We start from the raw sequence: 57671 nt of genomic DNA, 5'->3' as shown, positions 1-57671 counted from the left end.
GTATTTTTGTTAACCCAATCCAGTTTGGTGCGGGTGAAGATTTTGATAGTTATCCACGTACCTTGGAACAAGATAGTCGTTTGTTGGCAGATGTAGGGTGTGACATTATTTTTGCTCCTTCTGTCGATCAAATGTATGGCAAGCAGCCTCGTTTAACCAATATCAGTGTTAGTCAAATTACCAATGATTTATGTGGTCAATCGCGTCCAGGTCATTTTGATGGCGTGGCGGTTGTTGTCACTAAACTATTCAATATTGTACAACCTGATTATGCTTTTTTTGGGCAAAAAGATTATCAACAATTGGCTGTAATTCGTCAGTTGGTACAGGATTTAAATATTCCATTAGAAGTCATCGGTGTACCAATTGTACGAGCAGCAGATGGTTTAGCTTTAAGTTCACGCAATGGTTATTTGTCTGAAGAGCAAAGAAGTATTGCGCCAAAAATTTATCAGTTGTTAAAACAAGCTGAGGTTGGATTGGGAGAGGGGCAATCACTTTCGCAAGTGTTAGCAAATATCTCAACGGAATTGACACAAGCTGGATTTGTTGTGGATTATGTAGAGGCTCGTCAACCTAATTTGCAACCAATTGAAGAGTTTGATCGTGATTTAGTTTTATTTATTGCGGCTAAATTAGGTTCAACACGTTTGATTGATAATTTACACATTAATTTCAAAACATAAAATAAATTAAAGGGCGATATGCGATGAAGCGTATTCTTATCGTGACAGGACAGTCAGGTTCAGGAAAATCATCTGCATTACAGGTGCTTGAAGATTTGGGCTATTATTGTATAGATAATTTACCTTTGGCATTATTGCCTGAAATTGTAGCTAAACTGGATCATGAAAATAATTTAGAGCAGTTAGCTTTAGGTGTGGATATTCGGAGTACTCGTGCGGATATGCAAGAGTTCGATCATGTTTTTGAACAATTAAAAAAACATGGTACCGTGGATATCATTTATTTAACCACGCAAGATCAGGACTTAGTTGCACGGTTTAGCTCTTCGCGTAGACCGCATCCCTTAGCAAATCGTTTTAATAGCCTGTTGCAATGTATACAGGAAGAAAAACAATTGCTCATCCCGATACAATTCCGCTCTACAGTGCATATTGATACCACAGGTAAAAGTGTCCACGATCTCAAACATATCTTGCTGTCTCGATTGGGGCAGTCTGATAAATTAATCGTGATTTTACAATCGTTTGGCTATAAACATGGCATTCCGCTTGATGCCGATTATGTATTTGATGTGCGTCATTTACCTAATCCGCATTGGGATTTAGAGTTGCGTCGTCTTTCTGGGTTGGATGATCCTGTCTGTCGTTTTTTAGAAAGCAATCAACAAACCAATGAAATGTTTACCGATATTTATAACTTCTTGGAAAAATGGTTGCCAGCTTTTGCGGAAGGGCATCGACATTACATGACCATTTCAGTGGGATGTACAGGTGGGCAACATCGTTCAGTTTATATCGTGGATAGACTCAAACAGGCTCTTAAGGCAAAATGGACTGTCCAAATCTTACATAGAGAAATGAAGCACTGGTCATGATAGACACAACAATTGATGTAATTAATAAACTCGGCTTACATGCGCGTGCATCTGGTAAACTGATTGAAGTCACAACCAAATTTAGCTCTTCGATACAAATCGGCAAGGGTGATAAATTGGTTGATGCAAAAAATATTATGTCATTGTTGATGTTGGGTGCTGGTAAAGGCACAACATTAAGATTGGTGATTGATGGTGCTGATGAAGAAAAAGCACTGGAAGAAATTCAAACGCTGTTCGCAGCAAAATTTTATGAGGCAGAGTAATCGTGGCACGTGGTACCCAACAACGTTATACAGATGAAGATTTTGAGTCATTAGAAGGACGTGCGAGTAGAACCGAGCAAAAAAAAGCTGTGCAACGTATGGCTGCTTTAGGTGAGCAATTGGCTCAACTCAATCCAAAACAAATTCAAAAGCTTCCTGTCGATGAGCGTTTGATTGATGCATTACTTGAAGTGCAGAAGATCAGTTCATTTGAAGCACGCCGTCGTCAGTTTCAACGTGTTGGTAAGTTATTGCGTAATGAAAATGAAACCACGATTTTATCTTATTTGACACCGCAACAAGGTGCTAAAAAACAAATGCAATTGATGCGTTGGGTCGATCGAATGATTGATCAAGGTGATCCAATCATTAATGAGTTTAGTAAAGTGTTTAATGCTTCTGAACGCCATACTTTGCGTCAGCATGTTTTACGCATTCATCGAGATATCAAACAGCAGGTGAGTGAAGAAGAACTTGCCGCATCCAAGCTCAAATTTGTGAACTATGTACAGCAAGTCGCCTTGTTATCTGATCAAGGTTAAAGCCAAAAAGAAGTTTCAGTTGAAACTTCTTTTTATTTTTAGGCATTAATTCTCAAACGAAACGCTAGCTCGTTCTTTTGCCCACTCTCTTAAAATAAATTTTTGTAATTTGCCTGTCGATGTTTTCGGAATCTCAGTAATCACCACATCTTTAGGAACTTTAAAGCGAGCCAGTTCTTTTTGGCAATGTGCAATAATTTCTTCTGCGGAAGCAGATGCACCTTGCTTCAACTCAATAAATGCACAAGGCACTTCTTGCCAACGTTCATCAGGTTTTGCGACCACTGCGGCGGTGAGTACAGCAGGGTGGCGGTAAAGTACATCTTCGACTTCGAGCGATGAAATATTTTCGCCACCTGAAATGATAATATCTTTAGAGCGATCAGTAATTTTGGCATAACCATCAGGATGGCAAACGGCTAGATCTCCTGTATGAAACCAACCACCTTTAAAAGCTTCTTCAGTCGCTTGTGGATTTTTGAGATAACCTTTCATCACGATATTACCACGGAACATAATTTCGCCCATGGTTTGTCCATCATTCGGTACGGGTTGCATCGTTTCAGGATCAAGTACTCGCATACTGTCCTGTAAAGGATAAGGAACACCTTGACGAGAATGAAGTTGAGCCTGTTCTTGAATAGATAAGTCACTCCATCCTGCTTGCGAAGCACATAATGCCGATGGGCCATAGGTTTCTGTCAAACCATAGACATGATTAACATTAATTCCAATATGGCGCATACCTTCAATAATCGCAACGGGCGGGGCAGCTCCAGCAACCATGACTTCAACATGGTGGTTGAAAGCTGTTTTTTGTTCTGCTGGAGTATTGATAAGCATGGATAAGACAATTGGCGCACCGCAGAAATAATCGACTTTGTGTTCAGCGATATATTTAAAAATTAAAACTGGATCAACCCTGCGTAAACAGATATTAGTGCCACCACTGGCGGCAATTGACCAGGCAAAACACCAGCCATTACAGTGAAATAGTGGTAGTGTCCATAGATAAACCGCACGAGGTTTCATACCGCATGCCAAAATATTACTGGCCGCATTGAGATAAGCACCACGATGGTGATAAACCACACCTTTTGGATTGCCTGTGGTGCCTGAAGTATAATTCAGACTAATCGCATCCCATTCATCTTGTGGAAGTAGCCATTCAAATTCAGGATTGCCTTTAGCTAACCACGATTCATATTCATATTGCCCAAGTGCAATTTGCTCACCTTCGTATTCCTGATCAAATACATCAATCACAATAATATCTTGAGTGATCAGCTTTAACGCTTCTTCAGCAAGTGATCTGAATTCTGGATCGACCAAAAGAACTTTGGACTCGGCATGAGCCAGCATAAAAGCAATGGTTTTGGCATCGAGACGAGTATTCAGCGTATTGAGTACTGCACCCGCCATTGGTACAGCAAAATGTGCTTCAATCATTGCAGGTACATTCGGCAACAGTACCGAAACGGTATCATTCTTTTGAATTCCTAACTGAGTGAGCTGATGTGCAAACTGGCGGCAACGTTGATAGCTTTGTTGCCATGTGATTTGACGTTCCCCATGAATAATGGCGGCTTGGTGTGGATAAATATAAGCAGCACGTTCTAAATAACGTAAAGGTGATAAAGCAACGAAATTTGCAGGGGTTCTCGGTAATTCATCATATGCACTCACCATGTGTTTGCTCCATTTGTGTTTTTTTCATGTATATCTATATCAACATAGTGTGTCATTCAGTCTAAATCATTAAGGCTTTAGTCGGAGATGAAGCCTAATCAATCTAGGTTTTTATGATTCAAAGGTTTCATCCTCAACTAAACCTGTGTAAAATCTTGAATACTTTTTTATCCGCCGTTTTTTATCTTTTGAGGTTCGCCTCAATACATAATCTCGCGGTGATATGCTCCTTCGTATAGGGCATCACTCCTTAAGGATTTTATTATGCCAATTATCACTTTGCCAAATGGCGATCAAAAACAGTTTGATCAAGCCGTATCTGTGATGGACGTTGCATTAAGCATTGGTCCGGGTCTTGCGAAAAATACCGTAGCAGGTCGTGTTAATGATCGTTTAGTCGATGCTTCAGACTTGATTACCGAAGATGCAACTGTGCAAATTATCACGCCTAAAGATGAAGAAGGCGTCGAAATTATTCGTCACTCTTGCGCACATCTCGTTGGTCACGCTGTTAAGCAGCTGTTTCCAGAAGCAAAAATGGTAATTGGTCCAGTCATTGAAGAAGGTTTCTACTATGACATCTGGATGCCACGTCCTTTTACTTTAGATGATATGGCAGCGATTGAAGAGCGTATGAAAAAGCTCATCGATCAAGATTATGATGTCATTAAAAAAATGACACCACGTGATGAGGTGATTGCAGAATTCACAGCACGTGGCGAAGAATACAAATTGCGCTTGATCGCAGACATGCCGAATGAAACACAAATGGGCTTGTACTACCATCAAGATTATTTGGATATGTGCCGTGGTCCGCACGTACCAAACACTAAATTCTTAAAATCATTCAAGCTCACAAAAATCTCTGGTGCTTACTGGCGTGGTGATGCGAAGAATGAACAGCTTCAACGTATTTATGGTACAGCTTGGGCTGATAAAAAACAGTTAGCTGCATATATCAAACGTATTGAAGAAGCAGAAAAGCGTGACCATCGTAAAATTGGTAAAGCTTTAGATTTATTCCATATGCAAGAAGAAGCACCAGGAATGGTGTTCTGGCATCCAAATGGTTGGACAATCTACCAAGTGCTTGAGCAATACATGCGTAAAGTTCAGCAAGACAATGGCTACCTAGAGATTAAAACGCCGCAAATCGTCGATTTTACGCTTTGGGAAAAATCTGGTCATGCAGCCAACTACGCAGACAACATGTTTACAACTCATTCAGAGAGTCGTAACTATGCTGTTAAGCCAATGAACTGTCCTTGTCACGTACAAGTGTTTAACCAGGGCTTGAAATCTTACCGTGATTTACCAATTCGTTTGGCTGAGTTTGGTTCTTGTCATCGTAATGAGCCATCAGGTTCTTTACACGGGATTATGCGTGTTCGTGGATTTACCCAAGATGATGCACATATTTTCTGTACCAAAGAACAAATTGGTAAAGAGGTTGCAGACTTTATTAAACTGACTTTAGATGTTTATAAAGACTTCGGCTTTGAAGAAGTGCAAATGAAATTGTCTACACGTCCTGAAAAGCGTGTCGGTGATGATGCACTTTGGGATTTAGCAGAAAAATCTCTTGCTGATGCTTTAGATAACGCAGGCTTGGCTTGGGACTTGCAACCTGGTGAAGGTGCATTCTATGGTCCGAAAATTGAATTTTCATTGAAAGATTGCTTAGGTCGTGTATGGCAGTGCGGTACAATCCAATGTGACTTCAACTTACCAATTCGCTTAGATGCGTCTTATGTCACTGAAGACAACGATCGTGATCAACCAGTCATGCTTCATCGTGCAATTCTTGGAAGTTTTGAGCGTTTTATTGGTATACTAATTGAGCACTATGCGGGCTTTATGCCACCTTGGTTAACACCAATTCAAGCGTGTGTTATGAATATTACTGATTCACAAGCACAAGCATGTGAACAAGTGGTTGCAAAACTCAAAGAAAATGGTCTTCGTGCTATTTCTGACTTGAGAAATGAAAAAATCGGATTTAAGATTCGTGAGCGTACCCTAGAGCGTATTCCTTACCTTCTGGTTCTTGGTGATCGAGAAGTTGAAGAAGGTACTGTTAATGTGCGTACTCGCTCAGGAAAAAATTTAGGTACTATGTCAGTAGATGCATTTATTGACCTAGTGAAATCTGCCGTTGCCGAACGCGGCCGGTACATTGTGGAGTAATAAAGATTAAACAGCCTGACCGTAACCAGCAACAAGGTGCTAAAAGTAACCGTCCTGCAATTAACGAAGAGATCCGTGCGAAAGAAGTACGTCTCGTCGCTGCAGATGGAGAACAAAAAGGTGTTGTTTCATTAACTGAAGCATTACGTGCTGCTGAAGAAGCTAATCTTGACCTTGTTGAGATTGTTGCTAATGCAGAACCGCCTGTTTGTAAAATCATGGACTACAACAAGCACTTATTTGACTTAAAGCAAAAGCAAAAAGATGCGAAGAAAAAACAGCATCAAGTGCAAGTGAAAGAAATCAAGTTACGTCCTGCAACGGACGTAGGTGATTACCAAGTAAAATTGCGTGCAATTTTACGTTTCCTTGAAGAAGGAAATAAGGTGAAAATTACTTTGCGTTTCCGTGGTCGTGAGATGGCACATCAACAGCTTGGTTTGGCTCAATTGCAAAAAATTGAAGCTGACGTTGCTGAGTTTGGCGTAGTCGAACAAGCGCCGAAGATGGAAGGTCGTCAGATGGGCATGTTACTTGGTCCTAAAAAGAAAAAGTAATCATCCAATCATCAAAAAAGCCCTGCTCGAATAGCAGGGCTTTTTTGATTTAAAGCATAATTACTGAGTACTTACAGTTTTTTCTGTAGAATCAGGCTGATCAAGTAAAAGTTTTTTCTTACCAATTGGGATTTCGCATGGAAGTTTCTCTTCTGGTATGATTCGTTCCAACTCAATGACCAATAAACCATTCTCATAATCAGCTTGTTGAACTTCAATATGTTCATCTAAGCGTAAAGACAATTTAAAGGCACGACGCGCGATTCCTTTATGCAGATATTCAGTTGTTTCTGTCTGAACAACCTCAGGTTTACCTGAAATGGTAAGAAGCTGATTTTCTAGACTCAGTCCTAATTCCTCTAGGCTAAAACCTGCGGTAGCCACCACAATGCGATAACGGTTTTCACCAGATTTCTCTATGTTATATGGAGGGTAATTGGGTGTATCACTTTGCATGGCGTAGTCAATAAAATCATTTAAACGGTCAAATCCAATGCTACGACGAAATAAAGGATGAAGATTTAGATTACTCATGATTAGAACCTCCTGAGGTCAGCAAAGTTTTAAAAATAAGAAGATAAAACTTAAACCTGCCATGTATAAACATCGACAGAATGTTAAAAATCGTCATTTCTAACACAATAATTAATATATGTTTGGGTTTAAAAAATTCAAGTTAAAGATCTATTTTTTTAAATAAATTTTATATATAATTGATAATTATAAAAAATTATTTTTAATTCGCAGAACTTGTTGTTTCTTTTTAAATCTATTAAGGTGTGTAAAGAGCCACCATCTACGGTGTATGGAGAATAATTTTAAAATGATTGATCTTTATTATTGGGGAACACCCAATGGACATAAAATAACCATTGCACTTGAGGAAATGGGCTTGGATTATCAAATTTTTCCAATTAATATTTTGGAAAATGATCAATTTCAACCTGATTTTTTACGTATTTCGCCAAATAATAAAATTCCAGCGATTGTTGATCAAAATGGACCGCGAGGTGAACCGATTTCTGTATTTGAATCAGGTGCGATTTTGCAATATTTAGGTCGAAAAACAGGTCTATTTTATCCGACTGATGAGCAAGAACGGGTTGAGGTGGAACAATGGTTAATGTGGCAAATGGGTGGGTTTGGTCCAATGCTAGGGCAAAATCATCATTTTAATAAATTTGCACCTGAACGTATTCCTTATGCAATTGATCGTTATATCAATGAGACTAAGCGCCTTTACACTGTTTTAAATAAGCAATTGATTGGTCAGAAGTTCGTGGCGGGTGAGTATTCAATTGCCGATATGGCAATCTTGCCTTGGGCATTGCGTTATGAATGGCAAGGCATTCAGCTTGAAGATTATCCATATGTGCAAGACTATATTGAACGCTTAACGGCGCGTTCTGCGATACAAAAAGCTTTATCGATCCAAGTCTAATATTTTACCATGTTTAAGTTTGCCTCATGAGTTATTGGTTGTTGTTTATATCTGCTTTTGGGGCTGCGACATTATTACCTTTACAGTCGGAAGTAGTATTAATAACCTTAATGATACAAGGGCTTTCCAATCCTCTTTATCTGATCTTGGTTGCAACCATTGGAAATGTCTTGGGTTCATGTGTGAACTGGTGGTTAGGACTGAAAATTGAACATTTTAAAGATAAAAAATGGTTTCCTGTTTCTGGACGGCGTTTAGAGCAGGCTCAACAGATTTATCATAAATATGGTTTTTATTCGCTGCTACTGAGTTGGACACCTGTGATTGGTGATCCGATCACCTTGATTGCAGGATTGATGAAAGAAAATTTTTGGCGATTTTTATTGATTGTCACCATCGCCAAAGGTGGGCGTTATTTAACAATGTATGTGTTATATGTTGGAGTCTTTTGAAAAAAGGGAAAGTTTGACTTTCCCAAAACTTTTAATGATCAGTACCTTTAGTAATATCGACTTTAAATAAATCGCTGGTTTTCAACCAACAGTAAATTACAACTGCAAGCGTCATACAACCACCAAATATGGTCGCGGTGATTGTTCCGAGATACTTGGCTGCCAGACCTGATTCAAAAGCCCCGAGTTCATTACTCGATGAAACGAACATTCCATTTACCGCAGCCACTCGACCTCGCATATTTTCAGGTGGGAAAATTTGTAGCACAGTTTGACGAACTACGACAGAAACACTGTCACAAGCACCAGTCATGGCTAAGGCAAATAGTGATAGCCATATATTGTTTGAAAAGGCAAACAGAATGGTAAAAATACCAAAGCCAGCGACAGCCAATAACATATTCCGCCAAGCGTGGTGCATTGGTGGGAATTTGGTCAGGACAATCATAGTAATCAGTGCGCCGATCGAAGGGCCGGCGCGTAGATAACCTAAACCTTCAGGGCCGACCTTTAAGATTTCTTCGGCAAAAATGGGCAACAGAGCAATCACACCACCAAAGAGTACCGATACCAAGTCTAGTGAGATTGCCCATAAAACAATTTTGGTTTTCCAAATAAAGCGGAAACCATCAGTCAGGCTTTGTAAGACATTCTCAGTTTCCATTTTGGGGAATGTTCGTTTCTGTAAGCAATTAATCAAAATAAAGCAGATTGCCAATAATGTTGATACTGCAAAAAGGCTCGTTTCACGTCCCAGAAATGCCAACATAAAACCACTCAACATTGGCCCAATAATAACACCACTTTGCCAGCCGATCGTGGTCCAAGTGGCACCATTTGCATATAGCTCGCGTGGAATTAAAAAGGGTTTGAGTGAGGTTGCTGATGGATTGTAAAAACCCCGAATAGTACCTAAGGCAAATATGACAGCATAAATGCCCCAAGAAAGTGTGCTAATACCAATTTTTTCTAAGCCATGGAAATGGAATAAGCCCCAAAGAACCAAAGGTAAAGGAATGGAAAAGAATAAACAGACCTTCATAATGCTTTGTTTATTCAGTTTATCTGCAAAATAACCACCCCATAAAGAAAGCGTGATAAATGGGATTGCTTCAGCCAAACCAATAAAACCCAAGGTTAGGGGATCACGAGTGATTTGATAGAGTGAATAAGCAACGATAATTTCCTGAATTAAAATTGCCAGTGTTAAGCAAAGTTGATTCAAGGTCACAATAGAGAAATCTCGATACCGTAACGTGGCGAATGCATCATTCTGAATATTCATAAGAATAAAGATTTAATAATTTTATTCTATTATAGGCGCTGATTTTGTGGATTTTTCTCATAATTTGAGAATTAATTATGGAAAATAACGTTTGAGAAAAATAAAGTAGTTGCTATTAAAAAATGAGCATTTTACTTTTGTTTTAAAGGCAGATGCTATATGATACTGCCTTCCTTACCTGCAGGTCGATTTGCAATAGTGCAAACGAGCCGAACAGGTGCCCAAAAGAGGTTACTATGGCTAAGTTAAAAACTCGCCGTGGTGCAGCTAAACGCTTTAAAGCGACTGCAAACGGTTTCAAGCGCAAACAAGCATTCAAGCGCCACATTTTGACCAAAAAATCTGCTAAGCGTATCCGTCAATTGCGCGGTTGTGTAATGGTTCACGTAAGTGACGTTGCATCAGTTCGTGCTATGTGCCCATACATCTAAGGAGATTATAAATGGCTCGTGTAAAACGTGGTGTACAGGCTCATCGCCGTCACAAAAAAATTCTTGCTCGCGCTAAAGGTTACTATGGTGCTCGTTCACGCGTTTACCGCGTAGCGTTCCAAGCGGTAATCAAAGCTGGTCAATATGCTTACCGTGACCGCCGTCAAAAGAAACGTCAATTCCGTGCTTTATGGATTGCGCGTATCAATGCTGGTGCTCGTCTTAACGGTTTGTCTTACAGCCGTATGATCGATGGCTTGAAAAAAGCTCAAGTGATCATCGACCGTCGCGTATTAGCTGATATCGCTATGCATGATGCAGTTGCATTTGCTGCTTTAGCTGAAAAAGCTAAAGGCGCATTAGCTGCATAAGCTTAGAGATTCAAAGAAGGCCGCTTTTTAGCGGTCTTTTTTATTGATCAATAACCTAAAAACAAATTATCAACTCTGTTTTCTAATGTCCATTTTCCCATTCCATATGTAGACGAAATGGATATAGCTATAATTGAAATAATCCATAGAGTATTTTTCATGTAAATTTCCTTAGGGATTTGTCAAAAGTTAAATTGTTCATTTTAAAGCCCAAAATAGTAAGCAACCAGACAAATAATCACGGTTAATATAATCAATTTAATCACGCCAGACGCACCTACTTTATGATGGTGGGACTTATCAATCTGATGTGGAATTTCCATGGTTCGGTCAATGATTTCAGGTTCTTCTGCCGTAAGTTGAGCCGTTTGGTAGTGATTTGCGGTTTTTACAATCAGCTTGGCAAATAAGTCATCCGTTTTTTGTGAAAAATTACGGAGATTGATCTGTTCTTCAGGGCTAAATAACTCACCTGTAGTCGTATAAGGATGCTTTCTTTGTTGTTCTAAATAATCAGTTAATGCTTGTGTGCGATGTAATAATCGATGTGCACAATCCGCTGGATAATCTGTTGGAATCAATGCTAATTGTTTGCTAGAAAGATGTGTAAGATCAGCTTCATAACCATAAAAAGGCAAATCTTGTTGTTCTGGCTCTGGAAAATGTTCAGCATATTTACTATCGAACAGTTCTTTCTCCAAGACAATGGCAACCTGATTCCAATTTACCTTCTGTAAGTCAGCATCAATTTTTTTAGCGAATTTATCATTCAACTCATAACGCCAAAATACTTCTTGGCGGAGTATTGTTTGTTGAGATGCCGGCGCATCAAAGGCTTGATCACTGTTATCCCATTCAGCCAGTTCATGGCCACAGATCCATGCGGTTTTTTTATTGCCTTGATGGCTCACAATAAAATGCGCAAAGGGAAGCAGCTCTACGTTAGCATTTGGATTTTGCTCATCATTCAGTACGCTAGATAAATGTAGGCTGAGTTTTTTAACACCTTGTTTTTTTAAGCCTTCAAGCCAAATCTGGAAATGTTGTGCCAACAGGTGTTGAGAGAGTAAGTCTCTAAAAATCAGTCGATTTTGATTGAAAATCGGATGTTCAACCCAACGGCTAAAATTGAGATTTCCTTCTAAATATTCATTGCCATAAGTCACTAGTGTAAGCTGTTGTTTCCAGATTTGATCAAGCGCCATCGTTATTCTTTCTCATTGACGATATCGGTATCTTATACATTTTATTCAATTGTTGAGTAATTTTTCAGAAATTTTAGTTGATCTGCTTAGGTATCTTGTTGTTATATTTTTGCATCTATATTTTCAAAAGTACGCTATTTAAACCGCTGTTTATTTTCATCAAACTGGTAAAAAGCTGATAAACTATAGCGTTTTATTATATTTCTATATTTTGTTGCTTTGAGAGTTACTATGTCACTGGAAGCCCTGACCACTGAAGCGCTTGCTGCCATTGCAGCGGCTCAAGACCTTGCTGCACTCGATCAAGTTCGTGTGCAATTTACAGGGAAGAAAAGCCAGCTCGCAGAGCAGTCGAAAGCACTTGGAAAAATGGATCCTGAAGAGCGAAAAGTACAAGGTGCTGCGATTCACGCTGTGCGTGAAGCAATCAATACGGCTTTGACTGAGCGTCAACAGATATTACAACAAGCTGAACTTGCAAAAAAATTAGCAAGTGAAACCATTGATATTACTTTACCGGGCCGCGGTCAGCGCATGGGAAGTATTCATCCTGTTACTCAAGTACAAGAGCGTATTTGCCAATTCTTTACTAAAGCAGGTTTCCAAGTAGCACATGGTCCAGAAGTTGAAGATGATTATCACAACTTTGAAGCCTTAAATATTCCGGGACATCACCCAGCCCGTGCGATGCATGACACTTTCTACTTTGATGCAACCCATTTGCTTCGTACCCATACTTCGGGCGTGCAAATTCGAACCATGGAAACCAGTCAGCCGCCAATTCGTATCGTGTGTCCTGGCCGTGTTTATCGTTGTGACTCAGATCAAACCCATTCGCCAATGTTCCATCAGATCGAAGGTTTGTACGTTGCTGAAAATACCAGCTTTGCTGAGTTAAAAGGTTTATTGATTAACCTACTCAATGAGTTCTTTGAAAAAGATTTAAAAGTACGTTTCCGTCCATCTTACTTTCCATTTACAGAGCCAAGTGCAGAAGTGGATATTATGGATGAACGTGGTCGTTGGTTAGAAGTTTTAGGCTGTGGCATGGTACATCCAAATGTATTGCGTGCCGCAGGAATTGATCCTGATAAATACAAAGGCTTTGCCTTTGGTCTAGGAGTAGAACGTTTTGCGATGTTGCGCTATGGCATCAATGATTTGCGTATGTTCTACCAAAATGACGTGCGTTTCTTACGCCAATTTGCCTAAACAGTTTTTCAGGATTAAAGAAGGTTTATACAAATGAAAATTAGTGAAAATTGGTTACGCAGCTGGGTAAATCCAGCAATTGATAGCGATACATTGTCTGATCAATTGACCATGTTGGGTTTAGAAGTTGATGAGTTAGCACCTGTTGCAAAACCGTTTACTGGTGTGGTTGTTGGTGAAGTCCTTACGGTTGAACAACATCCAGATGCGGATCGTTTACGTGTCACAACAGTGAATATTGGATCAGGTGAAGCCTTACAGATTGTCTGTGGTGCGCCAAATGTTCGTGTGGGCATGAAAGCTCCTGTTGCAATGATCGGTGCAGTATTGCCAGGTGATTTCAAAATTAAAAAAGGCAAGCTCCGTGGTGTTGAATCACAAGGTATGCTCTGTGGTGCTTCTGAAATTGATTTAGAAGACAAAATTGATGGTTTGTTAGAGTTGCCTGCTGATGCACCAGTGGGGATGAATATTCGTGAATATTTAAAGCTTGATGACAATGTCATTGATATCAGTATCACACCAAACCGTGGTGACTGCTTTAGTATCCGCGGGATTGCCCGTGAAATCGCAGTGATCAATCAGTTAAAGATGAATGAGCCTGAGATCCAGTCTGTACCTGCAACAATCACAGATGAGAAAGCAGTAACGATTAGCACGGAAGGTACACCACGTTATTTGGGTCGTATTATCAAAAATGTCAATGTCAAAGCGCCGACACCGGAATGGATGGAACAGGCATTGGCACGCTCAGGCATTCGTACGCATAGTATTTTGGTGGATATTACTAACTATGTATTACTCGAGCTTGGTCAACCGATGCATGCCTTTGATTTGGCAAAAATCGAAGGTTCGATTCAAGTGCGCCAAGCGCAGCTGCAAGAAAAACTGACTTTGCTCAATGATCAAGAAGTTGAACTGCAAGATGACATCATGGTTATTGCAGATGATCAGAAAGTATTGGCAATTGCAGGCATTATGGGCGGGCTGGATTCATCGGTAACTGATGAGACTCAAGACATTTTCCTTGAAAGTGCGTTCTTTGCACCTTTAGCTATTGCAGGGCGTGCTCGTCGTTTCGGTTTGCATACTGACTCATCACAGCGCTACGAACGTGGCGTTGACTTTGAATTGCCGATGATTGCTATGCACCGTGCTTCTGAGCTGATTCAAGCCTTTGCTGGTGGAGAATTTGGTCCAATTACGGTTGCTGAGCAAGAGGCTTTATTGCCGAAACGTGAAGCGATTACATTACAACAAGCGCAAGTAGACCAGTTGTTGGGTTATCAAGTTGCTGGCGATTTTATTACGGATGCGTTAACACGGTTGGGGTGTGTGGTTGAAAGCAAAGCTGACGGTGAGTGGAGCGTAGTTCCACCATCACATCGCTATGATATGGCAATTTATCAAGACTTGATTGAAGAAGTTGCACGTATTCACGGCTATGACAATATTCAGATCAGTTTGCCAAAAATTGATGTGACATTGGAGAAATATCAAGATCGTTTTGAAATCGCCCAATTACGTCAAACTATTGCAGCTTTGGGTTACCAAGAAGCGATTAGTTTTAGCTTTGCCGATGCAAAACTTGAGAAGCAATTGAATTCAAACGTACAGCCATTAATGCTTGCCAACCCAATTTCAAGTGACTTGGCTGCAATGCGTAGTACTTTGTTATCCAGCCTGATTCCTTGTGTCCAGTACAATTTAAACCGTCAGCAGCAGCGTGTCCGTTTCTTCGAACTGGGCTTACGTTTTGATTATCAAAATGCACAAAGTATTCATGACCTGAAACAGATTCCGACTCTGGCCTTGATTGCGGTTGGTTCACGTGTACCAGAATCTTGGCATGCAAAACCACAGGTAATGGATTTCTTTGATTTCAAGGGTGAGGTGGAAGAAATTCTGGCTGCGGGGCGTGTAAAGGCTGAATTTGTTCGTACTGAGCGTGCATGGCTGCATCCAGGTCAATCTGCGGAAATTGTGGTGGATGGACAGTCGATTGGTTACTTGGGGCGTTTACACCCGTCACTGGAAAATGAACTCGATTTGGGCACAACATGGGTGGCAGAACTGGATCAGCAGGCTGTTTTGCAATCTTATGTATCTAATTTTACAGAATTATCACGTTTTCCATCGGTTAGACGTGATATTGCGCTTTTAATCTCTGATAATATTGAGGTTAGAGATATTCAGCGCTTAATTGAGCAGACTGGTGGTGAGTTACTCGACTCAACATGGTTGTTCGATGTGTATACGGGTCAAGGGGTTGAACAAGGCAAGCGCTCTTTAGCTTTTGCAGTGTTGTGGCAACATCCAGCACGTACGCTTGAAGATGCTGAAATTAAATCTGGTATGGATAACATTATTCAAGTGTTGGAAGACACTTACCAAGCGACATTGAGGGCCTCATGACAGCATTAACAAAAGCAGAGATGGCGGACCATTTAAGTGAGCTTACTAGCTTAAATCGCCGTGAAGCAAAACAGATGGTTGAGTTGTTTTTTGATGAGATCAGCCAAGCATTAATTGCGGGTGAACAAGTCAAACTTTCTGGTTTCGGTAATTTTGAATTACGTGATAAACGTGAGCGTCCAGGACGCAATCCAAAAACGGGTGAAGAAATCCCGATTTCTGCCCGCCGAGTGGTTACGTTTAGAGCGGGTCAAAAATTTAGACAGCGCGTTGGAAATGAGCAGATCGATTGATCTGCTTTTTTATAGTGATATTTTTATTTGATTAAAAATCTAGGCGTAAAAAAAGAGAACCTATAATGGTTCTCTTTTTGATAATCTAAAAATATTAGATTATTGAGCAGCAGAAGCTGGAGCAGCTTCAGAAGCAGCAACGTCAGAAGCAGCAGCAGCAACGTCAGAAGCAGCAGCAGCAACGTCAGAAGCAGCAGCTTCAGCAGCAGTAGTAGCTTCAGAAGCAGCAGCTACAGCTTCAGACGCAGCAGCGTTAGCATCAGCAGCAGGAGCTTCTTCTTTCTTAGAGCAACCAACGAAAGCTAAAGTAGTAGCAATAGCAGCAGCAACAGCGAATTTTTTGAATAACATGGCATCACTCTCATAAAATTGTGAGATTAAAAAAAACCTGAGTTAGTCTGTATGTGCTTTTATTATTCCTAAATGCTTTAGGTAACATCGCAGGGAGCAGTCTAACTGGTCTGCTGCTATCCTATCAAAGCAAATCATGAATTACTACATCCTTGTCCAACAAAACGACAAAAAATGACAAAAATTGGCTAATTTTTGATAGAAAATAACTATGAAAAGTTTAATTTAAATCGGATATTTATTGTTTTAGACGTTTTGTTTTGTTATTTTTTATAAAAAACAATAGCTTAATTTTTGTGTGGAGTTTTTAAATAATGTGTAAATAATATGTAACGGTGTCAACCGAATTAAAATAGCCACCATAAAAGGTGGCTGTTTTTTAATGGAGTATAGCGATTAGTTAGCCGCTTTACGTTTCATTTGATCAAAGAAGTCATCATTAGTTTTGGTTTCCTTCATACGATCTAATAAGAATTCCATTGCAGCAAGTTCATCCATAGGGTGAAGCAATTTGCGTAAAATCCAAACTTTACGTAGATTTTCTTCGCTCATTAGGCGCTCTTCACGACGAGTTCCAGATTTTTTGATATTCATTGCAGGGAATACTCGTTTCTCTGCGATACGGCGATCCAGCGTAATTTCTTGGTTACCTGTACCTTTAAATTCTTCGTAAATTACATCATCCATTTTACTGCCTGTTTCGATCAAAGCAGTTGAAATGATGGTTAGAGAACCACCTTCTTCGATGTTACGCGCAGCACCGAAGAAACGTTTAGGGCGTTCTAATGCATGAGCATCCACACCACCGGTTAATACCTTACCTGATGATGGAATCACAGTGTTGTAGGCGCGGGCAAGACGAGTAATTGAGTCAAGTAAAATCACAACGTCTTTTTTATGCTCAACTAAACGTTTTGCTTTCTCAATCACCATTTCTGCAACCTGAACATGGCGAGCAGGTGCTTCATCAAATGTTGATGCCACAACTTCACCGCGAACAGTACGTTCCATTTCTGTAACTTCTTCAGGACGTTCGTCAATCAAAAGTACGATTAAGAACACTTCAGGATTATTACGCACAATGGATTGAGCAATGTTTTGTAATAGCATTGTTTTACCCGCTTTAGGCGGTGCAACAATAATAGAACGTTGACCTTTACCAATCGGTGCCACCAGATCAACTACACGGGCAGTGAGGTCTTCAGTTGTACCATTGCCCAATTCCATAATCAGTTGTTCTGTTGGGAAGAGAGGCGTTAAGTTCTCGAATAAAATTTTATTACGCGAGTTCTCAGGTGTGTCATAGTTAATTTGATTAACTTTGAGTAATGCAAAGTAACGTTCGCCTTCTTTTGGTGGACGAATAGTACCAGTAATGGTATCACCCGTACGTAAGTTAAAACGACGGATTTGTGATGGGCTGACATAGATATCATCTGGTCCTGCTAAATATGAACCAGCAGCAGAGCGTAAAAAGCCAAAACCATCTGAAAGAATTTCGAGAACACCATCACCAAAAATTTCTTCGCCATTCATGGCATGGCGTTTTAAAATGGCAAAAATAATATCTTGTTTACGGTTACGTGCCATGCCTTCAAGGCCCATAAACTCCGCAATTTTAATGAGTTCGCCAATGGGTTTTTTCTTGAGTTCAGTTAAGTTCATAAGTGGTCAGACAGAATGGAATAAGTGGAGGAGTGTTTGGAAAGAATAAAAAAATCGACCGCATACATACATGCTGATGTAATTGTATAGTTACACAACCACAATTCAGTAGTCTGGTTCATTGTTTCAGAGAGAAATGTGAAAACAATTATTATTGCCGAGCGGCGATCTTATGTTTGTGTCTTGTAAGAAACGCGATGAAGTAGATTCCATTCAAAGCTTCTTGATCCAAGAATATAAGCGAAACTAAGAAATTTGTCAATTTTTACTGAGAAATACGTCGCTTAATTTAGACGTATTTCTCTTACTTATACGGTCAAAATCTCATTAGATATTTTGATCAATAAATGCCGCAAGTTTAGAACGAGGTGCTGCACCGACTTGTTGCGCAACAACTTCGCCATTTTTAAACATTAATAATGCTGGAATGTTACGAATGTTGTACTTCACAGCAGTGTCTTCACATGCAGTCACGTCAACTTTAACGATTTTGACTTTCCCTGCATATTCATTTGAAAGGTCTTCTAGCACCGGTGCAATGGCTTTACATGGTGCACACCAGCCAGCCCAGAAGTCAACAAGTACAGGAGTTTCAGCATCTAAAACATCTGCTTGGAAGTTTTCATCAGTTGTATTAACAATAGTCGCAGACATAAGGTTACTCCAAATTTAATAAATAAAGTGCAAATTCGTTCATCATCAGCATGAATATTACATTGCTACTTTACTCAATGTAAGGGTTTGTTGTGATTATTCAAGTTTCAAAATGAAAAGTCTAATGGATGCTCACGATGTTGATTATCGGCTTCTACAATCATTTATAGCTTAAAAGCGAAAATACGCACCTATTATTGCTTAAAATGACTTTAAAATTATTGGCGTGTGAATTACTCTAATGCGTGAATTGAGCATAGGTTTATATGAATAATGTCTGATTTTCTGATTGATGAAGAGTTACTTGCTGCAATTGATATGGGGTCGAATAGTTTCCACTTGGCGATTGCTCGTGTTGATCACGGTGAAGTGAAAAAAGTTGCTTCAATGTCAGAAAAAGTACAATTAGCAGCTGGGCTAGATGAAAATAAAAATTTAACTGAAGCTGCGCAACAGCGTGGACTTGCGTGTTTGGCTCGTTTTGTAGGTCGTTTAAGCTCTGTTCAAGCAAATCGTCTAAGAATTGTGGCGACAAATGCTTTAAGACAAGCAAAAAATGGTCATGAATTTATTCAAAAAGCAGCTGAAATTTTACCAAAACCCATTGAGATTATTGCTGGACGTGAAGAAGCACGTCTGATTTATTTAGGCGTTTCACACACGATGGCCAATGGTGGTCGACGTTTAGTGATTGATATTGGTGGTGGTTCAACAGAGTTCATCATTGGCGAAGAGTTTGAACCGCTACACACTGAATCTTTGCAAATGGGTTGTGTCGCTTACAGTAAAGCTTATTTTGCTGATGGTGAGATTTCAAGCAAGGCTTTTGATAAAGCTGTTGTCGCAGCGCGTAAAGAACTTTCTGCGATTGCAAATACCTATAAAGCAGAAGGTTGGGATACTGTTGTTGGCTCAAGTGGAACAATCAAAGCTTGTCGTCAAATTACTGTAAATCTTGGTTTGAGCGATGAACAAGAAAATTTAACTCGTGAAGGTTTATATAAGTTAAAAGATCGTTTGCTCAAATTTAAACATATTTCTGAAATTGATTTTGAAGGTCTACGTGAAGATCGACGAGCAGTTTTGCCAGCAGGTCTTGCGATTTTATATGCCATTTTTGAAGTTTTAGAGCTTGATAAATTGGCATATTCTGATGGTGCTTTACGTGAAGGCGTGATGTATGACTTACTTGGTCGCTTCAAACATGAAGATATACGTGACCGAAGTGTGCAAGCCTTAATGGGACGTTATAATGCAGACCCAAAGCAAGCGGAACGTGTCGTAAATACAGCACAACAGTTATTTGATGGCGTCGCGGATGCTTTAAATTTAACGACTGAAGACAGTGACTTACTGCGTCGTGCAGCTTATTTGCATGAAATCGGTTTAGCAATTAGCCATGGTGGCTACCATCGTCATGGTGCATATTTATTACAGCACTCCGATATTCCCGGTTTTTCACAAATTGATCAAAATCATCTATCTCATTTAGTTTCACATCATCGTCGTAAGTTACGTGCAGATGCAAAAAATGACGTTCTAAAAGTTGGTGGTAGTCATTTATTGTATCTCTGCTTGTTGCTTCGTCTCGCTGTTTTGCTGAACCATAGTCGTAGTGATCAGATGCTTCCTGCCATTGAACTGAGTGTTGGAAATGATCAACAATGGCAACTCAGCGTTTCTGGTGATGCTAAACAATGGCCTTTATTGGTTGCAGACTTGCATGATGAGCAAGTGCAATTTAAACATTGGGACATTGAGTTAAATATTCAGTCAGACAATTTTGTTGATTAACAATATATCCTTGTTAGGGATTATCTACGACTTATGAAAAATAAAGCGACTCAGTCCAAGTCTTGGGCTACGGTTCAAATTGCACGACATCCTGAACGTCCGCAATTTCTAGATTATGTCAGTGAAATCTTTACTGAATTTGATGCTCTTCATGGTGACCGTTTATATGGTGACGATGGTGCTATGATTGGCGGTTTAGCTCGTTTCGATGGGCAGCCCGTGATGGTGGTTGGTCAACATCGTGGTCGCAGTACGCGTGAAAAATTACAACATAACTTCGGTATGTGTAATCCAGAAGGTTATCGTAAATCACAGCGTTTACTTGATATGGCTGAACGTTTTAATCTTCCAGTATTTACTTTTGTCGATACCATGGGAGCTTATCCTGGTGTAGGTGCCGAAGAGCGTGGTCAAGCAGAAGCGATTGCAACAAGTTTAGCGCAGCTTTCTAGTTTAAAAGTACCTGTAATTGCGACTGTACTTGGTGAAGGTGGTTCTGGTGGGGCACTTGGTATTGGTGTCGCTGACCGTGTGATTATGCTATCGCATAGTATTTACTCAGTCATTTCACCTGAGGGTTGTGCTTCGATTTTATGGAAAACTGCAGACAAAGCTGCACAAGCCAGTGAAGCGCTCGCATTAACTGCCGACAAGCTGAAAGCTTTAGGTATTGTTGAGTATGTGGTGGATGAGGGTGAGGGTGCTCACTTACAACCTGAAAAAGTCATGCATGATTTGAAAGATGTGTTAAAACAAGCCTTAAATGAATTGCAACCGATGGATGCACAAGAACGATGCGATGCACGTTATCAACGTTTAATGAAGTTTGGCAGCAGCAATTTAGGCATCGCGTCTTAGCACAAACCCAGCATTTTTCTAAACAAACTCAATTCTTAATTGGGTGCAGCGGCGGCATGGATTCCATGCTGTTGCTGTATCTGATGTCTGAACTTTTCCCCACCCGAACCCGCGCGATATATATTGATCATCAACTTCAATCGATGAGTGAAGAATGGGGCAATTTAGTACAAAAGCACGCTGATGCGCTAAAGATTCCTTGTATTTTGCAAAAAGTCTCAGTTGAGTCAGGTAATCTAGAGCAACAAGCACGAGATGCGCGCTATCAAGCTTATCATAGACATTTAACTGAGAATGACATTTTAGTACTTGGGCATCATCAGCAGGATCAAGCGGAAACGCTGTTATTACGATTATTTTCTGGTGCAGGTGTCAATGGTTTGGCCGCGATGCAGCAAATTGATGTTCGGCAAGATATAACCATTTGGCGACCATTTTTAGATCTGAGTCGTGAGCAAATTGAGCAATGGTCACAGCAACTGGGTTTTGATTATGTGACTGATCTCACCAATCACGATACGCACTATGATCGGGCATGGTGTCGAGAAGAGTTATGGCCTGTATTAGAAAATCGCTTCCCTAAAATGCAGTCAGCTGTATCAAGAACGAGTTATCTGATGCAAGATGCCGCAGAAATTTTAGATGATGTGCTGCAAAGTGATTGGAAATTATATGCAACTGAGAATGAGCTGGATTTAACTTGTCTGTTGGAGTTATCTGATGCACGACAACGTCAATTGCTGTCTGCTTGGATAAAAGGTAAGGATCAATATCGCCCAAGCTATGATATGGTACAACGCTTACAACAAGAGGTTATTCTGGCAAAACCAGATGCTCAGGCAATTTTACATATCAATCAACACTATTTTGTTCGCTATCAGAAAAAATTATATCGTTTAACTCACAACCAATTATATGCAGAAAAACAATCTACCATTCTGCCTGCATTATTAGAGCGATATGAGATGGGTGAAACGATCAAAGTTGCGGCTGGAACGTTTAAAATCGAATCTCAAGCGATTGGATTTTCATCCCAGCTTTTAGGGCGAGAGTTAAAGCTGCTGAAACGCCTAGGGGGGGAAAAAATTCATCTCTATGGTCGAGTTGGACATTGGCCACTGAAAAAAGCCATTCAAGATGCACAGATTTTGCCTTGGTTACGTCATACAATTCAAATATTGGTCGTAGATAATGTTATGCTTGGGGTTTTTAGCCCAAAGGGTTTTTGGTTGGCGCAATCTGATTATTTAGAGCAGGGCGGTTGGCAACCAAGTTTAATTTCTGACTGCAATGACTTTTTTCAGCAGTCTTTTTCATATGATGAGTAGGACATGGCGACAACATTGAATCAAAATATTTGTTTTATTGGTGGTGGTAACATGGCGCAAGCCTTGATTGGTGGGCTACTTTCTCGTGGTTTACCGACGACCCGCATTACCGTTTCTGATCCAGTTGAACAAATTCGTCACATCTTAGAAGAAAAAAATATTCAAACCACAACAGATAATGTGGACGCAATTAAAAATGCGGACGTTGTGGTATTGGCGGTCAAACCCCAAGTTTTGGCAACGGTATTACAACCATTAAAAGGTTTATTGTCAGATAAACTCGTGATCTCAATTATTGCGGGTGCTGAAATTCAAACGATTTCAGATTTAATTGGCGGTAGTCAGCGTATTGTTCGTGTCATGCCGAACACGCCAGCATTGGTACAAACGGGTGCGCATGGTATTTATGCATCTGAAGCAGTAAATGCTCAAGATCGTGAATTAACCAGTCAAATTTTGGCTGCGACAGGTTTAACCATTTGGGTAGACAATGAAGCGCAAATTGATGCAGTAACAGCAGTTTCTGGTTCTGGTCCAGCCTATTTCTTTTACTTGATGGAAAGTATGATTCGTGCAGGTAAAAACTTGGGCTTAGATGAGAAAGTCGCGACGGCATTGACCCTGCAAACAGCGTTGGGTGCGGCACAAATGGCGATTACTAGCTCAAATTCTCCAACAGAATTACGTAAAAATGTGACTTCTCCAAATGGTACAACACAAGCAGCTTTAGAAGTGTTTGATCGTGCGCAGATTTCACAAAATATTCAAGCAGCGCTTGCAGCAGCTCAGAAGCGTAGCCAAGAGCTTGCACAAGAGTTGAGTGACAAGACTAAATCGGTTTAAGTAGGATAAGACAATTATGGGTGCAAGTTCTGCGCTAATTTTTGGTGTTTTGATCAATGTTGCAATTTTATTGATCTTTTTCCGTTTTTTAATGCAATTAGCGGCAGTCAGTCCATACAATCCTGTGGTTCTTTCAACCGTGAAAGCGACCAAGATTGTGGACGTTTTTAGCCGTATTTTTCCTACTCTAGGCAAAGGGCGTGTCAATTTAGCCGCAGTTGCTTTGTTGGTGGTATTGTACTTACTGAAAATTTTTGGATTGATGTATTTGTCAGGACAAATGCCACATAGTGCGGTGTATCTTGTGATCACGACATTTGTGACGATGATCCAAGATTTAATTCGTTTCTGTCGTTATTTGATTTTTGCAACCATTATTTTGAGTTGGGTGGTGATGTTTACGCAGTCACGATCACCTTATATTGAAGTGATTCAAGAGCTTGCAGAACCTTTACTTGCACCATTTCGTCGTCTGTTACCGAATATGGGGATGATTGACCTATCTCCAATTTTGGCTTTCTTAGCTTTATATATTGCTGAGATCTTAATGAATGAAGCGGCTAAAGTTCTTTTAACAGGTCTTTAATCTGCTTCAAAATAAAAAAGGGACTGTAGTTGATACAGTCCCTTTTTTATTTACATTATTTTAGTGAGCAGCATCCCAGTTAAGACCTTGCCCAACTTCAACCACAAATGGCACTGAAATTTCTAATACAGACTGCATCACTTCAGCAATTTGTTTTGAAAGTTCATCTGCAATAGCGACATCTGCTTCAAATACCAATTCATCGTGGACTTGTAATAACAGCTTAGCCTGATCTTTTGGTAGGACTTTATCAACTGCAATCATGGCAAGTTTAATGATATCAGCAGCACTTCCTTGCAATGGTGCATTGATTGCTGCGCGTTCGGCTGCCTGTTTAATCATTTTATTGGTTGCCATAATGTCGGGTGTATACAGACGACGACCTAAAATGGTTTCAACAAAGCCTTGTTCACGTGCAATCTGACGGGTACGTTCCATATAGTCGAGTACGCCCGGATAGCGTTGGAAATAGCGTGCAATATAGCTACGAGATTCTTCGCGTGTAAAGCCCAGTTGACGAGTAAGACCAAACTCAGACATTCCATAGAGTAGACCAAAGTTAACGGCTTTAGCTTGTCGACGTTGATCATGAGTGACATCTTCAATCGCAATTCCCAAGACTTCCGATGCAGTACGACGGTGTACATCTTGGCCTTGTTGGAAAGCATGCACTAACGCATCATCTTGCGAAAAATGTGCCATCAAACGCAGTTCAATTTGTGAATAATCGGCTGCGAGTAACACACGACCTTCAGGTGCAATAAAGGCTTTACGAATTTGACGACCAATTGGTGTACGAATAGGAATATTTTGCAAATTTGGATCAGTGGAAGATAAACGCCCAGTTGCCGTGAGTGCTTGGTGATAACTGGTATGTACACGATGCGTTGCATCATGTGATTGCTCGATCAAGCGATCAGTATAGGTGTTTTTAAGTTTTGCTAATCCACGATGTTCTAAAATAACTTCAGCTAAAGGATGTTCGATTTTCTCTAAAATACTTTCACTGGTACTGTATTGACCCGTGGCAGTTTTCTTACCACCTTTAAGTCCAAGCTTATCAAATAGGACTTCACCCACTTGTTTAGGTGATGCGATATTAAAGGCTTCACCTGCTAATTCAGTTGCTTGGTTTTCTAAAGTTTGTATCGTTTCAGAGAACTCGACACTGAGTTGATCCAAAAATTGATGATCCAGTTTAATTCCATCTTCTTCCATACCTGTAAGCACGCGTGCTACAGGCATTTCAATATTATGTAGAATATGAACAAGTTCAGGATGGCTTTGAAGTTTTGCTTTTAATACTTCATAAAGACGATAAGTGACATGTGCATCTTCAGCAGCATAATGTGCTGCTATTTCTAATTCAATCTGATTAAAGGTCTTTTGCTTTACGCCTTTACCTGCGATTTGTTCAAAAGTGGTGGTCAAATGGCTGAGATAAACACGAGCTACATCATCCATCCCATGACGGGTTGCCGCTGCATTGAGTACATACGAGGCAAGCATGGTATCGAAATACCAGCCTTGAATCGTGATACCGTGATTAGCAAAAATATGCGCATCATATTTTAAGTGATGACCAATTTTCTTGATTTGCTCATTTTCTAAAATTGGTTTGATCTGAGCTAATAATGTTTCACGGTTGAGTTGAACAGGTGCACCTTCATAGTCATGTGCAACAGGTATATAGTAAGCATCATGAGCATCGAATGCGATTGAGAAGCCGACTAACTCGGCAACACGATAATCTAGATTTGTAGTTTCAGTATCAATTGCAAAATGATCAGCATGCTGCATACGTTGAAATAAAGCATCCCAAGCATCTTGGGTTAATACCGTGTGATAGGTTGCAGTTCCGAGTTGATCATCTTGACTAGAAAGGTTGGCATGATCCTCAGTGATCACTTGCTCAACTTTCTGTTCGGCTTTGACAATACTTTGAGATGTTTGTTGGTAAGCCGAATTATTTGGATTGTTGGGATGGTCTAAAGATTGTAATTGGTTACGGAATTCTAGTTCTGTATAGAGGTCACGTAATTGATCTACATTTGGATTGCTTAGTTTTAAATCATGCCAATCTAAAGCTAAATCTAGATCACAGACAATACTGGCCAGTTGATGGTCAATCTTAATATTCTCTAAATTGTCTTTAATATTTTGGCTGATTTTGCCTTTCAGTTGATCAACATTGGCAATAATATTATTTAATGAACCATATTCAGTCAGTAGTTTTGCGGCAGTTTTTGCGCCGACACCTGGCACTCCCATAATACCGTCAGAAGCATCTCCCATTAGGGTGAGATAATCAATAATTTGATGTGGATGTACTCCAAATTTTTCTAATACTCCAGCTTCATCTAACACGCGTTCTTTAAAACTATCTTCGAGTTTAACGTGTTCATTAACCAATTGTGCCATGTCTTTGTCACCTGTTGAGATCAAGACATGGTGACCTTCAGCCAATGCACGTTTAGTGAGTGTGCCAATGATATCATCGGCTTCCGCACCCGGAAGACTATACAGAGGAATTCCTTGAGCTTTGATCAATGCATGTAGATAGGGAATTTGTTGAGATAATTCCTCAGGCATGCTTGGGCGATCACCTTTATAAATGGGTGATAATTTATGGCGAAAAGTTGGTTCTGGTGTATCAAAAATCACAGCCATATGAGTAGGCTGAGTACGACGCATTAACTTTTGAATTGCTGAAATTGCGCCACGGATTGCATTGGTGTGTAAACCTGTAGAGGTTGTTAATGGCGGTAAAGCGTGAAAAGCACGAAATAAAAAATAAGACCCGTCAACCAAGACAAAAGGTGGCATTATGCAAATCCTTATTATGAACTAAATGCCATTTTACGTGAAAAAGTAGTAGCTGTCCTTGTTGTCTTGTAGAGCAGTGGCAAACTGTGTCGCATTAAATAATTGCAGTATTTTGTATGTAAAAATGGCTGCTTATCAAGTGATCAAGTAAGATAACTTAAATGAAGCTGTCATAATTGATCTAAGTCTATGTATAAAAAAAATAAACAGGGAATTATTATCGTTTTAGTTGCTTTGACTGTGCTGCTTGCTTGCGCAATTGCATTTCAATGGCATGGAGCGATTGTTGCTGCAACAATTGGATTAACTGTTGTTATTGTGCACGTTATTTCAGAAATTCATCAGCGCTTACGCCAGCTAGAGCAGGCCGCGCCAAGTTTTTTTGCACAATCAGTGAATATAAATGGGCAAAAAATTATTATTTATGCTGCGGCACTCGTGGCACTTTTTGCTTACGCCAATACGTGGATGTGGTTAGCTGGCGGTGCATTATTGGTATTCATGCTATGTTTAATCCAAACGATCAGTGCATTTCAAACTCGATTGATTCATTTAGAACAATATGCAAATGTAGAGACTGACATAGAGGCTTTAGCTCAGCAAAAGATCAACGCCCAAAATATTGAACGGTATCTTGATGAAGCCAAGAAGACAGAAACTCAGACACCAGTTTTTGAACAACATCCTGCGTGGATGAAAGTTGATTATCAGACGATACAAAATCAAAATAGTCAGTCACCTGTTGATTTTGAGCATCAAGCAACAACTCAAACAGTATCATGGTGGCAACCTGCACTTGATTGGATGATGCATGGCAATCCCATTTTACGCGTTGCAGTTGCAATATTAATGGTTGGCGTGGTGTTACTGTTACGCTTTGCTAGCGAGCATTGGCAATTAAGCTTGGGGGTAAAACTGAGTTTTATTGCTATTGCTGGTGTTATCACGACTATTGCAGGTTATTTACTACAAAAGAAAAACCAATTATTTGCTGTAGCTTTACAAGGCGTGGGTTTAGCAGTCGTTTTTTTGACCTTGATTTTCTCGCATCATTTCGCCGTGATTGCTAGCTTAAGCACAGCGAGTATTTTATTTGTAATTCTATTATTAGCGACGGTCTATCTCAGTTTAAAACAGCAAGCCTTGTATTTAGCGATGTTAGCTTTGAGCATGGCATATCTTGCACCACTGGTGATTCCACAAAATCATCCTGACGTGATTTTCTTATTTGGCTATTACTTTGTAATTAATTTAGCTGTTGCGGCGGTTAATTTTATTCAGCCGTGGAAAATTTTGCATCAAATCGCATTTTTTGCCACCATGTTTATTGGTGGCGTAACGATTGGGATATATGCAAAAACATATCAGTTTGACACCTTGGATATGATCTTATGGCTGCATATTGCTTTATTTATTTGGTTAAGCATTCGCTATAGCCAACTAATGTTACGGACACAAACTCAAGATACAAGAAGCATCGATCAGACAGTTCCTCAAAGTCGTCAACGTCTACAGCCTATCTTAGATGTTGGGCTTATTTTTAGTGTTCCTGTATTTGGTTTTTCTTTGCATGCATATTTAATGCATAACTCGACTCAAGCATTAACTTGGGGAGCTGTTGCATTAGCTATTGTGTATATCGCATTAAATCTATGGATTAAACGTCGGCATCCACAATTATCTATCTTGGCAAAAAGTTTCTTTATTCTTGCAGTGGTTTTTACGGCATTAATTTTTCCATTGGCTAAAGGGGCACATTGGACTTCAACGGGTTGGGTGATTCAAGGAACAGCATTAATTGTCTGGGGGGTAACTGAACGTTATCGTTTAAGTCGTTATGTGGGTGTTGTATTGGTGCTGTTAAGTTCAGTAGCACTCATTTTCCAAGTTTGGTCAAATGACCACTTTCCGATACTCAGTACAGTCATCTATGCAATCGCTCAGTTTATTTCAGCTTACTATTTATTAAATTATCAACAAGTTGAAAAATACTTTAGTGCTCGAATGCTCAGTGGAATTTTTTTAGCATTGGGGATGTATGCAGGAGCGATTGCAGGCGTTGAATTGATGCAGTGGCAACAACATGGACTGAGCCCATATTTAGCAATAGCAGTTTTATTATTGGCTTCGTTCAGTCTAGTCATTCGCTTTACATCAAGATTACAGTGGGACAATGTACAGCTGATCTTATTGGGGAGTTTATTATTTCTGCTTTATGGTGAAAGTTTTGCAGAGAATGTTTATGTTCTGTTGCATTGGTCGAGTAAGTTAAATCAACTCAGCTTTGCGGTTGCTTCCGTTGTGTTGGCTCTAATGCTAATCACTTTGAAGAGTAATACTTCAAAGGAAAGTCTTATTATAGGGTCAAGCTTATTGTGGTTAAGTTTGGCGAGCATTGGTTTGTCGATTTTCCCAATGATGCCATTGATCGGATTAGCGATTATTCCAGTGTTATATGGAATATTTTTAATAGTCACTAAAAATACCCAACTTCTACAACAAATACCTGTGCTTAGTTTAAGCCTAGTTTGGTTAATCCTGATTAGTTTAGATATACATTCTGCTGAACAATATTATTTCTTACCTTTATTAAATCTTACTGATCTTTTCTCTTTATTGATCTTTATCGGACTGATCTGGATAGTGTATCGATACAAGCTGAGTGATGAGCATTCAATAGAATGGGGCTTTAAAGTCATCACTATTTTAGTCAGTTTATTGGTGTTGAGCAGCGTGGTGGTTCGTGCGATGCATCATTATCTGGGTACACCATTGTGGGGGTTAGACATTTGGTCAAATGGTGATGTACAACTCAGTCTGACTTTATTATGGGTGATTCTGGCATTTATCCTGATGACTTTTTCCAGTCGCCGTCATATTCGCCAAATCTGGTTTGTGGGTGCTGCGTTGTTGGGTATTGTGGTAGCTAAATTATTACTGCTGGACTTATCGCAAAGCGGTACATTGACACGCGTGATCTCATTTATTGGTTCGGGTGCGGTCATGCTGGTGATTGCCTATCTTGCACCGCTACCACCTGCGCTTGAGGAAAATCAGAAAGAGGGTTAATCATCTCTCTTTCTTTGCTGTTTTCAGTTCTTTCTGATGTGCATATTGATCAACCTCATCATCTTCTAATGGTAAAGGGCGATCAATTAAACCCATTTTAGGTACAGGAATCTCAATTTGATTTTCTAAGAAACCATTGCGTACACGTTCTTGCATTTCATCGCGAACTTTCAATGCATTTTCCTGTCTACACCATACCGCAAAGAGAAGTTCAATCGATGACTCCCTAAATGCTGTTACAGTAACGGTTGCTTTCGGATCATCCATGACCAAAGGATATTTAGCGGCAACATCTAAAAGTACTTGTCGTACTTTGATAATGTCTTCATGGAAATTAATCGCCAGCGTGATGGGAATGCGCCGTATTGGGTATTTGGACAGGTTCATCACAGGGGTTCGGATCAGTTGCTCATTGGGTAGGCGGATATAGACATTATCCAGCGTGAGCAGTTTCACCGACAACAGGTCAATTGAAATGACCTGTCCCTCAATGGTCTGTCCCCGAATCAGGGTAATCTGAATCGTATCGCCCACCTCAAAGGACCCTTCACCAATCAGGAACAAACCACTGATCAAGTTGGTTGCCGATGTCTGTGATGCAAAACCCAAAGCAACGGTCAGAATTCCTGCTGCACCCAAGAACACGCTGAGTTTAAATCCAGCCTCTCTTAAGCTAGTCATAATAAATAACAGGAAAATAAAATAAAAAATCCCTCTACGCCATAGCAAGCGTTGATGGGCATTAAAACGATTTCCAATTGTACGAATAAAGGCATTCGATACCAGTCTTGCGATTACAAAACCAATAAACGCTAAAATAATCGCAACAACGATTTCGCTTAAACGTTCGAAGTTAATATTGGTGAAAATACTGGCGAGACTGCTAGCAACATCCTTTGGAATATTCGAATCAGGCATAGCAACCTCTTAAAAGAATGAATCAAACATATTGAATAATGTACTTCCAGGCGCACGAGGAGGATGTACATAAATCACTTCACCCGCTTGAGTTGGGGTTCTATTCTCAATCCGAATACGTGCTGGATGATCCATACCTTCATAATAGACTTTGATTTGTGAAGTCCATAAACGACCTGTACTTTCACTATAGAAAAGGGGAAGAGCAGGAACAGGAACATTCATACGATCAAAACGTAATTGATGTTGGCTAGTATTGTGAAATTCAATAGGAGTGACTGCGCGAAAAGCGCGCGGTTTTAACAGATTTAAATCAGTACGACCATCTACAGAAGTGGCATAGCAAATTTCACCATTTTGAGGATCTTTACCGAACCATGTGTCTTTCGGTTGGATCACAGGAATATCAAATAGAGCTTCAGTGAGTCCATCCACTAAACCTGCAATCCATAGTGGGGTACTAATATATAAAGTTCCACGTTGTCCCGCAGGAATATAAATCGGATCAACGGGTTTAATCACTACAGAGCGATCTGCTAAACGCGGCATTAAATGGAATGTACTCTGTGTGTTATGAAACATGTAGCGTTCGATTTTTGCAGGTTGGGGCATTGCAAAAATCGTGTCATTTAGAACTTGCCATTGCTGTTCGTAATCATGTTGAGATTGAGGACGATGATATTCCAATCGCCATTCTTTAATGCCACGTGTTAGACGAAATAATAATGAACCAAATTGCCAAGCTTTGGCTTGTTGAATTTCAAATTGTTGTTCGCCCCACCATTTCAATTCGTTGGCATGTGGAGCTTGATATTGATTATTTTGAGACAAGATGCAAAATTCCTGTGTGAGTATGCTAAACAGACTTCACGCTGTAACCTGCTTAGAGTACACTCAAGCATCTTTTTTATCATTATTTGTATAATGCAAATACTTAAACAAATACAAATTCCTTATAGTTTTGCCAAAAGACATGGCGTTTTATTACGTTATGAAGGTGATCAAATTTTTATTGTGCGACGGAAGGACACCGCGCGTATTGCTTTGCAGGAAGCACGTCGAATTTTGGGGAAATCGGCTCACGATCAATTATGTACTGATCAAGAGTTCCATGCCTTACTCAGTTCTAGCTATGCAGGGGATACAGGTGAGTCACAACAAGTGGCTGCGGGTCTAGAAGATCATCCAGATTTATTAAGTTTGGCAGACCAAGTGCCTGAAGCTGAAGACTTGATGGATCAAGAGGATGATGCACCAATTGTTCGCTTAATTAATGCCTTATTGTCTGAAGCGATTCGTGTCAGCGCATCTGATATTCATATTGAAGCCTTTGAGAAAAAACTTTCGGTACGTTTACGTGTCGATGGTCAACTGCGAGAAATTGTACAGCCACGCCGTGAACTTGCGCCATTATTGGTATCACGTATTAAAGTCATGGCGAAACTGGATATTGCTGAAAAGCGTGTTCCACAAGATGGTCGTATTTCATTACGTTTAGCAGGACGTGAAGTGGATGTGCGTGTATCGACTTTACCTTCTTCGCATGGTGAACGAGTGGTCATGCGTTTACTAGACAAGCAAGCTGGGCGTTTAAATATGACTCATCTTGGTTTAATGAAAAATGACTATGAACGTTTAACGCAATTGGTACATCGACCACATGGCATTATTTTAGTTACAGGTCCTACAGGTTCGGGTAAAACCACAACTTTATATGCTGCATTGTCTGATCTTAATGACAATACACGTAATATTTTGACTGCCGAAGATCCGATTGAATATCAATTGGAAGGGATTGGTCAAACCCAGGTCAATACTAAAGTAGATATGACCTTTGCCCGTGCCTTGAAAGCGATGTTACGTCAGGACCCTGACGTGGTGATGGTCGGTGAGATCCGTGACTTGGAAACTGCGGAAATTGCAGTTCAGGCTTCGTTGACTGGTCACTTGGTCTTATCGACTCTGCATACCAATACTGCGATTGGTGCGGTAACACGTTTAAAAGATATGGGCATTGAACCGTTCTTGCTGGCGAGCTCCCTGATTGGTGTGATTGCACAGCGTTTAGTTCGAACCCTATGTCCGCATTGCGTAACCTGGCGTAAGGCCGATGATTTTGAACGACAGATTTTTCAGCATTTAAATGTGGATCAACACATGGAATTGCCAGAGCCGCATGGTTGTGAGCAATGCTCTCATGTCGGCTTTAGTGGCCGAACTGCAATTTATGAAATTGTTCCTGTGGATGAACCATTGCGCCGTCTGATTCATGGTAATGCTGCTGAATATGAACTGGAAAACCATGCACGCCGTTACGCAGGCTCAATTCGTGATGATGGTTTATTGAAAGTGTTAGCTGGAAAAACCACATTAGAAGAAGTATTGCGTGTGACGAATGAAGCTGTGGAAGTGTAAAGATGATATAAGTAAAAAAACAGCATGGATCACCATGCTGTTTTTCTTTGTAAAATCTGAAATCATTATTCAGTGGTTACGATATTAAAATTCACATCAATATTGCCACGAGTTGCATTTGAATATGGACAAACAATGTGTGCAGCAGCAACCAATTGTTCAGCTTCAGCTTGTTCCATACCAATCAGATAGACATTTAAAGTGACTTCGATACCAAAGCCATTTGGAATTGGACCAATTCCCACTTCACCTTCAACATAAGCATCTTTCGTAATTTTGAATTTATCTCGATTTGCAACAAATTTCATTGCACCTAAGAAACATGCTGAATAACCCGCCGCAAAAAGCTGTTCAGGATTGGTCACATCACCACCAGCACCGCCCATTTCTTTTGGTACACCTAACTGAACATCTAAGACACCGTCTGATGAAGTTGCACGACCATCACGACCACCTGTAGCTTTTGCTTTTGCACGATAAACGACTTGTTCTAAAGACATGATTTTTATTCCTGAATAAATATTGTGTACAATTAAATCGTACACGATATATCTAGGAATGCAAGTTATCAATTTGTAAACTTAGGTTCTATTGCGTGAGATGGTGACGTAATGTCACAAGCTGATCTTTAAGCTCTGTAAGTGATGTGGTTGAACAGGCCGCTGCTTCTGAAATTTTGGATGGAATATCGACTGCTTGTAATTTTAAAGTATGACCTTGTGGCGTAAGAGAAATAATAACCTGTCTTTCATCTTCGACTGAGCGTCTACGTGAAATTAGTTGTGAGGCTTCAAGCTTTTTTAATAATGGAGTGAGTGTGGAAGATTCTAAGAATAATCTTTCTCCGATCTCAGATACACTGAGTTGATCCCTTTCCCAAAGGACTAACATTACCAGATATTGAGGGTAAGTTAATCCGAGAGGAGAGAGCAATTGACGGTAGAATTGATTTAAGGCAAGGTTGGTTGAGTAAATCAGAAAACAAAGCTGATTATCTAATAGTAATTGCTTATGTTTATCACCCATGTGCTTCTCAAACAGTATATTCATGTGATCAGTATATCGTGATCTGCTTATGATTAGTTACGCAGATTTCATATCAATCATTACCAAAGCTCAGTGATTTTTTTCATCAAACGCGCCCTATAACGTGCTGTTGGATTATTAGGGTTATTAAGCGCTTCTTGTTCATAATATTGTTGCCAAGCAACAATCATGTCTAAAGTTGCACCTTTTTGTTTGATAATAAGCACGTCCTCTCGCTGGATATTATCTAATCTTTGTCTCGCACCTTCAGAACCCGTTCCCCAACCAATCACCCATTGCCCAAAAGAATTTAATGATAAATTTTGCGGTGTAGATAAGACACTTTGTGGACTGGCATTGGTTTCAACGATTGCTGCATGAAGTTGTGCAATTGCCCCTATAAAAAATAAAAAAATGAAAATTACTTTAAACATAAATCAAACTTAATACGAATGAATTGAGGGTATTACATCATGTATAGAATACGACCATTTGATCTTGTTCTACCATGATAAATAAAGCCTATTAAATCATGATCCTACAAAACATACATTTATGAAAATTGACTATAACAGTCAAAGTGATGCCATATGAGGATAAATTGAACAAAAGTATGCTTAGATAAAACGATTGTTTTTAATAATTGATAAGTTTGCGATGCTGCATTAATGGCATTGCTAGTCGAATATCATTTTGTTCAGCTAGGTCAAATGAAGATGTAATTAAACCATGTCCTTCAACCGTAATCATTTCTAATAGTTGCCCTCGGCTATTTGTAATCCCTGCATGACCCCAAGTTTGACGCTGTTCACCATGCCAGCCTTGCTGGGCTGCACCAAGCACATAACATTGGCTATCCATTGCACGTGCTTGTAATAGTAATTGCCAATGAAGTTGCCCTGTAGTGTAAGTAAATGCAGCAGGCGCGGTTAGAATGTTTGCACCTTGTTGGCGTAGAATCAAAGCAAGTTCTGGAAAGCGTAAGTCGTAACATACCATCAGTCCGATATTGCCAAAAGGTGTTTTGGCAACTACAACTTCATCACCAGGTTCAAAGAATCTTGATTCCTGATAACCACCGACAGCATCACTGACCTGAACGTCAAATAAATGGATTTTGTCATAACGCGCTTCAGTTCTTTCAGGGCTAATGCATAAACTGACGGTTCTAACTCGACCATCATCAATGATTGAACCATCAGGACGAAACGGGCAAGGGAGGGTACCTGCGATAATCCAGATTTGATAACGATGAGCCAATTGTTCCAATCGTTGTTGGATGCTCTCGAATTGTGCTGCTGTCTCGCGTTGTTTCCCTGCTGCAAAACAAACAAAATTTTCTGGGAAAACAATAAGCTCAGCAGCTTGAGCCTTACTTTGTTGGATCAATGATTCAATGACGATGAAATTTGCTTCAATGTCATTTTGAGAGTTCATTTGTGCAACAGAAAGTAAGGTCATACAAGCATCACAATTTAGTTTTCAGCAATTATGCATTTTGTTTTTGTGAATCAAGAGATAAACACTCTTGTTCTTTTTGCAATTGCTTTACAAGTGGCTCAAACATATTTTGGTTGTTTTCATTTAAACGCATTAGTGTTTTATGTGCATCTAACACAGTGTTGAGCATTGCACTATGTGTAACGTGCTCTTCAGTTAATTCTAAAGTGCATACGTTTGGATCGCCGCAATAATTTAAAATCACAAATACCTGACCTAGCCCCATACTGTTGGCTAAAGTTGTAATATCTGGATTTGTCGAGAGCATAACAGCTTGAATATGATGAACTTGTTTAAGCTTAAGACCTAGTTTTGCAAGTACACCCAAGACTGTGCTGTCAATAAATGTAGTTTCAGTTAAATCAACAATTGCACCGACAACATTCTGTTGCTGTTCAATTTTGTTGAGTAACTTGTCTAAACTTATACAAGAGTGAGCGCGCACTTCGCCAATAAGCTTGAAAATATGCGTTCCGTTCAAACTTGCATATTCAACATGACCTGTTGACATATAAATGCCATTTTCAGAGAAAGGATATAAAATTATCCCATAGTGATATTCTAGACACAAGTGGTTGGATGCTGTGATCTAATTAAAATATTGATTTTAGAATTAATTCATTCGACATATGCTTAATATTGCAATATCGTCAGCAACATGATCTGGTGCTTTGAAAGCATCATGCTGAAGATGTTCGACCAATTGATTAAATTGATCATTCAAACCGCCATCAAATGGTTCAAGTGCGCCATCAGAACATAATATAAAACGAGCATTACGGCTCAGAGTACAATAATGTTCTTCAACTTCTAGCTCTTCAGTAAGACCTAATGGAAAGCTACTTGTTGTAAGGATTTGTGGTGGTTGGTTGGGCTCAAAGATAATTGGAGGAGGGTAGTGACCAGCGCTAGACCAACATACTTCATGAGTTGCTAAGTTTAATATTCCCGCCACCATAGTAATATGCTTTTCAATATTTTCTTGTACTAACATTGCATTTAGTTTTTGAATCAATTGACTAGGTGTTTTTGATCGGCCATGAAATGCCGCCATCCAAGATGTCAGTAAACTACTTGTTACCCCATGACCTGAAACATCTGCTAAATAAAACAAGACTTCATCATCATTTAATCTCCAGTAATCATACCAATCTCCTGACAGGTAAGCTGAAGGCTGAAAAAATGATTCAAATTGATAGTTTGGTAATTCGATCGGGTTTGGTAATAATCTTTTTTGTAGTTCTGCGGCAGAAGGTAAATCTCTACTATCTTGATTACGTTTATATTGAGCGTCGATTTTAAACAATGAGTGAACAGGATTTTTGGGTAATTCACTCCAGATCCATCCTGCCAACGCACCCATTTCCCATGCTTGAGCTAATGCAGTTCCTTCATGCTCAAAAGCAAGAACAATTGTAGGTAATTTCCATTGGTATTTTAAAAAATCTTGTACATCGGCAATAGCAATTATAGTTTGATCATACAAATCTAAATCATCAATATGAATGATTTGTAAACTCGGTAACTCATTTAGTGCTTGGTCTAAATAAGATATTGAGCGTGTGGGTTGGATAAAATACATAGATAAGTAGCCGACCTTTTGTATTTGTATGATCATTTTTTAATTCATCATAGATGAAATATGATGAAAAACATAGTATTGCTATAACTTTAAATTAATACATAAGTCTATCATTTAAAGTTTCTCAGAGATTACTTGTCATCACCTGATTGATCGTTGTTATCATCTTCGTCACTTACAAATGAAACATCTGCCGAATCTCCATGCTTTTCAGCAATTTGGAAGGCTTTACGTTGTAAGTAAAAATCACGGATCATTGAATATTTATCGCCTTTTAAGCTTTCTTCAATATCCAAAATTTGTGAGCGAGCATCAATTGCTTGTAATAAATTAGTAGACCAATAAATACCTTCTTGATCATCTAATAAATATTTTTGTGGGCGACCAAAACTATCTGTTGCTAAACCAAAACCGTCACGGAATGTGCTTGGACCAAAAAATGGCAGCATCACATAAGGACCTGATGGTACACCGTAGTAACCTAAAGTGACGCCAAAACTTTCCTCTTCAGTGGTTAGGCCTAAACGACGGGCAGGATCAGCAAAACCTAGTGTTGTAAGCGTATTAATCGTGAAACGACCTAATGTCTTGGCAGCGCGAGTTGGTCGTCCTTGGATTAATTGGTTGACTGCATTCCAAGGTTCACTTAGATTTTTCCTAAATTGGCGATAAGGAGTACGGACTTCTTCTGGAACTTTTGCTACATACTGTATTGCAACAGGTTTTAATAAATTACGATCCAAAGCATCATTTAAAGCAAAGATCTGTCTATTTAATGGTTGTAAAGGATCTTTTACAGCATCAGGTTGGGCAGCGTTTGCATTGACCTTTAAATCATTTCTAGTGATATGTTTTAAATCTTTTATGGCCTGAATCGTCGATGTCGATTGTTGATTATTGGTATTTGCCACAGAGCTTGTTTGAATAGATGGCTCGTTTTGAACTTCTTGTGCTAATACAGGTGAGTATGCCCCAGCAGTTAACAGCCCAAGCAAGATGTAATTTGAGTAATGCATATAAGTCCTTCGTCGCCATTAGAGCGAAATACAGTCATTAGAATGATTGCGCTGCATGACGCAAAACATAGATATAAGGTATACAGTTTAGTTGTTCTCTTCTTATTAAAACAAATTCGGTCGAAAAATATAAGAAAAATTGTGATTTTGGTTTAAAAACGTCCACTTAAATAAAAAGATTAGGAAAGGGGGTTGTGTTGGGTGGGGAATGGTGTAGAATGCACATCCATCGGCGGTGATGCAGATAAAAACTTGTTGAGAAACAAGGATTTGGCTAGATTGGTTAGGTTCTTGGGTTGATTGGTGGGTTTTAAGAATATCGAAATTACCTGTTGACTTTAATTTAGATTAGAGTAATATAGCCGACCTAGCTTGATGATGACGAATCATCGAGAAGATCATTAAGAGAATAGAAGAACAACTTGTGTGGATTTTTACTGGTTGATCGATCGAAAATATTTCATTGATTGAATGGTAGAAATTACTCGAAGTTTATTTGAGCGAATTTTTAGTCAGAAAATTGATGAGCCAGATTTAGTACTTTTAGTAAAGTACAAATGATTTTAAACTGAAGAGTTTGATCATGGCTCAGATTGAACGCTGGCGGCAGGCTTAACACATGCAAGTCGAGCGGAGATGAGGTGCTTGCACCTTATCTTAGCGGCGGACGGGTGAGTAATGCTTAGGAATCTGCCATTTAGTGGGGGACAACATTCCGAAAGGAATGCTAATACCGCATACGTCCTACGGGAGAAAGCAGGGGATCTTCGGACCTTGCGCTAAATGATGAGCCTAAGTCGGATTAGCTAGTTGGTGGGGTAAAGGCCTACCAAGGCGACGATCTGTAGCGGGTCTGAGAGGATGATCCGCCACACTGGGACTGAGACACGGCCCAGACTCCTACGGGAGGCAGCAGTGGGGAATATTGGACAATGGGCGGAAGCCTGATCCAGCCATGCCGCGTGTGTGAAGAAGGCCTTTTGGTTGTAAAGCACTTTAAGCGAGGAGGAGGCTACCTAGATTAATACTCTGGGATAGTGGACGTTACTCGCAGAATAAGCACCGGCTAACTCTGTGCCAGCAGCCGCGGTAATACAGAGGGTGCGAGCGTTAATCGGATTTACTGGGCGTAAAGCGTGCGTAGGCGGCTGATTAAGTCGGATGTGAAATCCCTGAGCTTAACTTAGGAATTGCATTCGATACTGGTCAGCTAGAGTATGGGAGAGGATGGTAGAATTCCAGGTGTAGCGGTGAAATGCGTAGAGATCTGGAGGAATACCGATGGCGAAGGCAGCCATCTGGCCTAATACTGACGCTGAGGTACGAAAGCATGGGGAGCAAACAGGATTAGATACCCTGGTAGTCCATGCCGTAAACGATGTCTACTAGCCGTTGGGGCCTTTGAGGCTTTAGTGGCGCAGCTAACGCGATAAGTAGACCGCCTGGGGAGTACGGTCGCAAGACTAAAACTCAAATGAATTGACGGGGGCCCGCACAAGCGGTGGAGCATGTGGTTTAATTCGATGCAACGCGAAGAACCTTACCTGGCCTTGACATACAGAGAACTTTCCAGAGATGGATTGGTGCCTTCGGGAACTCTGATACAGGTGCTGCATGGCTGTCGTCAGCTCGTGTCGTGAGATGTTGGGTTAAGTCCCGCAACGAGCGCAACCCTTTTCCTTACTTGCCAGCATTTCGGATGGGAACTTTAAGGATACTGCCAGTGACAAACTGGAGGAAGGCGGGGACGACGTCAAGTCATCATGGCCCTTACGGCCAGGGCTACACACGTGCTACAATGGTCGGTACAAAGGGTTGCTACCTAGCGATAGGATGCTAATCTCAAAAAGCCGATCGTAGTCCGGATTGGAGTCTGCAACTCGACTCCATGAAGTCGGAATCGCTAGTAATCGCGGATCAGAATGCCGCGGTGAATACGTTCCCGGGCCTTGTACACACCGCCCGTCACACCATGGGAGTTTGTTGCACCAGAAGTAGGTAGTCTAACCGCAAGGAGGACGCTTACCACGGTGTGGCCGATGACTGGGGTGAAGTCGTAACAAGGTAGCCGTAGGGGAACCTGCGGCTGGATCACCTCCTTAACGAAAGATTGACGATCGGTAAGAATCCACAACAAGTTGTTCTTCGAAGATGTATCTGAGGGTCTGTAGCTCAGTTGGTTAGAGCACACGCTTGATAAGCGTGGGGTCACAAGTTCAAGTCTTGTCAGACCCACCAATCTGCAACAAAGCTAGAGATTAAGATATATCGTTCATTAAGTGATAAGCTGGGGACTTAGCTTAGTTGGTAGAGCGCCTGCTTTGCACGCAGGAGGTCAGGAGTTCGACTCTCCTAGTCTCCACCATGAATTAAAAGAGTTTGTAAAAACGAAATTAATTCAAAGCTAAATAGATTATAGAGTTTAATGAATAAAAAGATTAAGTAATTGATCTTGGTTTATTAATCTCTGTGATTTATCACAGTTTACTGCAAGCTGACGAGGCTGTAGTTAATCATTAACAGATTAGAAAATTGAGTCTGAAATAAATTGTTCACTCAAGAATTTAAGTTGATCGAAGTAATTTGATTGATTTAAACATATTGAGAACTAGCAAAAACACTGAATCAAGCGTTTTGGTATATGAATTTAGATTGAAGCTGTACGGTGATTAAGTTCACGAAGCAACAAACTGGATGAGAGCGATGTAAGTTGAAAAACGAGCATAGCAATCTGTCCTAACCTTACTTGTAAGGGTTAGCGACTGTTTGGGGTTGTATAGTCAAGTAATTAAGTGCATGTGGTGGATGCCTTGGCAGTCAGAGGCGATGAAAGACGTAATAGCCTGCGATAAGCTCCGGGGAGGCGGCAAATATCCTTTGATCCGGAGATTTCTGAATGGGGGAACCCACCCGCTATAAGGCGGGTATCATAAGCTGAATACATAGGCTTATGAAGCGAACGAGGGGAAGTGAAACATCTCAGTACCCTTAGGAAAAGAAATCAATTGAGATTCCCTTAGTAGCGGCGAGCGAACGGGGATCAGCCCATTAAGTTGTGTGTGTTCTAGTGGAACGCTCTGGGAAGTGCGAACGTAGAGGGTGATATTCCCGTACACGAAAGGGCACACACAATGATGACGAGTAGGGCGAGGCACGTGAAACCTTGTCTGAATATGGGGGGACCATCCTCCAAGGCTAAATACTCCTGACTGACCGATAGTGAACCAGTACCGTGAGGGAAAGGCGAAAAGAACCCCTGTGAGGGGAGTGAAATAGATCCTGAAACCGCATGCATACAAGCAGTGGGAGCCGACTTGTTCGGTGACTGCGTACCTTTTGTATAATGGGTCAGCGACTTATATTCAGTAGCGAGGTTAACCGTATAGGGGAGCCGTAGAGAAATCGAGTCTTAATAGGGCGTATAGTTGCTGGGTATAGACCCGAAACCAGGCGATCTATCCATGAGCAGGTTGAAGGTTGGGTAACACTAACTGGAGGACCGAACCCACTGTCGTTGAAAAGCCAGGGGATGACTTGTGGATAGGGGTGAAAGGCTAATCAAGCCTGGTGATAGCTGGTTCTCCCCGAAAGCTATTTAGGTAGCGCCTCGGACGAATACCATTGGGGGTAGAGCACTGTTTCGGCTAGGGGGTCATCCCGACTTACCAAACCGATGCAAACTCCGAATACCAATGAGTACTATCCGGGAGACAGACTGCGGGTGCTAACGTCCGTAGTCAAGAGGAAAACAATCCAGACCGCCAGCTAAGGCCCCAAAATCATAGTTAAGTGGGAAACGATGTGGGAAGGCATAGACAGCTAGGAGGTTGGCTTAGAAGCAGCCACCCTTTAAAGAAAGCGTAATAGCTCACTAGTCGAGTCGGCCTGCGCGGAAGATGTAACGGGGCTAAAACTATGTGCCGAAGCTGCGGATGTATACTATGTATACGTGGTAGGGGAGCGTTCTGTAAGCCGATGAAGGTGTGTTGAGAAGCATGCTGGAGGTATCAGAAGTGCGAATGCTGACGTGAGTAACGACAAAACGGGTGAAAAACCCGTTCGCTGAAAGACCAAGGGTTCCAGTCCAACGTTAATCGGGGCTGGGTGAGTCGACCCCTAAGGCGAGGCCGAGAGGCGTAGTCGATGGGAAATTGGTTAATATTCCAATACTTCTGTGTAATGCGATGAGAGGACGGAGAAGGTTAAGTCAGCCTGGCGTTGGTTGTCCAGGTGGAAGGTTGTAGGCATGTATCTTAGGCAAATCCGGGGTACTCTATGCTGAGAGCTGATAGCAAGCTGTACTTGTACAGTGAAGTGGCTGATACCATGCTTCCAGGAAAAGTCTCTAAGCTTCAGTTACACAGGAATCGTACCCGAAACCGACACAGGTGGTCAGGTCGAGTAGACCAAAGCGCTTGAGAGAACTCTGCTGAAGGAACTAGGCAAAATGGTACCGTAACTTCGGGAGAAGGTACGCTGCTGACGGTGATGGGACTTGCTCCCTGAGCGGTTGGCAGCCGCAGAAACCAGGCCGCTGCAACTGTTTATTAAAAACATAGCACTCTGCAAACACGAAAGTGGACGTATAGGGTGTGATGCCTGCCCGGTGCTGGAAGGTTAATTGATGGGGTTAGCGTAAGCGAAGCTCTTGATCGAAGCCCCAGTAAACGGCGGCCGTAACTATAACGGTCCTAAGGTAGCGAAATTCCTTGTCGGGTAAGTTCCGACCTGCACGAATGGCATAATGATGGCGGCGCTGTCTCCAGCAGAGGCTCAGTGAAATCGAAATCGCTGTGAAGATGCAGTGTACCCGCGGCTAGACGGAAAGACCCCGTGAACCTTTACTGCAGCTTGACATTGAACTTTGACCTTACTTGTGTAGGATAGGTGGGAGGCTTTGAAGTTGGAACGCTAGTTCCAATGGAGCCGTCCTTGAAATACCACCCTGGTAATGTTGAGGTTCTAACTCTGCCCCGTAATCCGGGGCGAGGACCATGTCTGGTGGGTAGTTTGACTGGGGCGGTCTCCTCCTAAAGAGTAACGGAGGAGTACGAAGGTGCGCTCAGCGTGGTCGGAAATCACGCGTAGAGTATAAAGGCAAAAGCGCGCTTAACTGCGAGACCCACAAGTCGAGCAGGTACGAAAGTAGGTCTTAGTGATCCGGTGGTTCTGTATGGAAGGGCCATCGCTCAACGGATAAAAGGTACTCTGGGGATAACAGGCTGATACCGCCCAAGAGTTCATATCGACGGCGGTGTTTGGCACCTCGATGTCGGCTCATCTCATCCTGGGGCTGAAGCAGGTCCCAAGGGTATGGCTGTTCGCCATTTAAAGAGGTACGCGAGCTGGGTTTAGAACGTCGTGAGACAGTTCGGTCCCTATCTACCGTGGGCGCTGGAAATTTGAGAGGATCTGCTCCTAGTACGAGAGGACCAGAGTGGACGAACCTCTGGTGTACCGGTTGTGACGCCAGTCGCATCGCCGGGTAGCTATGTTCGGAAGGGATAACCGCTGAAAGCATCTAAGCGGGAAGCCTACCTCAAGATAAGATTTCCCTAGGAATTTATTCCTCTAAAGAGCCGTTCGAGACTAGGACGTTGATAGGTTGGGTGTGGAAGCACGGTGACGTGTGAAGCTGACCAATACTAATTGCTCGTGAGGCTTGACTATACAACACCCAAACAGTTGTTGTATTCAAGATAAATTCAATACACAACTTGATTTAGTGTGAAAACTAGTTAAAATGCTGAACACAAAGTTAGACTCAATATCTAATCCGTTAATAACTCTTTGGTTCGTAAGTAAGGCAGACATGAAGTGAAAACACAACATGATCAATAAGACCCCAAAACACCACAACAGTTTGCTGGCGACAATAGCAAGAGTGAACCACCTGATCCCTTCCCGAACTCAGAAGTGAAACCTCTTCGCGCTGATGGTAGTGTGGCACTTGCCATGTGAGAGTAAGTCATCGCCAGCTTTTAAATCTAAACACCCCTAACCTAACGGTTAGGGGTGTTTTTTATGGCAAAGAGTTTTATATTATGAATGATTCTTTGTAGGAAGTTAAAGTAATCGAACCAATTGAATATTTTTTTAATTTTAAATTTTGCCAAGCGCTTGCTTGGTTTTTGTGGTTTTGATACCTTGGTGCTCACTAAATACTCGAAAACAATGATCAATAATTATTAGGAAGCAAGCATGCTACTCAACCCTTTATATTACACCGAGCAACATTTAGCCTTTGCTGAGAGTGTTAGGCGCTTTACTGAAAAGGAAATTAGTCCTTTTATCACTGAATGGGATGAAGCGGAAACTTTTCCGCGTGAGCTGTATAAAAAGGCCGCTGATATAGGCTTGCTTGGTGTTGGCTTTGATGAAAATTATGGTGGTATTGCGGGAACGGATGCATTTTATACTCTGCTTGCCTCAGTGGAGTTGGCGAAGTGCGCATCAGGTGGTTTGGCTGCATCATTACTTTCACATACGATTGGTACGCCACCAATTCAGCATTTTGCTCAAGAAGAGGTCAAGGCTGAAGTCTTACCACAAATTTTGTCAGGAGAAAAAATTTCTGCATTAGTAATTACTGAACCTAGCGGTGGTTCGGATATTGCGGCTTTAAAAACCAAAGCGGTTCGAGATGGTGACGATTATATTGTCAGTGGTGAAAAGACCTTTATTACATCGGGTATTCGTGCAGATTATTATTCGGTAGCAGTACGTACTGATCCTAATGCTAAGGGGGCTAATGGTATTTCAATGCTGTTGATTGATGCGCATAGTGAAGGCATCACAAAATCAAAGCTAGATAAAATGGGCTGGTGGGCATCAGATACCGCGCATTTGCACTTTGATAGTGTGCGAGTACCAGCCAAGAACTTACTTGGTGCCGAAAATATGGGCTTCTTTGTCATTATGAACAACTTTAACATGGAGCGATTTTTTCTTGCAGCCAGTAGCTATGGTTATGCATTAGTTTGCTATGAAGAGGCCTTGGATTGGGCTAAACAGCGACAAACTTTTGGTAAACGCTTAATTGATCATCAAGTCGTTCGCCATAAGCTAGTAGATATGGCGACACGTTTAACTTCAACTCGTGTGCTATTGGAAGATACAGCCTATCGTTTAGGAAAACCTGAATTACAGGGAAATGAACTGATTGCTCAGATTTGTATGCTTAAAAATGTAGCAACACAAACCATGCAATTTTGTGCTGATGCTGCCGTTCAGACTTTAGGGGGGATGGGTTTTATGCGTGGTACAAAATCTGAACGTATCTATCGTGAAGTGAAAGTGAACATGATTGGTGGTGGTGCAGAGGAAATTATGAAAGACCTTGCCAGTCGCCAACTTGGTTTTTAATCAAAATTTTTAAGGCTTTAGATCATAATGAGATTGGTCTAAAGCCGTATTTATAAAAGAACAACTAGGGTCTGTTGAGAATTACCGAGAGTTAATTAAACTCGCGCACAATTGAATCATGGCTTCAAAACTCGTATCTGTTTTACAACTACGCATCGCTATACGTTTAAATTCTTTTAACTTACAGAAATAGTTTTCAATGAGATGACGCCATTTATACATAATCGTATCAAATGCTCTCATTACTTTTCGATTAGATTTAGGTGGGATCACCACTTTCACTTTACGTTCATTGAGTTCTTGGATGAGCCAATCTGCATCAAATGCTTTATCCGCTAGTAATGCTTGAAAATCAACATCTTCGATTAAAGGTTTGGTTTCTACTAAATCGTGATATTGACCAGGCATTAATCGAAACTTAATGAGGTTGCCTAGACTATCCACTAAGGCAAGAATTTTACAGGTCATTCCACCTCGAGATTTACCTATAGACTGTTTGAAAGTCCCCCTTTTGCACCTTGGCCATGTCGATGAACTTTAACAATCGTTCCATCAATCATGGCGTATTCCAAATCAACATCTTCATTTACAGATGCAAAAATAGCTTCAAATACACCAGCTTTCACCCAATCACGGTATCTTTTAAAGACGGTATTCCATTTACCAAAATGAGCAGGTAGATCACGCCATGGACTGCCTGTACGGGCAATCCATAGAACTGCTTCTAAAAATAATCGATTATCTTTTCCACTACGACCTCGATCGGTCACTTTACCTAGGCAAAAAGGTTCCATTTTTGCCCATTGGGCATCAGTAAGTATGTATCTATCCATAGTACTATTATAAATTAATCAGTTGCCTTTGTTAATTCTCAACAAGCCCTAGTTAAATAATAATTTAGGAAAAAGACATGGATGGTTTATCACTTAACCCGATTTATTACACATCTGAACATCGGGCCTTTGCAGACAGTATCAAACGGTTTGTAGAGAAAGAAATTTCACCTTATGTGAATGAATGGGATGAGGCAGGAATATTTCCACGAGAGCTTTATCAAAAGGCCGCAAGTGTCGGTTTAATGGGTCCTGGCTATGATGCTGAACATGGTGGCATTCCTGATGCAGATGCCTTTTACGTGATGTTGGCAGCAATTGAGATGGCAAAAGCTGGATCTGGTGGTGTGCATATTTCGCTTATGATCCATAGCATTGGAACACCACCTATTCATCATTTTGCTCGACCTGAGATTCGTAATGAAGTTATGCCACAGATTATTGCAGGTGAAAAAATATCAGCCTTGGCAATTACAGAGCCTAGTGGCGGTTCTGATGTCGCTGCAATTAAAACCAAAGCAGTTCGAGAAGGAGATCATTATATTTTGAATGGTGAAAAGACCTTTATCACATCAGGGATGCGAGCAGATTATTATACGGTTGCGGTCAAAACTGATCTAAATGCTCAAGGCGCAAAAGGGATTTCCATGTTATTGGTCGATGCGCATAGCAAGGGAATAACCAAATCACCATTAAAGAAAATGGGTTGGTGGGCATCTGACACTGCACATTTGCATTTTGACAATGTCCAAGTCCCAGTTAGTCATTTGTTAGGCGAGGAAAATGCAGGTTTTAAAGTCATTATGAATAACTTTAATATGGAGCGTTTTTGGCTAGCTGCGATGGCATATGGTTATGCCTTGGTCTGTTATGAGGAAGCCTTAGATTGGGCAAAACAGCGTCAAACTTTTGGAAAGCGCTTGGTGGATCATCAGGTGGTTCGCCACAAACTCGTAGATATGGCAACTCAATTGACTACAACACGAGCATTATTAGAAGATACAGCTTATCGAATGGGACAAAAACAGTTACAAGGGGCAGACCTCATTGCACAAATTTCGATGTCAAAAAATGTAGCGACTCGTACGATGCAATTTTGTGCGGATGCGGCTGTGCAAACTTTGGGTGGAATGGGTTTTATGCGTGGAACGAAATCCGAACGAATTTATCGTGAAGTCAAAGTGAATATGATCGGTGGTGGTGCTGAAGAAATCATGAAGGATTTGATTAGTAAGCAGCTAGGCTATTAATACCTTCATGGCGAATAAAAAGCGCGGTTAATTTCCGCACTTTTTATTTTCAAATTTATTCTAGTTCAGCTAATTCTTCTAAAGAGATTTGGCGGATTTCAAATATAGGTTGTTTCAAAAATGAGTTCAAAGTTTTTATATCGATAAATTTTATATTATCTAAGGCAATACCTTCGATACTGTCTTTTTCAGCATCGTAACGAATATCTGGAGTTTGTTCGATAAATTGTTTGAATAACAGTGGACTATCGCTTAATTCTGCAAGAGGTTTGTCCATTAAAGCTTCAAACGCATAGTCCATTGCATAAATATTAGTCTCCCAAGAAACATCACTAAAGTTTTCATCTTGACTTGAAATGATGCTGCCAGTTTCATAGCCACTAAAATAGTCTTCTTTAGAGTTGATCCAAAGCACATAGCAGGGTTGTGATGCATCAACTTCCAATAATTGGTACCAGACAATACCTGAGATTTTAGCAAATTCAAAAGCATCATCTTCATTCAATTTAGGAATTTCACCATCATCTATATTAAAAGTTTTTCCTGTTTTTTCTAAAATTAAAGCTTCAAGTTTTTCGTAGATTTCATCATCTGCTTCACCATTGCCAATGTCATAGTTACATAGTTCATCATAGTATAAGCCTTCGACGACTAGTGATTTGTATGCCTTTTCAGCTTCAGCTTTGTCTGAGTAGATTTCCTTGATTGCCCCAGTTGAAACACAATTGGTCAGATGCCATTCATCATTATATGCAAAGTCATTTCGACGAATCACGTATTGGATATTGCTCATTTTTATTTCCCCTTAAAATTAACCGATTTTCATTTTTAAGTCTTGCAGTTTGGCTGCACTTGGCGGGACGGCCATTCCATTATCCATCCAGAGTTCAAAACGCATTGGATTGAAAAAGAAGTCTGGACTAATATCGAAATCAATAAACTTGGCTTCACTTTTTCCCATCATGGGAAGAATGGTATTGATAAACCAACTATTGTGAGTGATCAGTAAAGATTTTAGTTGTCCTGTCACTGATAATGGAGAGAGTAGTGTTGCTGATAGCTTTGGGTCATCAATCACATCTGAGTGGAATTTTTCGAGGCGTTTAGCTAGTCCATCTGTGGGAATATCCTGCATGGCTGCAACAAAATCGCCAATCGTTGGAATAAAACGATGGTGGAAATCCACCAGTAAATGATCTTTTTCGCACAGGTCTTTGACCTCGATACTTTTACCCCCACTATTTTCGAAGTGATGTCCAAAAATCGGAATGATCACTTCTTGAACGCCCCAAAAAGTATGCAAGATACGATGGCGATTGTCGGTACAAAGCATTTTGGTGCTGTCAATCAAAGCATGAATATCAATATAATCTTCAAGCTCGCCCCCACGACGTTTTACTGAAATATTGGCATGTTGGACTGGATTCATGGCATTATTATTCTGCTGTTATATTGCTTGCAGATTAACAAAGAATTTTTACAATAGAAATACCATGATTGGGTGGAACGTTAAGTTATGTCGTCTCATATCTTACTTATTTTAAAGCCATTTCCCAAACCATTTCAGTCAGCTCATCCACTTTGACTTTACCTTCAGGTCTGTACCAAGTCACTGACCAAGAAATTGAACCACCAATCAATCGACGCCAAATAAATGCATCATGTTTAACTTTGCCTTGAGCACGTAATTTTTCAATCACATTGAGCCAAACTTGCTCATATTCATTACGCATCTTTAAAAGATAGTCTTGTTTCTCTTTGGAGAGGGCAAACCATTCATGAACGAGTACGGCCATTGCTGCACCTGTATCCCCAGTAATCGAAATCAGTTCAGCTTTGATTAAATCACGTAATTGTTGTTCTGGCTCATTTGAACGTTCAGCCGCTTCTTTAAGCCGTGCAAAGTTATAAATAATGGTTTGTTCCATGACAGTCGCTAAAATTTCATCTTTACTTTTGAAATGATGGAAAAGACTACCTGACTGGATACCAATAAATTCACCCAATTGGCGAACCGTGGTTTTGTCATAACCTTGTTTATAAAATAAATAAGCAGCGCCAAGCAATAAACGCCCACGTGGGCTATCGTCAAAACATACAATTTTAGGTATTTGCTCAATTGAAGTTGCGATCATGCCAGTCCGTCTATTCTATTAAATCTAGTGAGCATTGTAACAAAATTCATTTCATGAATTGTCTTATCTTTTTATAACAAACATTTGCTTGAGTTTGTCTATTTTTGCCAATACAGCATATCATTATGTACTTTACAAACCAAGCACTTGCTTGGTAATGTTATGCCAATTTAGAAATAACAATGAGAAAGCGCATGACAAGCATCAAGCAGGATGATCAGAAGCTAATCAAAATTGGGTGTGCATCAGGCTTTTGGGGGGATACCAACACAGCCGCTTTTCAGTTGGTACATTTAAGTGATATTGATTATTTAGTGTTTGATTATTTGTCAGAAATTACCATGTCGATCATGGCAAAGGCAATGATGACTGATCCAAATCATGGTTATGCATTGGATTTTGTTAGCCGAGTGATGGCACCACTGATTAATAAAATTGCTGAGAAAAAAATCAAAGTCATTAGTAATGCTGGCGGTGTTAATCCTTTAGCGTGTCGTGATGCCTTACAAAAAATAATTGATGAAAAAGGCTTGGATTTAAAAGTTGCTGTGGTACTTGGGGATGATGTATTACCCAAACATGCTGAGTTACTGAAACAAAATGTTCAGGAAATGTTTAATGGTGATGCTTTACCACATCATGTAGCCAGCAGTAATGCCTATTTAGGGGCGATTGCGATCCGTGATGCCTTGGATTTAGGTGCGGATATTGTGATTACGGGGCGGGTGGTTGATTCGGCGGTTGTACTTGCACCATTACTGCATGAATATAAATGGTCACTGGATGATTATGACAAGTTGGCACAGGGTTCATTGGCAGGGCATGTGATTGAATGTGGTGCTCAATGTACAGGTGGTAATTTTACTGATTGGCGCTTAGTACAGGGCTTTGACAATATGGGCTTTCCAATTGTAGAAGTCAGTGCTGATGCTTCCTTTATTGTGACTAAACCACAAGGCACAGGTGGCTTGGTTTCAACAGCAACAGTCGCAGAACAAATTGTTTATGAGATTGGTAATCCTCAAGCTTATTTACTTCCTGATGTGACGGCTGATTTTAGCCAAGTTCATGTAGAGCAAATCGGTGAAGATCGAGTAAAAGTTACAGGTGCAACAGGTCGTGAACCAACGCAGCAATATAAAGTCAGTGCTACCTATGCGGATGGTTATCGTGTTTTAGTCAGTTTCCTGATAGCAGGACGTGAAGCACCTGAAAAAGCGCAAACCATTGCTGATGCGATTCTAAATAAATGCCAACGTGTATTGGCTTTACGTTCAGTTCCGCCATTTAGTGAAAAATCGATTGAAATTCTTGGGATCGAAAGTACCTATGGCCCGCATGCCAGAGTGAAAGATAGCCGTGAAGTGGTTGTCAAGATTGCTGTGAAACACATGTTTAAAGAAGCCTGTATGTTTTTTGCTTCGGAAATTGCACAGGCATCTACAGGTATGGCACCTGCATTAGCGGGGATTGTTGGTGGTCGTCCTAAAGCTTCGGCAGTGGTGAAGCTTTTCTCTTTCTTAATTGATAAAGATCAAATCAAGGTTGAGGTCGATTTTGCAGGGCAACGTCATGCTGTTGAGATTTCAACTGGCTTAACTCCACAAGATATTAATCTGCATTCAGTGGGTGAAGTTGCAATTTATCAAGGTGATGAAATTGAAGTGCAGTTAATTGAAGTGGCACATGCGCGCAGTGGTGATAAAGGTAACCATAGCAATATTGGGGTGATTGCCCGTAAAGCAGAATATCTACCTTGGATTCGGGCAGCACTGACAGAAGCCAATGTTGCAGACTATATGCAGCATGTACTTGATCCTGAAAAATCAAAAGTCATTCGTTATGAATTGCCAGCCATGAATGCACTGAATTTTATGTTGGAAAATGCACTAGGCGGGGGTGGAATTGCAAGTTTGCGGATTGATCCGCAAGGTAAGGCTTTTGCACAGCAATTGTTAGATATGCCAGTCAAAGTACCAGCACAACTGTTAGAAAAATAAGTAAAGGATGTAAATCAAATGAGTTACCAATCAATTTTCAGGGCAGATGCATTTGCTGACAAAGTGATTGTCGTGACAGGCGGAGGTTCTGGTATTGGCCGTTGTACCGCACATGAATTGGCTTCTTTGGGCGCTCAGGTGGTGATCACAGGGCGCAAAATTGAAAAGTTAGAAAAAGTCAGCCAAGAAATTTTAGAAGATGGTGGCAAAGCCCATTTCATCGTCTGTGATAATCGTGATGAAGCACAAGTCAAAAACATGATTGCGGAAGTCATTGAAAAATTCAGCAAACTGGATGGCTTAGTCAATAACGCAGGTGGGCAATTTCCATCTGCGCTTGAAAGTATTTCTGCCAATGGCTTTGATGCAGTGGTGCGTAATAACCTGCATTCAACTTTTTATCTGATGCGTGAAGCCTATAACCAATGGATGGCAAAACACGGCGGCAGCATTGTCAATATGGCTGCTGATATGTGGGGCGGCATGCCAGGAATGGGACATTCTGGTGCAGCACGTTCAGGTGTGGATAACCTAACCAAAACCGCTTCAGTCGAGTGGGGACGTTCAGGTGTTCGGGTTAATTGTGTCGCGCCGGGTTGGATTATTTCTTCTGGTATGGATAACTACAGTGGTGACTTTGCCAAATTTATTATTCCAAGTTTGGCAGGCAATGTGCCCTTAAAACGAATGGGTACAGAGTCGGAAATTTCTTCAGCGATTTGTTATTTACTCTCTGATGCTGCTGCATTTGTTTCTGGGGTGACATTAAGAGTTGATGGCGCTGCTTCACAAGGAACACGGATGTATCCGTTAGCAGATGCAACCAATAGCCAGTCTTTTAATGGCTTCCATCGTGCATTTATTCCTGATGTACTCAAAGATCAGATTGAAAAAGCAGAACAACAATCTGCCCAAGCGCAAGATGCAAACAAGGATTAAATTATGACTATTCTTCAATCTGAAATTGCAGTCGGTAGTGAACAATATCAACAAAATAGAGATGCTTTATTAAACCAAATTGCAGAGGTGCGTGCCGTACAGCAAAAAGGTATTGATAAGTCTTATGCAGCAAAACCGAAGTTTGATAAGAAAGGCAAAATTCTTCCACACGAACGTGTACGTTTACTTCTCGATGCTGATTCACCTTTTGTGGAGTTATGCGGTCTCGTTGGCTACAACATGCATGATGATAAAGATGGCTCTGAAGCGGGTGGGGGTATTATCGCGGGAATTGGTTTTGTCAGTGGCGTTCGTGCTTTGGTCACTGCCAGTAATAGCGCAATCAAAGGCGGTACCATGTCACCGATGGGTGTACAAAAAACCTTACGTTTGCAAAAGATTGCGCTTGAGCAAAAATTACCAATTGTGACATTGACCGAAAGTGGCGGTGCAAATTTAAATTATGCAGCCGAAGTATTTACTTATGGCGGTATGACTTTTGCCAATCAGGCACGAATGTCTGCGGCAGGGATTCCGCAGATATCGGTGGTACATGGTAATGCCACCGCAGGTGGTGCATATCAACCAGGTCTATCTGACTATGTGATTGCCGTGCGTAAGCAAACGGAAATGTTATTGGCTGGTCCCCCATTATTGTTAGCAGCAACAGGTGAAGTGGCAACGGCTGAGGAACTCGGTGGTGCTGAAATGCATACTCAGGTTTCTGGTGTAGCTGAATATTTAGCTGAAAATGATGCTGATGGCATTCGTATTGCTCGTGAAATTTTTGAGCATTTGAACTGGAAAGAACAAACCAAAAGTCTCGATCAGGATTATAAAGAACCTCGTTACTCAGCCGAGGAATTGTTAGGCATTATTCCGCAAGATCCGAAGCAACCTTTGGATATGAAAGAAATCGTGGCGCGGATTATTGATGATTCAGACTTTTTAGAATTTAAACAAGAATATGATGCGCTTACTGTTTGCGGTTGGGCAAAAATGGGTGGGGTACATATTGGAATTATCACCAATAATGGCCCCATCACACCACAAGGTGCAGTGAAAGCCGCACAGTTTATTCATCTTTGTGAACAAACCCAACGCCCACTTTTATTCTTGCATAACACCACGGGTTTTATGGTCGGAACGGATGCTGAACAAAACGGCATTATTAAACATGGTTCTAAGCTGATCCAAGCGGTTGCCAACGCGACTGTACCCAAAATTTCGATCATTGTTGCTGGTTCTTATGGAGCAGGTAACTATGCCATGTGTGGACGTAGTTTATCGCCAAACTTTATTTTTGCATGGCCAAATTCACATGTGGCGGTGATGGGTTCAGCACAGGCAGGAAAAGTGTTGCGTATCGTGGCTGAAGGGAAGCAAAAAGCTTCAGGCATGGAACCGAATCCACAGATGTTGGATTTTCTAGAACAAAGTACGTCGATGAAATTGGAACAGCAATCGACCGCTTTATTTAATACAGCGATGTTACATGATGACGGCATTATCGATCCTAGAGATACACGTAAAGTATTGATCTTCTTGCTACAGACCATTTATGAAGCACAGCAACGCGAGTTAAATCCAACGCGTTTTGGTGTGTCTAGATTTTAATTTTTAATACCCGCATCCTAGCCTTCTCCCTGAGGGAGAGGGGAAAAACAATTTTTAAGGAAAAAAATAATGAAATTTACCGCAGAGCATGAAGCATTACGCCGTACCGCACGTCAGTTTGTAGAAAACGAACTTAATCCGTTTATTCCAGAATGGGAGGCTGCGGGACGTTTTCCGATTCATGAAGTCTTTAAGAAAATGGCAGATTTAGGCTTGCTAGGTATTTGTAAGCCCGAAGAAAATGGCGGCTTGGGTTTGGATTATTCGTATAACCTCGTGGTGGCAGAAGAATTAGGACGTGCAGCATGTGGTGGTGTGCCTCTAGCGATTGGTGTACAAACCGATATGGCAACACCTGCACTTGCTCGTTTTGGTAGTAAAGAACTGAGAGAAGAGTTTCTGAATCCTGCGATTTGTGGTGAATATGTGGCATCAATTGCAGTTTCAGAAGTGCATGCAGGTTCAGATGTTGCAGCGGTTAAAACCACCGCAAAAAAAGATGGTGATGATTATGTGATTAATGGCAGCAAAATGTGGATTACTAATTCACTGCAAGCAGACTTCTTCTGCTTACTTGCCAATACCTCTGATGACAAACCACACGTCAATAAATCAATGATTATTGTTCCTGCGAAGACTGCAGGCATTAGTTTCTCAGAACCACTGAATAAGCTAGGAATGCGCTCCACCACAACGGCTCAAGTTTATTTCGATAACGTTCGTGTACCACAGCGCAATCTGGTGGGTGCTGAGGGTATGGGCTTCATGATGCAGATGATGCAGTTTCAGGAAGAACGTATGTGGGCATGTGCAAATGCTGTTGGTGGTTTGGAAAATGTGATTCAACAAACCATTGATTATACGAAAGAACGGACGACATTTGGTCAGCCACTCATCAATAACCAATATGTACATTTCCGTTTTGCTGAATTGATGACTGAAGTTGAAGCGCTAAAAGCACTTACTTATCAAGCTTGTGAACAACACATTGCTGGTGAAAATGTCACCATGATGGCTTCGATGGCAAAGCTCAAAGCAGGGCGCTTAACTCGAGAAGTGGCGGATAGCTGCCTACAATATTGGGGTGGAAATGGCTTTATGTGGGAGAACCCTGCATCACAGTTGTATCGTGATGGACGTTTAGGTTCGATTGGTGGTGGTGCAGATGAAATCATGCTCGGAATTATCTGTAAATTGATGGATATCTTGCCGAAGAAGCAGAAAGGGTGATCTAAAGTTAATTTATATTTTAGCTATGTCTAAATCCTCCCTGAGATGCGGTTTAAGCATCGTGGTAGGGAGGATTTAGAAAGATAAAATTAAAAATGATGAAAGATTGGTATACCTCAAGTGGCTAAAGTGTGGTTTTGCATTATCCCGCTAATAAAACGAAATATTTTACCTATAACAATAGTTGTAAAATCTTTATAAAAACATCAATATTTATTTGATATCAATTATTTAATTTTTTCAATTCATCGCAATTTTTTCCCTCTGGATTGTCATGTTCAGGGTATTGACTTATGATGTTTGTGATGACCTACCAAAATAGAATGTTATACAAATACTCAGAATATTTAAAAAAATATTGGCCTTTTGTCGTGTGCAACATACAACACATGGAACAAAGATATGCAAAGCATAATGCAGCGGCTCCAACATAAATGGCGTATTCGCATGGTGATGACCATGATGATGATCATTGCCATCACATTGACATCCGTCACTTTTACAACAGTTAACTGGTTTGAGGCAAAGACTTTGCTTCTGGATGCCGCAACTAGCAAGGCGGAAATGACCAGTCAAATCACGGAACAAAAAGTACAACAAATTATTGATCCTGCTGAAGCACTGCTGCGCGTTCTGGCCTTTGATCCTGTGGTTGAAGCCAGCACATTGCCCCAGCGGTTGCAACGCCTAGAGGCCTTTACTACCAATTTGTATGCCAATCCATTATTAACGGCTGTGTATATTGGCTATGATAATGGTGATTATTTTCTGGTGAGTCCATTAACCAAGGCGACATTACGTCAGAGCTATCGCGCACCAGAACAGGCAAAATACGTGGTTCGCACATTGTTGGGACAGGTAGCAGAAAAGCGTACACACCAACTTTTATTCTATGATCAGCAGCTCAACCTGATTGAGCAACGTATAGATCCAGACTATGTGTATGATCCTCGGCAACGTCCCTGGTATAACAATGCGCTTGCCACCACAGATGTTGCCATTTCAAAACCCTATATTTATGCGGATACACCTTTGATGGGTGTAACACTTTCCATGCGCAGCAGTAATTCCCATGCGATTGTTGCGATGGATTTACCCTTAAATGGAATTAAGGATGCACTGCAACAATTGAGTATTACCCCCCATAGTCAAATTGCATTGGTGGATAGTCAGGGCGAAGTGATTGGGGTTAATACGGGGTCGGCTATTGATCAAGTCACATCCACAACACCAGCCCCTGCACTGCAACATCTGGAAAACACAGCCTTATTACAGTTGTGGCAGTTACCATCACAAACTCAGGTAATGACCTATCAGGCTGATGATCAACAATGGTTGGGACGAAAGATTGAACTTGCCCAATATCGTGAACTGGGGCTACAGCTATTGGTTGCCATTCCAAGTCAAGAGTTACTCAAGGATTTGCCTGTTTATCGTCGCCAGATGATTGGGATTGCGATTGTTTTGGGGATGTTGCTTCTTGCTTTGGGAGCATGGCTTGGACATCGTATTGGCCAGATTATTGAACAGCATATTCGTCGTGTTCGGCAGATGTCACATTTTGATTTTAGTCGTCCTAGCCCTGAGTTTAGTTTGTTGTATGAAGCCTATCAATTGACGGATGTTACGGATGATGTGAGCCGTACCATGGAAGCATTGTTAAAAATCAGTCAGGTACTGCAAGCTGAACCGCAGATTGATACCATGCTGAATAAAGTGCTTCGGTTGTTTGTAGAGGCCGCTCGTTGTGATAGTGGCGCAGTGTATCTTTACCAGTCAAAAGATAACAGTTGGCAAAAAAATGCCGCCTATGGACGACAAGATCAGGTGGATGTCGTTGCGGCACAATTGGGTAAAATTGAGAATCAGCAGCCTAACCGCCATGCCCTGTGTCAGGCCTTTGCCATACGCGGGCGTGATGGACACATTTTGGGTTATGTGATTTTAGAGCATAAAGGTGATCA

48 protein-coding genes, 2 tRNA genes and 3 rRNA genes (2 of these 53 only partly in view) are annotated in these 57671 nt (G+C 40.8%); 32 read left to right on the top strand and 21 right to left on the bottom strand.

Annotation, left to right across the window (positions count from 1 at the left end; genetic code table 11):
* The 4 genes in view from panC to yjgA are tightly spaced (at most 23 nt apart) and all read left to right on the top strand, a layout consistent with a single transcriptional unit that may run on beyond the window.
* On the top strand, positions 1 to 686 hold the 3' portion of the coding sequence (gene panC, locus ABLB98_RS11585; protein ID WP_348883075.1) for a pantoate--beta-alanine ligase. 160 nt of this gene lie to the left of the window's left edge; the window shows 686 of its 846 coding nt (coding positions 161-846); its start codon lies off the left edge, out of view; the stop codon is at positions 684 to 686.
* A gap of 23 nt (positions 687 to 709) precedes the next feature.
* The gene (rapZ, locus tag ABLB98_RS11580; protein ID WP_004664195.1) at positions 710 to 1561 is read left to right on the top strand and encodes an RNase adapter RapZ; all 852 of its coding nucleotides are present in this window, start codon (positions 710 to 712) and stop codon (positions 1559 to 1561) included.
* Positions 1558 to 1827, top strand: a complete 270-nt coding sequence (locus tag ABLB98_RS11575; protein ID WP_087545614.1) for an HPr family phosphocarrier protein — start codon at positions 1558 to 1560, stop codon at positions 1825 to 1827. The genes rapZ and ABLB98_RS11575 overlap by 4 nt, the downstream gene beginning before the upstream one ends.
* Positions 1828 to 1829: 2 nt before the next feature.
* Positions 1830 to 2369, top strand: coding sequence for a ribosome biogenesis factor YjgA (gene yjgA / locus ABLB98_RS11570; protein WP_005164369.1), 540 nt, complete (start codon positions 1830 to 1832; stop codon positions 2367 to 2369).
* A gap of 45 nt (positions 2370 to 2414) precedes the next feature.
* Here yjgA and ABLB98_RS11565 read toward each other — a convergent pair whose 3' ends face one another.
* On the bottom strand, positions 2415 to 4058 hold the full coding sequence (locus ABLB98_RS11565) for an acyl-CoA synthetase (protein ID WP_348883074.1): 1644 nt from the start codon (positions 4056 to 4058) through the stop codon (positions 2415 to 2417).
* Positions 4059 to 4322: 264 nt separating this feature from the next.
* Between ABLB98_RS11565 and thrS the strand changes: the two genes are divergently transcribed.
* Together thrS and infC are read left to right on the top strand one after the other, a co-directional pair.
* Entirely contained in the window at positions 4323 to 6245 is a 1923-nt protein-coding gene (gene thrS, locus ABLB98_RS11560; protein WP_348883073.1) for a threonine--tRNA ligase, read from the top strand.
* 5 nt (positions 6246 to 6250) lie between these two features.
* Positions 6251 to 6802, top strand: coding sequence for a translation initiation factor IF-3 (gene infC / locus ABLB98_RS11555; protein WP_081399795.1), 552 nt, complete (start codon positions 6251 to 6253; stop codon positions 6800 to 6802).
* Positions 6803 to 6862: 60 nt separating this feature from the next.
* On the opposite strand, the gene ABLB98_RS11550 is transcribed toward infC, so the two are convergent.
* Positions 6863 to 7336, bottom strand: coding sequence for an Hsp20 family protein (locus ABLB98_RS11550; RefSeq protein WP_348883072.1), 474 nt, complete (start codon positions 7334 to 7336; stop codon positions 6863 to 6865).
* A gap of 289 nt (positions 7337 to 7625) precedes the next feature.
* On the opposite strand from ABLB98_RS11550, the gene ABLB98_RS11545 reads away from it, so the two are divergent.
* On the top strand, positions 7626 to 8243 hold the full coding sequence (locus ABLB98_RS11545) for a glutathione S-transferase N-terminal domain-containing protein (RefSeq protein ID WP_087545619.1): 618 nt from the start codon (positions 7626 to 7628) through the stop codon (positions 8241 to 8243).
* 26 nt (positions 8244 to 8269) lie between these two features.
* Positions 8270 to 8695, top strand: a complete 426-nt coding sequence (locus tag ABLB98_RS11540) for a YqaA family protein (protein ID WP_348883071.1) — start codon at positions 8270 to 8272, stop codon at positions 8693 to 8695.
* Between the two features lie 31 nt (positions 8696 to 8726).
* Here the strand turns inward: ABLB98_RS11540 and ABLB98_RS11535 are convergent, their stop codons facing one another.
* The gene (locus tag ABLB98_RS11535; RefSeq protein ID WP_348883070.1) at positions 8727 to 9980 is read right to left on the bottom strand and encodes an MFS transporter; all 1254 of its coding nucleotides are present in this window, start codon (positions 9978 to 9980) and stop codon (positions 8727 to 8729) included.
* Between the two features lie 236 nt (positions 9981 to 10216).
* On the opposite strand from ABLB98_RS11535, the gene rpmI reads away from it, so the two are divergent.
* Together rpmI and rplT are read left to right on the top strand one after the other, a co-directional pair.
* Positions 10217 to 10411 (top strand): 50S ribosomal protein L35, encoded by a 195-nt coding sequence (gene rpmI / locus ABLB98_RS11530; protein ID WP_004637967.1) that lies wholly within the window; start codon positions 10217 to 10219, stop codon positions 10409 to 10411.
* Positions 10412 to 10422: 11 nt separating this feature from the next.
* The gene (gene rplT, locus ABLB98_RS11525) at positions 10423 to 10782 is read left to right on the top strand and encodes a 50S ribosomal protein L20 (protein WP_004675688.1); all 360 of its coding nucleotides are present in this window, start codon (positions 10423 to 10425) and stop codon (positions 10780 to 10782) included.
* Positions 10783 to 10985: 203 nt separating this feature from the next.
* Here the strand turns inward: rplT and ABLB98_RS11520 are convergent, their stop codons facing one another.
* Positions 10986 to 11987, bottom strand: a complete 1002-nt coding sequence (locus ABLB98_RS11520) for a hypothetical protein (RefSeq protein ID WP_348883068.1) — start codon at positions 11985 to 11987, stop codon at positions 10986 to 10988.
* Between the two features lie 231 nt (positions 11988 to 12218).
* On the opposite strand from ABLB98_RS11520, the gene pheS reads away from it, so the two are divergent.
* The 3 genes from pheS to ABLB98_RS11505 are packed head-to-tail and all read left to right on the top strand — an operon-like array spanning position 12219 to position 15907.
* Entirely contained in the window at positions 12219 to 13199 is a 981-nt protein-coding gene (gene pheS, locus ABLB98_RS11515) for a phenylalanine--tRNA ligase subunit alpha (RefSeq protein ID WP_348883067.1), read from the top strand.
* Between the two features lie 33 nt (positions 13200 to 13232).
* Positions 13233 to 15614, top strand: a complete 2382-nt coding sequence (pheT, locus tag ABLB98_RS11510; RefSeq protein WP_348883066.1) for a phenylalanine--tRNA ligase subunit beta — start codon at positions 13233 to 13235, stop codon at positions 15612 to 15614.
* On the top strand, positions 15611 to 15907 hold the full coding sequence (locus tag ABLB98_RS11505) for an integration host factor subunit alpha (RefSeq protein ID WP_004664224.1): 297 nt from the start codon (positions 15611 to 15613) through the stop codon (positions 15905 to 15907). Before pheT ends, ABLB98_RS11505 begins: the two co-directional genes overlap by 4 nt.
* Before the next feature lie 99 nt (positions 15908 to 16006).
* Here the strand turns inward: ABLB98_RS11505 and ABLB98_RS11500 are convergent, their stop codons facing one another.
* The 3 genes from ABLB98_RS11500 to trxA all read right to left on the bottom strand — a co-directional run bounded on the left by ABLB98_RS11500 (position 16007) and on the right by trxA (position 18577).
* The gene (locus tag ABLB98_RS11500) at positions 16007 to 16258 is read right to left on the bottom strand and encodes a hypothetical protein (RefSeq protein WP_005164397.1); all 252 of its coding nucleotides are present in this window, start codon (positions 16256 to 16258) and stop codon (positions 16007 to 16009) included.
* Positions 16259 to 16654: 396 nt separating this feature from the next.
* Positions 16655 to 17923, bottom strand: a complete 1269-nt coding sequence (gene rho / locus ABLB98_RS11495; protein WP_348883065.1) for a transcription termination factor Rho — start codon at positions 17921 to 17923, stop codon at positions 16655 to 16657.
* A gap of 327 nt (positions 17924 to 18250) precedes the next feature.
* Complete coding sequence (gene trxA, locus ABLB98_RS11490) at positions 18251 to 18577, bottom strand: thioredoxin (protein WP_004675702.1); 327 nt, start codon at positions 18575 to 18577, stop codon at positions 18251 to 18253.
* Between the two features lie 273 nt (positions 18578 to 18850).
* Between trxA and ppx the strand changes: the two genes are divergently transcribed.
* From ppx to ABLB98_RS11465, 5 genes are read left to right on the top strand one after another with little or no spacing between them, the layout of a single operon-like run.
* On the top strand, positions 18851 to 20371 hold the full coding sequence (gene ppx / locus ABLB98_RS11485; protein ID WP_005214561.1) for an exopolyphosphatase: 1521 nt from the start codon (positions 18851 to 18853) through the stop codon (positions 20369 to 20371).
* 33 nt (positions 20372 to 20404) lie between these two features.
* Positions 20405 to 21229, top strand: a complete 825-nt coding sequence (locus ABLB98_RS11480; RefSeq protein ID WP_005164406.1) for an acetyl-CoA carboxylase carboxyltransferase subunit alpha — start codon at positions 20405 to 20407, stop codon at positions 21227 to 21229.
* 56 nt (positions 21230 to 21285) lie between these two features.
* Complete coding sequence (gene tilS / locus ABLB98_RS11475; protein ID WP_369028938.1) at positions 21286 to 22557, top strand: tRNA lysidine(34) synthetase TilS; 1272 nt, start codon at positions 21286 to 21288, stop codon at positions 22555 to 22557.
* 3 nt (positions 22558 to 22560) lie between these two features.
* Complete coding sequence (proC, locus tag ABLB98_RS11470; protein ID WP_005164417.1) at positions 22561 to 23400, top strand: pyrroline-5-carboxylate reductase; 840 nt, start codon at positions 22561 to 22563, stop codon at positions 23398 to 23400.
* Between the two features lie 16 nt (positions 23401 to 23416).
* Positions 23417 to 23986, top strand: coding sequence for a YggT family protein (locus ABLB98_RS11465; protein WP_005164419.1), 570 nt, complete (start codon positions 23417 to 23419; stop codon positions 23984 to 23986).
* A 60-nt stretch (positions 23987 to 24046) separates the two neighbouring features.
* Here ABLB98_RS11465 and polA read toward each other — a convergent pair whose 3' ends face one another.
* The gene (polA, locus tag ABLB98_RS11460) at positions 24047 to 26812 is read right to left on the bottom strand and encodes a DNA polymerase I (protein ID WP_348883063.1); all 2766 of its coding nucleotides are present in this window, start codon (positions 26810 to 26812) and stop codon (positions 24047 to 24049) included.
* Between the two features lie 189 nt (positions 26813 to 27001).
* Here polA and ABLB98_RS11455 point away from each other — a divergent pair, with 189 nt between their 5' ends.
* Positions 27002 to 29881: a DUF2339 domain-containing protein gene (locus ABLB98_RS11455; protein ID WP_348883062.1), complete on the top strand. Its 2880-nt coding sequence runs from the start codon at positions 27002 to 27004 to the stop codon at positions 29879 to 29881.
* Here ABLB98_RS11455 and ABLB98_RS11450 read toward each other — a convergent pair whose 3' ends face one another.
* Together ABLB98_RS11450 and ABLB98_RS11445 are read right to left on the bottom strand one after the other, a co-directional pair.
* Positions 29882 to 30799: a mechanosensitive ion channel family protein gene (locus ABLB98_RS11450; RefSeq protein ID WP_348883061.1), complete on the bottom strand. Its 918-nt coding sequence runs from the start codon at positions 30797 to 30799 to the stop codon at positions 29882 to 29884.
* A 9-nt stretch (positions 30800 to 30808) separates the two neighbouring features.
* The gene (locus tag ABLB98_RS11445) at positions 30809 to 31630 is read right to left on the bottom strand and encodes a hypothetical protein (protein WP_087547673.1); all 822 of its coding nucleotides are present in this window, start codon (positions 31628 to 31630) and stop codon (positions 30809 to 30811) included.
* A gap of 93 nt (positions 31631 to 31723) precedes the next feature.
* Here ABLB98_RS11445 and gspE point away from each other — a divergent pair, with 93 nt between their 5' ends.
* Positions 31724 to 33214 (top strand): type II secretion system ATPase GspE, encoded by a 1491-nt coding sequence (gene gspE, locus ABLB98_RS11440; RefSeq protein WP_348883060.1) that lies wholly within the window; start codon positions 31724 to 31726, stop codon positions 33212 to 33214.
* A gap of 65 nt (positions 33215 to 33279) precedes the next feature.
* Here gspE and ABLB98_RS11435 read toward each other — a convergent pair whose 3' ends face one another.
* The 7 genes from ABLB98_RS11435 to ABLB98_RS11405 all read right to left on the bottom strand — a co-directional run bounded on the left by ABLB98_RS11435 (position 33280) and on the right by ABLB98_RS11405 (position 38338).
* Positions 33280 to 33714: an organic hydroperoxide resistance protein gene (locus ABLB98_RS11435; protein ID WP_348883059.1), complete on the bottom strand. Its 435-nt coding sequence runs from the start codon at positions 33712 to 33714 to the stop codon at positions 33280 to 33282.
* Positions 33715 to 33802: 88 nt separating this feature from the next.
* A complete protein-coding gene (locus tag ABLB98_RS11430; protein WP_348883058.1) occupies positions 33803 to 34240 on the bottom strand; it encodes a MarR family transcriptional regulator in 438 nt (145 codons plus the stop codon).
* A gap of 80 nt (positions 34241 to 34320) precedes the next feature.
* Positions 34321 to 34674 (bottom strand): DUF4951 domain-containing protein, encoded by a 354-nt coding sequence (locus ABLB98_RS11425; RefSeq protein WP_005164441.1) that lies wholly within the window; start codon positions 34672 to 34674, stop codon positions 34321 to 34323.
* 202 nt (positions 34675 to 34876) lie between these two features.
* Positions 34877 to 35701: a carbon-nitrogen hydrolase family protein gene (locus ABLB98_RS11420; RefSeq protein ID WP_249571636.1), complete on the bottom strand. Its 825-nt coding sequence runs from the start codon at positions 35699 to 35701 to the stop codon at positions 34877 to 34879.
* Positions 35702 to 35729: 28 nt separating this feature from the next.
* Positions 35730 to 36251 (bottom strand): anti-anti-sigma factor GigB, encoded by a 522-nt coding sequence (gene gigB, locus ABLB98_RS11415; protein ID WP_004664261.1) that lies wholly within the window; start codon positions 36249 to 36251, stop codon positions 35730 to 35732.
* A 102-nt stretch (positions 36252 to 36353) separates the two neighbouring features.
* Complete coding sequence (gigA, locus tag ABLB98_RS11410; RefSeq protein ID WP_348883100.1) at positions 36354 to 37322, bottom strand: RsbU family protein phosphatase GigA; 969 nt, start codon at positions 37320 to 37322, stop codon at positions 36354 to 36356.
* Between the two features lie 131 nt (positions 37323 to 37453).
* The gene (locus ABLB98_RS11405) at positions 37454 to 38338 is read right to left on the bottom strand and encodes a VacJ family lipoprotein (RefSeq protein ID WP_348883057.1); all 885 of its coding nucleotides are present in this window, start codon (positions 38336 to 38338) and stop codon (positions 37454 to 37456) included.
* 565 nt (positions 38339 to 38903) lie between these two features.
* On the opposite strand from ABLB98_RS11405, the gene ABLB98_RS11400 reads away from it, so the two are divergent.
* The 6 genes from ABLB98_RS11400 to ABLB98_RS11375 all read left to right on the top strand — a co-directional run bounded on the left by ABLB98_RS11400 (position 38904) and on the right by ABLB98_RS11375 (position 45703).
* A 16S ribosomal RNA gene (locus tag ABLB98_RS11400) occupies positions 38904 to 40440 on the top strand.
* Positions 40441 to 40499: 59 nt separating this feature from the next.
* Positions 40500 to 40576: transfer RNA gene (locus tag ABLB98_RS11395), tRNA-Ile, on the top strand.
* A gap of 51 nt (positions 40577 to 40627) precedes the next feature.
* A tRNA-Ala gene (locus ABLB98_RS11390) sits at positions 40628 to 40703 on the top strand.
* A 413-nt stretch (positions 40704 to 41116) separates the two neighbouring features.
* Positions 41117 to 44008, top strand: a 23S ribosomal RNA gene (locus ABLB98_RS11385).
* A 195-nt stretch (positions 44009 to 44203) separates the two neighbouring features.
* Positions 44204 to 44318 (top strand): 5S ribosomal RNA (gene rrf, locus ABLB98_RS11380).
* Together the 16S, 23S and 5S rRNA genes with 2 tRNA genes alongside form the textbook arrangement of a ribosomal RNA operon.
* 221 nt (positions 44319 to 44539) lie before the next feature.
* The gene (locus tag ABLB98_RS11375; RefSeq protein WP_348883733.1) at positions 44540 to 45703 is read left to right on the top strand and encodes an acyl-CoA dehydrogenase family protein; all 1164 of its coding nucleotides are present in this window, start codon (positions 44540 to 44542) and stop codon (positions 45701 to 45703) included.
* Positions 45704 to 45784: 81 nt separating this feature from the next.
* On the opposite strand, the gene ABLB98_RS11370 is transcribed toward ABLB98_RS11375, so the two are convergent.
* A protein-coding gene (locus tag ABLB98_RS11370) for an IS5 family transposase (protein ID WP_099714932.1) occupies positions 45785 to 46536 on the bottom strand; the annotation gives its coding sequence in 2 pieces (ribosomal slippage) (positions 45785 to 46200 and positions 46200 to 46536; 753 coding nt in all).
* A 77-nt stretch (positions 46537 to 46613) separates the two neighbouring features.
* Between ABLB98_RS11370 and ABLB98_RS11365 the strand changes: the two genes are divergently transcribed.
* Positions 46614 to 47786 carry an acyl-CoA dehydrogenase family protein gene (locus tag ABLB98_RS11365; RefSeq protein WP_348883591.1) on the top strand — a complete coding sequence of 391 codons (1173 nt, stop codon included), beginning with the start codon at positions 46614 to 46616 and terminating at the stop codon, positions 47784 to 47786.
* 55 nt (positions 47787 to 47841) lie between these two features.
* Here ABLB98_RS11365 and ABLB98_RS11360 read toward each other — a convergent pair whose 3' ends face one another.
* The 3 genes from ABLB98_RS11360 to ABLB98_RS11350 form a co-directional block, all read right to left on the bottom strand.
* Positions 47842 to 48579 (bottom strand): hypothetical protein, encoded by a 738-nt coding sequence (locus ABLB98_RS11360; protein ID WP_348883590.1) that lies wholly within the window; start codon positions 48577 to 48579, stop codon positions 47842 to 47844.
* An 18-nt stretch (positions 48580 to 48597) separates the two neighbouring features.
* A complete protein-coding gene (locus tag ABLB98_RS11355; protein WP_348883589.1) occupies positions 48598 to 49215 on the bottom strand; it encodes a hypothetical protein in 618 nt (205 codons plus the stop codon).
* A 106-nt stretch (positions 49216 to 49321) separates the two neighbouring features.
* On the bottom strand, positions 49322 to 49921 hold the full coding sequence (locus ABLB98_RS11350; protein WP_348883588.1) for a TetR/AcrR family transcriptional regulator: 600 nt from the start codon (positions 49919 to 49921) through the stop codon (positions 49322 to 49324).
* A 194-nt stretch (positions 49922 to 50115) separates the two neighbouring features.
* On the opposite strand from ABLB98_RS11350, the gene ABLB98_RS11345 reads away from it, so the two are divergent.
* The 5 genes from ABLB98_RS11345 to ABLB98_RS11325 form a co-directional block, all read left to right on the top strand.
* Positions 50116 to 51921 carry an acyclic terpene utilization AtuA family protein gene (locus ABLB98_RS11345; RefSeq protein WP_348883587.1) on the top strand — a complete coding sequence of 602 codons (1806 nt, stop codon included), beginning with the start codon at positions 50116 to 50118 and terminating at the stop codon, positions 51919 to 51921.
* Between the two features lie 18 nt (positions 51922 to 51939).
* Positions 51940 to 52860: an SDR family oxidoreductase gene (locus ABLB98_RS11340; protein WP_348883586.1), complete on the top strand. Its 921-nt coding sequence runs from the start codon at positions 51940 to 51942 to the stop codon at positions 52858 to 52860.
* A 3-nt stretch (positions 52861 to 52863) separates the two neighbouring features.
* Positions 52864 to 54477: an acyl-CoA carboxylase subunit beta gene (locus ABLB98_RS11335; protein WP_256415307.1), complete on the top strand. Its 1614-nt coding sequence runs from the start codon at positions 52864 to 52866 to the stop codon at positions 54475 to 54477.
* A 69-nt stretch (positions 54478 to 54546) separates the two neighbouring features.
* A complete protein-coding gene (locus tag ABLB98_RS11330) occupies positions 54547 to 55707 on the top strand; it encodes an acyl-CoA dehydrogenase family protein (protein ID WP_348883585.1) in 1161 nt (386 codons plus the stop codon).
* Positions 55708 to 56109: 402 nt separating this feature from the next.
* A protein-coding gene (locus ABLB98_RS11325; protein WP_348883584.1) for an HD domain-containing phosphohydrolase crosses the window boundary here: on the top strand, positions 56110 to 57671 show its 5' portion. The gene runs 1291 nt beyond the window's last position; 1562 of the gene's 2853 nt are visible here — the first part of the coding sequence; its start codon is at positions 56110 to 56112; its stop codon lies beyond the right edge, outside the window.

It is taken from the genome of Acinetobacter yuyunsongii, from assembly GCF_041021915.1.
Lineage (GTDB): Bacteria > Pseudomonadota > Gammaproteobacteria > Pseudomonadales > Moraxellaceae > Acinetobacter.
The sequence above is the reverse complement of the archived record's forward strand: the minus strand, read 5'-3'. Positions and strand labels throughout refer to the sequence as shown.

Coding starts and splice junctions, on each gene's coding strand:
- rapZ (WP_004664195.1), top strand. CDS start 710: ATGAAGCGTATTCTTATCGTGACAGGACAGTCAGGTTCAGGAAAATCA.
- ABLB98_RS11575 (WP_087545614.1), top strand. CDS start 1,558: ATGATAGACACAACAATTGATGTAATTAATAAACTCGGCTTACATGCG.
- ABLB98_RS11565 (WP_348883074.1), bottom strand. CDS start 4,058: ATGGTGAGTGCATATGATGAATTACCGAGAACCCCTGCAAATTTCGTT.
- thrS (WP_348883073.1), top strand. CDS start 4,323: ATGCCAATTATCACTTTGCCAAATGGCGATCAAAAACAGTTTGATCAA.
- ABLB98_RS11550 (WP_348883072.1), bottom strand. CDS start 7,336: ATGAGTAATCTAAATCTTCATCCTTTATTTCGTCGTAGCATTGGATTT.
- ABLB98_RS11545 (WP_087545619.1), top strand. CDS start 7,626: ATGATTGATCTTTATTATTGGGGAACACCCAATGGACATAAAATAACC.
- ABLB98_RS11540 (WP_348883071.1), top strand. CDS start 8,270: ATGAGTTATTGGTTGTTGTTTATATCTGCTTTTGGGGCTGCGACATTA.
- ABLB98_RS11535 (WP_348883070.1), bottom strand. CDS start 9,980: ATGAATATTCAGAATGATGCATTCGCCACGTTACGGTATCGAGATTTC.
- rpmI (WP_004637967.1), top strand. CDS start 10,217: ATGGCTAAGTTAAAAACTCGCCGTGGTGCAGCTAAACGCTTTAAAGCG.
- rplT (WP_004675688.1), top strand. CDS start 10,423: ATGGCTCGTGTAAAACGTGGTGTACAGGCTCATCGCCGTCACAAAAAA.
- ABLB98_RS11520 (WP_348883068.1), bottom strand. CDS start 11,987: ATGGCGCTTGATCAAATCTGGAAACAACAGCTTACACTAGTGACTTAT.
- pheS (WP_348883067.1), top strand. CDS start 12,219: ATGTCACTGGAAGCCCTGACCACTGAAGCGCTTGCTGCCATTGCAGCG.
- pheT (WP_348883066.1), top strand. CDS start 13,233: ATGAAAATTAGTGAAAATTGGTTACGCAGCTGGGTAAATCCAGCAATT.
- ABLB98_RS11505 (WP_004664224.1), top strand. CDS start 15,611: ATGACAGCATTAACAAAAGCAGAGATGGCGGACCATTTAAGTGAGCTT.
- ABLB98_RS11500 (WP_005164397.1), bottom strand. CDS start 16,258: ATGTTATTCAAAAAATTCGCTGTTGCTGCTGCTATTGCTACTACTTTA.
- rho (WP_348883065.1), bottom strand. CDS start 17,923: ATGAACTTAACTGAACTCAAGAAAAAACCCATTGGCGAACTCATTAAA.
- trxA (WP_004675702.1), bottom strand. CDS start 18,577: ATGTCTGCGACTATTGTTAATACAACTGATGAAAACTTCCAAGCAGAT.
- ppx (WP_005214561.1), top strand. CDS start 18,851: ATGTCTGATTTTCTGATTGATGAAGAGTTACTTGCTGCAATTGATATG.
- ABLB98_RS11480 (WP_005164406.1), top strand. CDS start 20,405: ATGAAAAATAAAGCGACTCAGTCCAAGTCTTGGGCTACGGTTCAAATT.
- tilS (WP_369028938.1), top strand. CDS start 21,286: ATGGATTCCATGCTGTTGCTGTATCTGATGTCTGAACTTTTCCCCACC.
- proC (WP_005164417.1), top strand. CDS start 22,561: ATGGCGACAACATTGAATCAAAATATTTGTTTTATTGGTGGTGGTAAC.
- ABLB98_RS11465 (WP_005164419.1), top strand. CDS start 23,417: ATGGGTGCAAGTTCTGCGCTAATTTTTGGTGTTTTGATCAATGTTGCA.
- polA (WP_348883063.1), bottom strand. CDS start 26,812: ATGCCACCTTTTGTCTTGGTTGACGGGTCTTATTTTTTATTTCGTGCT.
- ABLB98_RS11455 (WP_348883062.1), top strand. CDS start 27,002: ATGTATAAAAAAAATAAACAGGGAATTATTATCGTTTTAGTTGCTTTG.
- ABLB98_RS11450 (WP_348883061.1), bottom strand. CDS start 30,799: ATGCCTGATTCGAATATTCCAAAGGATGTTGCTAGCAGTCTCGCCAGT.
- gspE (WP_348883060.1), top strand. CDS start 31,724: ATGCAAATACTTAAACAAATACAAATTCCTTATAGTTTTGCCAAAAGA.
- ABLB98_RS11435 (WP_348883059.1), bottom strand. CDS start 33,714: ATGTCTTTAGAACAAGTCGTTTATCGTGCAAAAGCAAAAGCTACAGGT.
- ABLB98_RS11430 (WP_348883058.1), bottom strand. CDS start 34,240: ATGGGTGATAAACATAAGCAATTACTATTAGATAATCAGCTTTGTTTT.
- ABLB98_RS11425 (WP_005164441.1), bottom strand. CDS start 34,674: ATGTTTAAAGTAATTTTCATTTTTTTATTTTTTATAGGGGCAATTGCA.
- ABLB98_RS11420 (WP_249571636.1), bottom strand. CDS start 35,701: ATGACCTTACTTTCTGTTGCACAAATGAACTCTCAAAATGACATTGAA.
- gigB (WP_004664261.1), bottom strand. CDS start 36,251: ATGTCAACAGGTCATGTTGAATATGCAAGTTTGAACGGAACGCATATT.
- gigA (WP_348883100.1), bottom strand. CDS start 37,322: ATGTATTTTATCCAACCCACACGCTCAATATCTTATTTAGACCAAGCA.
- ABLB98_RS11405 (WP_348883057.1), bottom strand. CDS start 38,338: ATGCATTACTCAAATTACATCTTGCTTGGGCTGTTAACTGCTGGGGCA.
- ABLB98_RS11375 (WP_348883733.1), top strand. CDS start 44,540: ATGCTACTCAACCCTTTATATTACACCGAGCAACATTTAGCCTTTGCT.
- ABLB98_RS11365 (WP_348883591.1), top strand. CDS start 46,614: ATGGATGGTTTATCACTTAACCCGATTTATTACACATCTGAACATCGG.
- ABLB98_RS11360 (WP_348883590.1), bottom strand. CDS start 48,579: ATGAGCAATATCCAATACGTGATTCGTCGAAATGACTTTGCATATAAT.
- ABLB98_RS11355 (WP_348883589.1), bottom strand. CDS start 49,215: ATGAATCCAGTCCAACATGCCAATATTTCAGTAAAACGTCGTGGGGGC.
- ABLB98_RS11350 (WP_348883588.1), bottom strand. CDS start 49,921: ATGATCGCAACTTCAATTGAGCAAATACCTAAAATTGTATGTTTTGAC.
- ABLB98_RS11345 (WP_348883587.1), top strand. CDS start 50,116: ATGACAAGCATCAAGCAGGATGATCAGAAGCTAATCAAAATTGGGTGT.
- ABLB98_RS11340 (WP_348883586.1), top strand. CDS start 51,940: ATGAGTTACCAATCAATTTTCAGGGCAGATGCATTTGCTGACAAAGTG.
- ABLB98_RS11335 (WP_256415307.1), top strand. CDS start 52,864: ATGACTATTCTTCAATCTGAAATTGCAGTCGGTAGTGAACAATATCAA.
- ABLB98_RS11330 (WP_348883585.1), top strand. CDS start 54,547: ATGAAATTTACCGCAGAGCATGAAGCATTACGCCGTACCGCACGTCAG.